The 51404-nt window shown below is 67.8% G+C and carries 49 protein-coding genes and 1 pseudogene (1 of these 50 cut by a window edge); 25 read left to right on the top strand and 25 right to left on the bottom strand.

Annotated elements, in window-relative coordinates; translation table 11 throughout:
- The first annotated feature begins 166 nt into the window (after positions 1 to 166).
- Positions 167 to 1576 carry a M20/M25/M40 family metallo-hydrolase gene (locus NED98_RS11615; protein ID WP_265313103.1) on the top strand — a complete coding sequence of 470 codons (1410 nt, stop codon included), beginning with the start codon at positions 167 to 169 and terminating at the stop codon, positions 1574 to 1576.
- A 117-nt stretch (positions 1577 to 1693) separates the two neighbouring features.
- Positions 1694 to 2209, top strand: a pseudogene (locus tag NED98_RS11610) (GAF domain-containing protein); the annotation flags it as partial.
- A gap of 71 nt (positions 2210 to 2280) precedes the next feature.
- Here the strand turns inward: NED98_RS11610 and NED98_RS11605 are convergent.
- The 5 genes from NED98_RS11605 to NED98_RS11585 are packed head-to-tail and all read right to left on the bottom strand — an operon-like array spanning position 2281 to position 9641.
- Positions 2281 to 3510 carry an acetyl-CoA C-acetyltransferase gene (locus tag NED98_RS11605; protein WP_265313102.1) on the bottom strand — a complete coding sequence of 410 codons (1230 nt, stop codon included), beginning with the start codon at positions 3508 to 3510 and terminating at the stop codon, positions 2281 to 2283.
- Positions 3511 to 3559: 49 nt separating this feature from the next.
- Positions 3560 to 6739, bottom strand: a complete 3180-nt coding sequence (locus NED98_RS11600; RefSeq protein ID WP_265313101.1) for an efflux RND transporter permease subunit — start codon at positions 6737 to 6739, stop codon at positions 3560 to 3562.
- Between the two features lie 3 nt (positions 6740 to 6742).
- A complete protein-coding gene (locus NED98_RS11595; RefSeq protein ID WP_265313100.1) occupies positions 6743 to 7996 on the bottom strand; it encodes an efflux RND transporter periplasmic adaptor subunit in 1254 nt (417 codons plus the stop codon).
- On the bottom strand, positions 7993 to 9252 hold the full coding sequence (locus NED98_RS11590) for a TolC family protein (protein WP_265313099.1): 1260 nt from the start codon (positions 9250 to 9252) through the stop codon (positions 7993 to 7995). The genes NED98_RS11595 and NED98_RS11590 overlap by 4 nt, the downstream gene beginning before the upstream one ends.
- A 59-nt stretch (positions 9253 to 9311) precedes the next feature.
- Positions 9312 to 9641: a hypothetical protein gene (locus NED98_RS11585; RefSeq protein ID WP_265313098.1), complete on the bottom strand. Its 330-nt coding sequence runs from the start codon at positions 9639 to 9641 to the stop codon at positions 9312 to 9314.
- A gap of 120 nt (positions 9642 to 9761) precedes the next feature.
- Between NED98_RS11585 and NED98_RS11580 the strand changes: the two genes are divergently transcribed.
- A complete protein-coding gene (locus tag NED98_RS11580; RefSeq protein WP_179511149.1) occupies positions 9762 to 10370 on the top strand; it encodes an NADPH-dependent FMN reductase in 609 nt (202 codons plus the stop codon).
- A 4-nt stretch (positions 10371 to 10374) separates the two neighbouring features.
- Here NED98_RS11580 and NED98_RS11575 read toward each other — a convergent pair whose 3' ends face one another.
- Both NED98_RS11575 and NED98_RS11570 read right to left on the bottom strand, forming a co-directional pair.
- A complete protein-coding gene (locus NED98_RS11575) occupies positions 10375 to 11109 on the bottom strand; it encodes a Crp/Fnr family transcriptional regulator (RefSeq protein ID WP_265268667.1) in 735 nt (244 codons plus the stop codon).
- 96 nt (positions 11110 to 11205) lie between these two features.
- Positions 11206 to 11520, bottom strand: coding sequence for a DUF6894 family protein (locus NED98_RS11570; protein ID WP_265268668.1), 315 nt, complete (start codon positions 11518 to 11520; stop codon positions 11206 to 11208).
- Positions 11521 to 11668: 148 nt separating this feature from the next.
- Between NED98_RS11570 and NED98_RS11565 the strand changes: the two genes are divergently transcribed.
- The 3 genes from NED98_RS11565 (at position 11669) to NED98_RS11555 (ending at position 14230) form a co-directional block, all read left to right on the top strand.
- Positions 11669 to 11842, top strand: coding sequence for a hypothetical protein (locus NED98_RS11565; RefSeq protein WP_179511152.1), 174 nt, complete (start codon positions 11669 to 11671; stop codon positions 11840 to 11842).
- A 79-nt stretch (positions 11843 to 11921) separates the two neighbouring features.
- Positions 11922 to 13364, top strand: coding sequence for a L,D-transpeptidase family protein (locus tag NED98_RS11560; RefSeq protein ID WP_265313097.1), 1443 nt, complete (start codon positions 11922 to 11924; stop codon positions 13362 to 13364).
- A gap of 206 nt (positions 13365 to 13570) precedes the next feature.
- Positions 13571 to 14230 (top strand): cell wall hydrolase, encoded by a 660-nt coding sequence (locus NED98_RS11555; protein ID WP_349293257.1) that lies wholly within the window; start codon positions 13571 to 13573, stop codon positions 14228 to 14230.
- 7 nt (positions 14231 to 14237) lie between these two features.
- Here the strand turns inward: NED98_RS11555 and trhO are convergent, their stop codons facing one another.
- Complete coding sequence (gene trhO, locus NED98_RS11550; protein WP_265313096.1) at positions 14238 to 15182, bottom strand: oxygen-dependent tRNA uridine(34) hydroxylase TrhO; 945 nt, start codon at positions 15180 to 15182, stop codon at positions 14238 to 14240.
- A 111-nt stretch (positions 15183 to 15293) separates the two neighbouring features.
- Between trhO and NED98_RS11545 the strand changes: the two genes are divergently transcribed.
- The 4 genes from NED98_RS11545 (at position 15294) to NED98_RS11530 (ending at position 17464) form a co-directional block, all read left to right on the top strand.
- A complete protein-coding gene (locus NED98_RS11545) occupies positions 15294 to 15542 on the top strand; it encodes an AbrB/MazE/SpoVT family DNA-binding domain-containing protein (RefSeq protein WP_179511155.1) in 249 nt (82 codons plus the stop codon).
- Entirely contained in the window at positions 15539 to 15937 is a 399-nt protein-coding gene (locus tag NED98_RS11540) for a type II toxin-antitoxin system VapC family toxin (RefSeq protein WP_265313095.1), read from the top strand. Before NED98_RS11545 ends, NED98_RS11540 begins: the two co-directional genes overlap by 4 nt.
- A gap of 69 nt (positions 15938 to 16006) precedes the next feature.
- Positions 16007 to 16630: a class I SAM-dependent methyltransferase gene (locus tag NED98_RS11535; protein ID WP_265313094.1), complete on the top strand. Its 624-nt coding sequence runs from the start codon at positions 16007 to 16009 to the stop codon at positions 16628 to 16630.
- Positions 16631 to 16699: 69 nt separating this feature from the next.
- Positions 16700 to 17464 carry a crotonase/enoyl-CoA hydratase family protein gene (locus tag NED98_RS11530; RefSeq protein WP_265313093.1) on the top strand — a complete coding sequence of 255 codons (765 nt, stop codon included), beginning with the start codon at positions 16700 to 16702 and terminating at the stop codon, positions 17462 to 17464.
- Between the two features lie 75 nt (positions 17465 to 17539).
- Here the strand turns inward: NED98_RS11530 and NED98_RS11525 are convergent, their stop codons facing one another.
- Complete coding sequence (locus NED98_RS11525; protein WP_265313092.1) at positions 17540 to 18841, bottom strand: alpha/beta hydrolase family protein; 1302 nt, start codon at positions 18839 to 18841, stop codon at positions 17540 to 17542.
- 54 nt (positions 18842 to 18895) lie between these two features.
- The gene (locus NED98_RS11520) at positions 18896 to 19705 is read right to left on the bottom strand and encodes an AraC family transcriptional regulator (protein WP_265313091.1); all 810 of its coding nucleotides are present in this window, start codon (positions 19703 to 19705) and stop codon (positions 18896 to 18898) included.
- A gap of 204 nt (positions 19706 to 19909) precedes the next feature.
- Here NED98_RS11520 and NED98_RS11515 point away from each other — a divergent pair, with 204 nt between their 5' ends.
- From NED98_RS11515 to NED98_RS11505, 3 genes are all read left to right on the top strand, one after another.
- Positions 19910 to 20977, top strand: coding sequence for an MlaA family lipoprotein (locus NED98_RS11515; protein WP_265313090.1), 1068 nt, complete (start codon positions 19910 to 19912; stop codon positions 20975 to 20977).
- A gap of 88 nt (positions 20978 to 21065) precedes the next feature.
- Entirely contained in the window at positions 21066 to 21386 is a 321-nt protein-coding gene (locus tag NED98_RS11510) for a hypothetical protein (protein ID WP_265268673.1), read from the top strand.
- Positions 21387 to 21654: 268 nt separating this feature from the next.
- Positions 21655 to 23169 (top strand): M20/M25/M40 family metallo-hydrolase, encoded by a 1515-nt coding sequence (locus NED98_RS11505; protein WP_265313089.1) that lies wholly within the window; start codon positions 21655 to 21657, stop codon positions 23167 to 23169.
- 137 nt (positions 23170 to 23306) lie between these two features.
- On the opposite strand, the gene NED98_RS11500 is transcribed toward NED98_RS11505, so the two are convergent.
- From NED98_RS11500 to kdpF, 5 genes are read right to left on the bottom strand one after another with little or no spacing between them, the layout of a single operon-like run.
- Positions 23307 to 24002, bottom strand: a complete 696-nt coding sequence (locus tag NED98_RS11500) for a response regulator (RefSeq protein WP_179511161.1) — start codon at positions 24000 to 24002, stop codon at positions 23307 to 23309.
- 10 nt (positions 24003 to 24012) lie between these two features.
- Entirely contained in the window at positions 24013 to 24600 is a 588-nt protein-coding gene (gene kdpC / locus NED98_RS11495) for a potassium-transporting ATPase subunit KdpC (protein ID WP_265313088.1), read from the bottom strand.
- A 12-nt stretch (positions 24601 to 24612) separates the two neighbouring features.
- Complete coding sequence (gene kdpB / locus NED98_RS11490) at positions 24613 to 26622, bottom strand: potassium-transporting ATPase subunit KdpB (RefSeq protein ID WP_265268702.1); 2010 nt, start codon at positions 26620 to 26622, stop codon at positions 24613 to 24615.
- A gap of 37 nt (positions 26623 to 26659) precedes the next feature.
- A complete protein-coding gene (gene kdpA, locus NED98_RS11485; protein WP_265313087.1) occupies positions 26660 to 28363 on the bottom strand; it encodes a potassium-transporting ATPase subunit KdpA in 1704 nt (567 codons plus the stop codon).
- A gap of 1 nt (position 28364) precedes the next feature.
- On the bottom strand, positions 28365 to 28454 hold the full coding sequence (gene kdpF / locus NED98_RS11480) for a K(+)-transporting ATPase subunit F (RefSeq protein ID WP_179511164.1): 90 nt from the start codon (positions 28452 to 28454) through the stop codon (positions 28365 to 28367).
- A gap of 404 nt (positions 28455 to 28858) precedes the next feature.
- Between kdpF and NED98_RS11475 the strand changes: the two genes are divergently transcribed.
- From NED98_RS11475 to NED98_RS11455, 5 genes are all read left to right on the top strand, one after another.
- Positions 28859 to 31480: a sensor histidine kinase gene (locus tag NED98_RS11475; RefSeq protein WP_265313086.1), complete on the top strand. Its 2622-nt coding sequence runs from the start codon at positions 28859 to 28861 to the stop codon at positions 31478 to 31480.
- 152 nt (positions 31481 to 31632) lie between these two features.
- On the top strand, positions 31633 to 32277 hold the full coding sequence (locus NED98_RS11470) for a DsbA family protein (RefSeq protein ID WP_265313085.1): 645 nt from the start codon (positions 31633 to 31635) through the stop codon (positions 32275 to 32277).
- A gap of 27 nt (positions 32278 to 32304) precedes the next feature.
- Positions 32305 to 33696 (top strand): amidohydrolase family protein, encoded by a 1392-nt coding sequence (locus NED98_RS11465; RefSeq protein WP_265313084.1) that lies wholly within the window; start codon positions 32305 to 32307, stop codon positions 33694 to 33696.
- A gap of 66 nt (positions 33697 to 33762) precedes the next feature.
- Positions 33763 to 35355: a S10 family peptidase gene (locus tag NED98_RS11460; RefSeq protein ID WP_265313083.1), complete on the top strand. Its 1593-nt coding sequence runs from the start codon at positions 33763 to 33765 to the stop codon at positions 35353 to 35355.
- Positions 35356 to 35365: 10 nt separating this feature from the next.
- A complete protein-coding gene (locus NED98_RS11455; RefSeq protein WP_265313082.1) occupies positions 35366 to 36208 on the top strand; it encodes a hypothetical protein in 843 nt (280 codons plus the stop codon).
- Between the two features lie 51 nt (positions 36209 to 36259).
- Here NED98_RS11455 and NED98_RS11450 read toward each other — a convergent pair whose 3' ends face one another.
- Complete coding sequence (locus NED98_RS11450) at positions 36260 to 37045, bottom strand: SDR family NAD(P)-dependent oxidoreductase (protein ID WP_265313081.1); 786 nt, start codon at positions 37043 to 37045, stop codon at positions 36260 to 36262.
- Positions 37046 to 37180: 135 nt separating this feature from the next.
- Here NED98_RS11450 and NED98_RS11445 point away from each other — a divergent pair, with 135 nt between their 5' ends.
- The gene (locus tag NED98_RS11445; RefSeq protein WP_432423318.1) at positions 37181 to 38467 is read left to right on the top strand and encodes a molybdopterin-dependent oxidoreductase; all 1287 of its coding nucleotides are present in this window, start codon (positions 37181 to 37183) and stop codon (positions 38465 to 38467) included.
- Positions 38464 to 38838: a cytochrome c gene (locus NED98_RS11440; protein ID WP_265268682.1), complete on the top strand. Its 375-nt coding sequence runs from the start codon at positions 38464 to 38466 to the stop codon at positions 38836 to 38838. The genes NED98_RS11445 and NED98_RS11440 overlap by 4 nt, the downstream gene beginning before the upstream one ends.
- A gap of 81 nt (positions 38839 to 38919) precedes the next feature.
- On the opposite strand, the gene NED98_RS11435 is transcribed toward NED98_RS11440, so the two are convergent.
- Entirely contained in the window at positions 38920 to 39180 is a 261-nt protein-coding gene (locus tag NED98_RS11435; protein WP_265268683.1) for a hypothetical protein, read from the bottom strand.
- Positions 39181 to 39434: 254 nt separating this feature from the next.
- Between NED98_RS11435 and NED98_RS11430 the strand changes: the two genes are divergently transcribed.
- Entirely contained in the window at positions 39435 to 40544 is a 1110-nt protein-coding gene (locus NED98_RS11430) for an alpha/beta fold hydrolase (protein ID WP_265313080.1), read from the top strand.
- A 42-nt stretch (positions 40545 to 40586) separates the two neighbouring features.
- Here the strand turns inward: NED98_RS11430 and NED98_RS11425 are convergent, their stop codons facing one another.
- Positions 40587 to 42410 carry a DUF885 domain-containing protein gene (locus NED98_RS11425; RefSeq protein WP_265313079.1) on the bottom strand — a complete coding sequence of 608 codons (1824 nt, stop codon included), beginning with the start codon at positions 42408 to 42410 and terminating at the stop codon, positions 40587 to 40589.
- Between the two features lie 87 nt (positions 42411 to 42497).
- Complete coding sequence (locus tag NED98_RS11420; protein WP_265268686.1) at positions 42498 to 42827, bottom strand: SMR family transporter; 330 nt, start codon at positions 42825 to 42827, stop codon at positions 42498 to 42500.
- A 94-nt stretch (positions 42828 to 42921) separates the two neighbouring features.
- Here NED98_RS11420 and NED98_RS11415 point away from each other — a divergent pair, with 94 nt between their 5' ends.
- Positions 42922 to 43377: a YaiI/YqxD family protein gene (locus tag NED98_RS11415; protein WP_432423317.1), complete on the top strand. Its 456-nt coding sequence runs from the start codon at positions 42922 to 42924 to the stop codon at positions 43375 to 43377.
- 53 nt (positions 43378 to 43430) lie between these two features.
- Positions 43431 to 43832 (top strand): DUF1801 domain-containing protein, encoded by a 402-nt coding sequence (locus NED98_RS11410; protein ID WP_265268687.1) that lies wholly within the window; start codon positions 43431 to 43433, stop codon positions 43830 to 43832.
- A gap of 10 nt (positions 43833 to 43842) precedes the next feature.
- Here the strand turns inward: NED98_RS11410 and NED98_RS11405 are convergent, their stop codons facing one another.
- Entirely contained in the window at positions 43843 to 44625 is a 783-nt protein-coding gene (locus NED98_RS11405) for a helix-turn-helix domain-containing protein (protein WP_265268688.1), read from the bottom strand.
- 104 nt (positions 44626 to 44729) lie between these two features.
- On the opposite strand from NED98_RS11405, the gene NED98_RS11400 reads away from it, so the two are divergent.
- Together NED98_RS11400 and NED98_RS11395 are read left to right on the top strand one after the other, a co-directional pair.
- On the top strand, positions 44730 to 45089 hold the full coding sequence (locus tag NED98_RS11400; protein WP_179511177.1) for a nuclear transport factor 2 family protein: 360 nt from the start codon (positions 44730 to 44732) through the stop codon (positions 45087 to 45089).
- Between the two features lie 154 nt (positions 45090 to 45243).
- On the top strand, positions 45244 to 47274 hold the full coding sequence (locus NED98_RS11395; RefSeq protein ID WP_265313078.1) for an NHL repeat-containing protein: 2031 nt from the start codon (positions 45244 to 45246) through the stop codon (positions 47272 to 47274).
- Positions 47275 to 47295: 21 nt separating this feature from the next.
- Here NED98_RS11395 and NED98_RS11390 read toward each other — a convergent pair whose 3' ends face one another.
- The 5 genes from NED98_RS11390 to NED98_RS11370 form a co-directional block, all read right to left on the bottom strand.
- Entirely contained in the window at positions 47296 to 48294 is a 999-nt protein-coding gene (locus tag NED98_RS11390; RefSeq protein WP_265313077.1) for an alcohol dehydrogenase catalytic domain-containing protein, read from the bottom strand.
- Positions 48294 to 49142, bottom strand: coding sequence for an SDR family NAD(P)-dependent oxidoreductase (locus NED98_RS11385; protein WP_265268691.1), 849 nt, complete (start codon positions 49140 to 49142; stop codon positions 48294 to 48296). Before NED98_RS11385 ends, NED98_RS11390 begins: the two co-directional genes overlap by 1 nt.
- Positions 49139 to 49678 (bottom strand): 2,4'-dihydroxyacetophenone dioxygenase family protein, encoded by a 540-nt coding sequence (locus NED98_RS11380; protein ID WP_265268692.1) that lies wholly within the window; start codon positions 49676 to 49678, stop codon positions 49139 to 49141. The genes NED98_RS11385 and NED98_RS11380 overlap by 4 nt, the downstream gene beginning before the upstream one ends.
- 12 nt (positions 49679 to 49690) lie before the next feature.
- Positions 49691 to 50980, bottom strand: coding sequence for an MFS transporter (locus NED98_RS11375; RefSeq protein ID WP_265313076.1), 1290 nt, complete (start codon positions 50978 to 50980; stop codon positions 49691 to 49693).
- Between the two features lie 215 nt (positions 50981 to 51195).
- Positions 51196 to 51404, bottom strand: partial view of a sulfatase family protein gene (locus NED98_RS11370; RefSeq protein WP_265313075.1) — the end only. It continues 1210 nt past the right edge of the window; only the last 209 of its 1419 coding nucleotides appear in the window; its start codon lies beyond the right edge, outside the window; its stop codon occupies positions 51196 to 51198.

Below are 51404 nucleotides of genomic sequence, written 5' to 3'. Positions count from 1 at the left end.
CGGCGTCGCTTGCTTGCGCGTAGCTTCAGCTACGCGACTGCGCTGCGCTCCTTGCCGGCGGGCTCCTCCGGGCGATCGAGGCCATTGCCGCTTATGGGTCTGGACCCTGACTTATTGCGGAGCGGCGAGGAAACTGCATAGATGCCTCATCAATGGGAGGATTTGCATGAAATCGTTGGTGATGATGACGACAAGCGCGCTGTTCCTGGCGCAGAGTGCGCTGGCGGAGACGCCCGCGCTGCGCCCCGATCAGCAGGCGTTCCGCGCAATCTATCAGGAGCTTGTCGAAACCGACACCAGCATCACCACCGGCAGCTGCACCGCGCTCGCGGCGAAGATCGGCGCGCGGTTCAAGGCGGCGGGGTTCAGCGACAGCCAGATCACCTATTTCTCGGTCCCCGAGGCGCCCAAGGAGGGCGGGGTGGTCATCGTCTATCCCGGCACGTCGCAGGCGGTGAAGCCGATGCTGCTGCTCGGTCATATCGACGTCGTCACCGCGAAGCGCGAGGACTGGACGCGCGATCCCTACAAGATGATCGAGGAAAAGGGCTATTTCTACGGCCGCGGCACCGCCGACATGAAGGCGATGGACGCGATCTGGATCGATACCTTGCTGCGCTTCAAGGCGAGCGGCTATAAGCCCAAGCGCACCGTCAAGCTCGCGCTGACCTGCGGCGAGGAAACGACCGGGGCGTTCGACGGGGCCGAATGGCTGTCGAAGAACAAGCCCGATCTGATCGCCGCCGAATTCGCGCTCAACGAGGGCGGCGGTGGCCGCGCGGGGCCGGACGGCAAGCCGACCGTGATGACGCTCCACGTCGGCGAGAAGATCGTCCAGAATTACCGGATCGAGGCGACCAACCCCGGCGGGCACAGCTCGATCCCGATCCCCGACAATGCGATCTACGAACTGGCCGATGCGCTGGTGAAGATCCGCGCCTATGAATTCCCGACCCAGCTCAACGACACGACCCGCGCCTATTTTGCGCGCTCGGGCGCGGCGCGGAAGGACGAGGTCGGCGCGGCGATGATCGCGGTCTCCAAGAATCCGCAGGACGAAGCGGCGGTGGCGGTGCTCAACAAGGATCGCTCCTATCATTCGATGCTGCGCACCACCTGCGTCGCGACCCTGCTTGACGGCGGGCATGCCAATAACGCGCTGCCGCAGCGTGCCGGCGCCAACATCAATTGCCGTATCTTCCCCGGCAACGATGTCGAGGCGATCCGCGCCGATCTCGAAAAGGCGATCGGCGACCCGCGGATGAAGGTAACGCTGGTGCCGCCGATCCGCCCCGCGGCGGTGCCCCCCAAGCTCGATCCGAAGATCGTCGCGCCGGCCGAGAAACTGGTCGCCAAATATTATCCGGGCGTCCCGCTGGTGCCGGTCATGTCGACCGGGGGGACAGACGGTATCTATCTGGAAACGATCGGGATTCCGTCCTACGGCCCGCCGGGCCTATATGGTGATGCGGATAGCGGCGCGCATGGTCTCAACGAACATGCGCGAGTCGATGCGGTCTATAAGGGGCGCGATTTCCTGTTCGATCTGGTCAAGGAATATGCCGGCGGCAGTTGAGCCGTGGCGGTCGCGCGCTGAATTGCGACGGCCTCCGTGCTTCGACTTCTAAGGCGTTGATCGAATTATCTTTCAGATGATACAATGCCGATGCGGGGTCTTGTGCGGAGGCTGTCAATGGATAGGAAATTGGCGAGCGAACGCGATTCCGAACAAAAGGCGCTGGCGGCGCGGTGGAGCATCGCCGCCGAGGCGATCGAGGCCTTGGCCGGTGCCCGTTCATTGGAAGCGGTGGTGAGCGTGCTGCGCGCCTTCGCACGTCGCGCGGTGGGCGCGGACGGCATCACGGTGGTGCTGCGCGAGGAAGATCAATGCCATTATATCGCCGAGGATGCGATGGAACCCTTATGGACGGGCCAGCGCTTCCCGATCGGCACCTGCGTCTCGGGCTGGGCGATGGAGCATCACGAGACGGCGGTGATCGGCGATATCTTCGATGACGAGCGCGTGCCGATCGAAGCGTATCGCAACACCTTCGTCCGCTCGATGCTGATGGTGCCGATCGGCCAGATCGATCCGATCGCCGCGGTCGGCGCTTATTGGTCCGAGCTCGGCCAGCCGACCGACAATGAGATCACCTTGCTCGAGGCGCTGGCGCGCGCGGCCTCGGTGGCGTTGGAAAACGAACGCCTGTCGCGCCGCGCGGGATATTAGGGTCCATCCGGCTTTCTTGTGCTCCCGCGAAGGCGGGAGCCCAGACACGATCACCCCGCGCGCTCGAAGATCGCGGCGATCCCCTGGCCGCCGCCGATGCACATCGTTTCGAGCCCGTAGCGCCCGCCGCGCCGCTGCAGCTCGCGGGTGAGGTTGGCGAGGATGCGCCCGCCGGTCGCGCCGATCGGGTGGCCGAGCGAGATCCCCGAGCCGTTGACGTTGAGGATGTCGCGGCGACCGTCCTCGTCCGACCAGCCCCAGCCCTTGAGCACCGCGAGCACCTGCGGCGCGAACGCCTCGTTGAGTTCAACGAGATCGATATCGCCCCAGCCGAGCCCGTTGCGCGCGAACAGCCGCTCGACCGCCGGCACCGGCCCGATCCCCATCCGCGCCGGATCGCAACCGGCGGCAGCGGCGCTGTGGAACCAGGCGATCGGCTCGAGCCCGAGTTCGTCGAGCTTTTCCTCCGCGACGACGAGACAGGCGGCGGCGGCGTCATTCTGCTGGCTGGCATTGCCCGCGGTGACGATCGCGCCGGGGATCGTCTTGCCCTCGATCGGCCTTAGCGCGCCCAGCGTCTCCATGCTGGCGTCGGCGCGATAGCCTTCGTCATGCGCGAAGATCACGGGATCGCCCTTGCGCTGCGGCACCGGCACCGGGACGAGTTCGTCGTCGAACAATCCCTTCTGCCACGCCGCCGCGGCGCGCTGGTGCGAGCGAACGGCATAAGCGTCGGCCTGTTCGCGGGTGATATCGTAGTCGCGCGCGAGATTCTCCGCGGTCTCGATCATCCCGGTGATCACCCCGAAACGTTCGACCGGCTGCGACATCACGCGCCCGCGGGTCAGCCGGTCGTGGAGCATCATCCCGCCCGCCCGGTTCCCGCGCCGGCCCTCGACGGTATAATATTCGACGTTCGACATGCTTTCGACGCCGCCCGCGACCACCACGTCGCTCATCCCGGTCTGGACCATCAGCGCCGCATTGATCACCGCCTGCAACCCCGAGCCGCAACGCCGATCGAGCTGATAGCCCGGCACCTCGATCGGCAGCCCGGCGGCGAGCCACGCCCAATGGCCGATCGCGGGCGCCTCGCCATTGCCGTAACCCTGGCTGAAGACGACATCATCGACCCGCGCCGGATCGATCTTCGTCCGCTCGATCAGGGCCTTGAGCACCACCGCGCCGAGCCGCCCGGCATCGAGGCTGGCGAGGCTTCCCCCGAATCGGCCCACGGCGGTGCGGATCGGCGCAACGATTGCGGCGCGTCTCAGGGTCATGGCGATGTCTCTCCGATTATCCTCGTCGCGCCGGCCATAGCTTGGGCGATTACGTCCCGCCACCCCGCTGCCCGAAGCGGGCATAGAGCGTCGGCAGGACGAACAATGTCAGCAATGTCGCCGAGATCAGCCCGCCGATCACGACGGTGGCGAGCGGCTTCTGGACCTCGGCGCCGGCGCCCGCGCCGAGCGCCATCGGCACGAAGCCGAGGCTGGCGACCAGCGCGGTCATCACCACCGGGCGCAATCGCTGCATCGCCCCGGCGCGCGCGGCCGCGACACGGTCCATCCCCGATCGGATGAGATCCTGGATCGAGTTGACCATGACGAGCCCGTTGAGCACCGCGATCCCCGATAGCGCGATGAACCCCACTGCCGCCGAGATCGAGAAGTCCATCCCGCGCACGAACAGCAGCAATACTCCGCCGACCAGCGCGAACGGCACCCCGGTGAAGACGATCGCGGCATCGCGCACATTGCCGAGCGCGCCGTAGAGCAACAGCAGGATCAGCACGAAGCACGCCGGGATGACGAGCTTGAGCCGCGCGCTCGCCGATTGCAGATTCTCGAACTGGCCGCCCCATTCGAGATAGTTCCCTGCGGGCAGGCGCACCTGCGCGCCGATCGTCCGCTGCGCATCGGCAACGACGCTCCCGACGTCGCGTCCGCGCACATTGGCCTGGACGACGACGCGGCGCTTGCCGTTCTCGCGGCTGATCTGATTGGGGCCGTCGATGATGCGGATCGTCGCGACGCTCGCCAGCGGGACGAACGCGCCGCCGGCGACCGGCACCTGCACGCGCGCGAGCAGCCCGAGATCGGCGCGCTGCGCGTCGGACAGGCGGATCACCACCGGGAAACGCCGGTCGCCTTCGAAGATCATCCCCGCGGTGCGGCCGCCCACAGTCGCGGTGATCACGTCCTGCACGTCCTGCGCGGTGACCCCGACCCGCGCCATCGCATCGCGATCGACGCGGATGTCGAGCATCGGCAGCCCGCTGGTCTGCTCGACCTTGACGTCGGCGGCGCCCGCCGTCTTGCGCAGGATGCCGGCGATCTGCTCCGCCGTCCGCGTCATCGCGGCGAAATCGTCGCCATAGACCTTGACCGCGACGTCGCCGCGCACCCCGGCGATCAGCTCGTTGAAGCGCATCTGGATCGGCTGGGTGATTTCATAGGCATTGCCCGGAAACTTCGCGAGTTTGCCTTCCAGTCGCGCGACCAGATCCGCCTTGGCGAGCCGGGGATCGGGCCATTCGCTGCGCGGCTTGAGGATCACGAACATATCGGTCGCGTTGGGCGGCATCGGGTCCGAGGCGAGCTCGGCGGTGCCGGTCTTGGAGAAGACGAACTTCACCTCAGGCTGGCGCGACATCATCCGCTCGATCGGCACCTGCATCGCCTGGCTTTGCTGGACCGAGGTGGCGGGGATGCGCAGCGCCTGGATCAGCAGATCGCCCTCGTCGAGCTGCGGCAGGAACACCTGACCGAGCGCGGCGAAGGCCGCCCCTGCCAGCGCGAGGCTGGCGACCGCCGCGCCGATCGTCAGCGAGGGGCGCCGCATAGCGCGGTCGAGCCCCGGTTCGTAGCGGCGCTTGAGCCACGCGATGATCCGCCCGTCCTCCTCCTCGATCTTCTTCGACAGCCAGATCGCGATCAGCGCGGGGACGAAGGTGAGCGAAAGGATGAAGGCGAAGGCCAGCGCGATGATCACGGTCAGCGCCATCGGCACGAAGGTCTTCCCCTCGACCCCGCTCAGCGTCAGCAGCGGGACATAGACGAGGATAATGATCGCCTGCCCATAGACCGAGGGCCGGATCATCTCGCGCGCCGCCGCGGCGACCGTCGCCAGCCGTTCGCGGCGTTCGAGCAGCCGTCCCCCGCGATGCTGCTGCGCGGCGAGCCGGCGCAGCGCATTCTCGACGATGATCACCGCGCCATCGACGATCAGCCCGAAATCGAGCGCGCCGAGGCTCATCAGATTGGCCGAGACACCCGCGCGCAACATGCCGAAGCCGGTGAGCATCATCGTGATCGGGATGACCAAGGCCGCGATCAGCGCCGCGCGGAAATTGCCGAGCAGCAGGAACAGCACGACGATGACGAGCAATGCGCCCTCGCTGAGGTTCTTCGCCACCGTCTTGATCGTCGCATTGACCAGCGCGGTGCGATCGAGCACCGGCTGGACCACCACATCGGGAGGCAGCGAGGCGTTGATCGCGCGCAGCCGCTCGGCGACCGCGCTCGCCACCGTGCGGCTGTTCTCGCCGATCCGCATCACCGCGGTGCCGACCACCACCTCGGTGCCGTTCTCGGAGGCGGAGCCCATGCGGATCGCCTGTCCGGTGCGCACCGAGGCGACCTGATCGAGCGTGATCGGCACCCCCTCGCGCGTCGCGATCACCGTCCGCGCCAGCTCGGCCTCGTTGCGGATCAGCGCATCGGAGCGGACCGCAAGACCCTCGCCGTTGCGGTTGATGAACCCGCCGCCGACGCTGGTGTTGCCGCGTTCGAGCGCGATGCCGAGATCGGTCAAGGTCAATCCGAGCGACGCGAGCTTCTGGACATCGGGAACGACCAGATATTGCTTGGCATAGCCGCCGATCGAATCGATCCCGGCGACCCCCGGCACATTCTTGAGCAACGGGGTGACGATCCAGTCCTGCGCGGTGCGCAGATAGGTCGCCTTGTCCTCCTCGCTCACCAGTCTCTGGCCCTCGGGGGTGATATAGCTGCCGTCGGGTTGCTGACCGGGCTCGCCGGGGCGGTGGTTGTCGTCCTCGCGATGCTGGAGCCGGACGGTCCACATATAGACTTCGCCAAGCCCGGTCGCGATCGGCCCCATTTCGGGGTTCACCCCGGCGGGGAGGTTTTCCTTCACGCCCTGCAGCCGCTCGCCGACCTGCTGGCGGGCGAAATAGATATCGGTCGAATCCGCAAAGACCGCGGTGATCTGCGCGAAGCCGTTGCGGCTCAGCGAGCGGGTATATTCGAGCCCGGGGATACCGGCGAGCGCGGTCTCGATCGGGAACGACACCTGTTTCTCGACCAGTTCGGGCGAGAGCGCGGGGGCGCGGACATTGATCTGGACCTGATTGTTGGTGATGTCCGGCACCGCATCGATCGGCAGCCGGGAAAGCGAATAGGCGCCGATGACGGCGGCGAGGGCGGTGAAAAGCAGGACGAGCCAGCGCTTTTCGACCGCCCAGGAGACGATACGGGCGATCATGGCTCAATCCTCATGCGTGGCTTCGCTCTTGCCGATCTCGGCCTTGAGCGTGAAACTGCCGGTGGTGGCGATCTGCTCGCGGCCGGTGAGGCCGGAGCGGACGATCACCGCGTCGCCCGCGGCGTCGCCGAGCGTCACCGGGGTGACCCGGAAGCCCTGCGGCGTGCGGACGAAGACGACGCTGCGCCCCGCGATCGTCTGGATCGCGGTGGTCGGCACGCGGATCGCATCGCCGCCGGCGTTGCCGGCGAGCTGGACCGAGGTGGTGACCGGTTCCCCGACGCGCCACTGCCCGGCGGTGTTGTCGAGCGTGGCGATGACGGGGACGAGCCGGGTCTGCACATCGAGCGCGGGCGAGACGAATTTGACCCGCGCCGCCGCTTGTCGCCCCGGCGCCGAGACGGTGACGACCGCGCCGGGCCGCACCCTCCCGGCATCGGCGGGCTGGAGGTTGAGCGACAACGACACCCGCGCGAGGTTCGCCACCCGGTACAGCTCGGCATCGGCGGCGACCGTCTGGCCTAGAGTCACCGCGCGCGCGATGATCTGGCCCGAGATCGGTGCGACGATGCCGAGCCGGTTGAGTCCGCCGCCCCCGCCGCCGGCGGCCGACACCTGTTGCTGCGCCTGACGATAGGCGATGCGCGCCTCGGCCGCGGCGGTGCGCGCGGCGATCAGATCCTGCTCGGGCGAGACGCGCTCGGCGAACAGCCGCTGCTCGCGCGCGAGGTTGGAATCGGCAAGCGCGAGCCGCGCGCGCGTGGCCTCGACCTCGCCCTTGAGCTGCGCGGCCTCGCGGCTCTCGATCACCGCCAGCGTCTCGCCGCGCGCGACCGATTGGCCGAGGTTGCGGCCGAGCGCGACGACGCGGCCGCCGATCGCCGCCGACACCACTTGCGTGCCTTCGGGGTCGCCTTCGATCGTCGCGGGCAGATCGATCGTCCCCGCGCCGCCGGTGGTCGGGCGGGCGAGCTGGATTCCCGCCGCCGCGATCTGATCGGCGGTCAGGGTGATCGCATTCTCATTGGCGTGGGCGGTCTCGTTGCCCTCCGCCTTGGGGGCCTCGGACGCGCTACCACATCCGGCGAGTGCGAGCGCGACGCTCAGAAGGATAAACCCAAACCCGTTCGCCCTGAGCTTGTCGAAGGGCTGTCCTTCCTCCGTGGAAGAAAAGTGCAGGGCTTCGACAGGTTCAGCCCGAACGGAGGAGAGCTGCGTCCGCTCAGACGTGGCGCTGTTTCGGATGAAATGCTTCATGGTTGATCCCCCTGGGGCGCGGGGGCGGTGAGCCGCTCCAGCCGCGCGCGCGCATTGTGGTAGGCGGCGAGCGCATCGATCGCGGCGACGCGGGTGTCGGCGAGCGTGCGTTCGGCATCGAGCAGGTCGAGCTGGCCGAACTTGCCCTCGCGATAGCCGATCCGCGCGATCCGCGCGGCTTCCTGCGCGGCCGACAGGGCGGGCCCCGATGCGGTGCGCGCCGCGATCGCGGCATTGGCGACCTCGGCGCGCGCATCGGTGATCGCCTGCTCGATATCGAGCGCAGTGACGCGACGCTGGGCATCGGCCTTCGACCGCTCGGCGCTGGCCTGCGCCACCGACGCGCGCCCATTGTTGAACAGCGGGATCGGGATCGAGATGCTCAGCACCGCCGCGGTGTCGTTGGTCGCTTCGAGCCGCCGCAGCGCCGGTCCGATGTTGAGATCGGGCACGCGATTGGCACGCGCCAGCCGCACCCCGGCGTCGGCGATCGCAAGATCGGCATCCGCCGCCGCCAGCGCGAGCGTACCTGCGGCGGACGGTGCCGCCTCGGGTCCGTAGCTTGCTGCCGGCACTCGATCGAGCAAGGCATCGTCGAGCGCGTCGTCGATCGGGCGGCCGATGCGCTGGGCAAGGTTGGCGCGCGCGGCGACGGCCAGCCGATCGGCGCGCTCGACATTGGCCGCGGCGTTGATGCGCGCGACATCCGCCCGCTGTTCCTCCAGCGGGGAGGCGCGCCCGGCGCGGACGCGGACGCTCGCTGCACGCAGAGCGTCGCCCGCGATCCGCGCCTGATCGCGCGCGGTGATCAGCCGACGCTGGGCGGCGATCGCCTCGACATAGAGCCGGGTAACCTGAAGCCGCACGTCCGCCGCGGCGACCGCCGCCCGCAGTTCGGCGCGGGAGAGCTGCGCATTGGCCACCCCGACGCGCGCGCCGCGCTTGCCGCCCAATTCGATCGGAAAGGCGACGCCGATCGTCGTCTCCGCGCTGCGCAGCCCGCGATAGGGGCCCGATCCGACCACATTCTCGATCTGGCCCTGCGCGACGGGATTGGGCCGCAGGCCCGCCGCGGTGCGGCTGGCGCGTGCCGCCGCGATTCCCGCCGTTGCCGCCTCGGTGGCGGGTGCGGCGGCACCGGCGACGGACAGCGCCGCCTCCAGCGTGAGCACCGGGCGTGCCGGTGGCTCGGTTTGCGCCTGCGCCATCGTGGCGCAGGACGCCGCGGCGAGCATCGCCGCGAGCATCTTCTTCATGTTCGATGATCCTGACAGATGGTCTCGCGCCGGCGCTGCGGCCGGCGGGCGGGACGGGGTCAGGCTCTCGGCGGTCTCGCGGGGACGCGTTGGCCGGTCGCGACGAGCGCGCGCGCCGGTTCCCCGTTCAGCAGCTTCGCGTCGCGGGTGGCGCAGGGCTGGGGCTGGCCTGTCTCGGGTGTCCCGAGATCATGCCCGTGGCACAGGCCGTGATGATGCGGCAGGCCGTTGTCGCTATCCGCTGGCACTTCGTCGCCGTCGCCGGGGATATGCAACGTGAAGGCGATGCCACTGGTGGTGCCCCCGGCCGCCTCGGCGGCGCGCGCCATCACCGACCAGCTGGTGAACACCAGCATCAGGCAGGCGAGAAGGGGCAGCAGCTTGCGCATCGCGCGCCTTCTATCATCGCTTCGCGGCGGCGGCCAGCGCGACGCGCACGGAACCCGCCTTCGCCGCAAGCGCTTAGCAAGCGGCACGACCAGCCAGTTCATGCAGGGGATCGACAGGCCATGTCCCACCACAAGATCGCGATCGTCGTCGGCAGCCTCAGGAAGGACAGCATCAATCGCAAGATCGCACGCTCGATCGCGACCTTCGCCGCGGACCGGCTCGACAGCAGGATCGTCGAGATCGGCGACCTGCCGCTCTACAATCAGGACTATGATGCCGAGGCGCCGGGGCCGCCCGAATATGCGCGCTTCCGCGACGCGATCAGGGCGGTCGACGGCGTACTGTTCTGCACCCCGGAATATAATCGCGGGATCCCCGGGGTGCTCAAGAATGCGATCGATGTCGGGTCGCGACCCTATGGGGCGAGCGTGTGGGACAAGAAACCCGCCGCGATCGTCAGCGCCTCGCCCGGCGCGATCGGTGGGTTCGGCGCCAATCACCAGCTCCGCCAAGTCTGCGTCTTCCTCAACATGCCGATGATGCAGCAGCCCGAAGCCTATCTGGGCGGGGTCACCCCCGACAAATTCGATGCAGACGGCTGTTTGCAGGAAGGGCCGCTCCGGCAGTTCGTAGTGGGGTTCGCGGCCGCGTTCAGCGAGTGGGTCGAGCTGATCATCCGGTCGCGCAAGATGATCGCCGAAGATGCCGCGCATAGCGCCGCCAAATAAAGGATCAGGCTTTCCCGCCGATCCGCGACCAGGCGGCGCGACCGGCCGGCTCGGGCGGCAGGTTGGGGCTGACGCTGCGCAGCCCCTCGAAATCCAGGATCGTTATCTGACCCTTCTTGCGATCGACATAGCCGGTCGCGTCGAGCCGCTTCAGCGTACGATTCACATGAACCGCGGTGAGGCCAAGAAGATCACCGATGAATTGTTGCGTCAGCGGGAAATCGAAGGTGCCGTCGATCACCAGACCGGCGCTGTCGAGCCGGTCGTGGAGGTCGAGCAGGAAGGCGGCCATCCGCGCAAGCGCGGAGGCGCTGCCGATCCAGGTCAGCGCCTGCATCAATGCGACGCGCTCTTTCTGCGTGTTGAGCAGCAGCGCGGCGGTCAGCCGGGGATTGTGCTCGATCAGCCGCCCGATCGCGGCATTGGGGATCGGGCACAGCGAGACATCGGTGATCGCCTCCAATGTCTCGCCCGCGCTCGACAGGACGAGGCTCGGAAAGCCGAGCATGTCGCCCGGCAGATGGACTTTGATCACCTGCCGCTGCCCGTCGCGCAGGATCACCGACGAGGCCGCCCAACCGGCGAGAAGGAAGAATACGCCGTTGACCGGATCGCCCTCGCGGCGGATCGGCTGGTGACGCGCGACCCGGCGGGGGTTCGCTGCCCAGCCGCGGACGAGATTGATGTCGGAAGGCGTGAGGCCGACGAATTCTTCGAGACGATGAAATGGTGGCTGCATCCGGCTTCCTCAAATGCGATCGCCATCATTCAACGCCTAACGTGCCATATTCACCGATGTCACTAACATAGGTGATTCGGACGGAACGGTTATCGCCTACTCGCCAAGCACATTCCGCGGCTCTGCGATTAGCTGCGAAGGTTGCGCCGCGGACGGCGGCGTGGCGCTGAAGCGAAGCCCGAAAAGGACGGCGCCGCTCTCGTCGGTCACCTCCATCCGCCATTCTTCGCCGCGCCAGAAATTCTCGCCCATTTCGCGGATAAGATCGCCCGACAACCTGATGGCGACGCGCTTCGCCGCATCGAGATCAGGAAGCTCATGCGCTTCCGGATCCGGAGCGGCGCCGCCGTCATGGATATTGAAATAATATGTCGGCATACGGTTTTCCGTCCGGAAGACGGCCGATCTCAATATTCCGGTCCGCAACATTATATAGTGTGCGGCAGTTTGCGCCACGGCTAATTTGTCGAGCCAGTCGTGATCGCCCGCTTCACTCAGGTTAATGCCGCATTCGCTGTCCTATGGAATCAGATATCCGCTTTAAATAACAGGAGCGGACATGTTCGATCAGCAGGATCTCGCCTATTTTGCCAAACGGGCGAAGCGGGAACGGGAAATAGCCGAAGCCTCGACTGATGCGGCCGCTCGGCGCGCGCATCTGGAACTCGCCGACGAATATGAACGGCGCGCGCAAGGCTTTGAACCGAAACCAATTCATCATCGTACGACCTGAGCGGCACGGAGGGGGGGCCTACCGCACGGACCATTATCGAACGCGTCGCGTTTATCTCCCGAACGGGAAGGAGATATGGGTGCGTATTGGCCTGATAGGTTCGTCGCTGGTAGCGATGTCGTTGATGCTCTCCACCTGCGGCTCGGCGGAGCAGAATGCGGCGCAGCCCGCCAATGTGACCGTGCCTGATCAGCCGCAGTGGAGCGAGGCGAATGCCGGCCAGCTTCGCGCAGCGATCGCCCATCGCGCGACGCATGGCCTCGATCGTATGAAATTCGGCAGCGCCGCCGATCCCGGCGCACCGCTCGACGATGCGAAGCTGACCGAGCTGGCGCTTACCTATGCAGGGGCGCTGGCGCGGGGCGCGACCGATCCGTCGAAGCTGTTCGCCATCTATTCGCTGCCGCGGCCGCAGCCCGATCTGCGCAAGGGGCTCGCCGACGCGCTCAAGGCCGGCAATGTCGGCGCATGGATCGAGAGCCTGGCGCCGCAGGACGATAATTATCGCAAGCTTTCCGCAGCCTATCTTGCGCTCATCAAACAAGGCGGTGGCGGGGCGGCTGCGATCTCCCCGACGGATACATTGTTGAAGCCGGGGATGAGCGATCCGCGCGTTCCGGCGATCGCCGCGCAGCTCGTCGCCTTCGGTTATCTCGATGCGGGAACGCACGGCCGCCGTTATACCGCGGCGATGGCCCGCGCGGTGCAGCAGATGCAGGCCGATTACGGCATCCGCCCCGACGGCGTGATCGGCGGCGATACGCTCCAGATCCTCAACCTCTCCGGCGCCGACCGTGCCCGCGCGATCGCGGTCAATATGGAACGGATGCGCTGGCTCCAGCGCGATCCCCCGGCGACCCGGATCGACGTCAATATCGCCGCGGCGCGGCTGACCTATTGGCGCGACGGCGAGATCGCCGATACGCGCAAGGTGGTGGTGGGCAAGCCCGATACCGCGACCCCGCAACTGGGCTCTCCGATCGTCAGCCTCGTCGCCAACCCGACCTGGACGATCCCGCGCTCGATCGAGCGCAAGGAGATCGCGGGCAAGGGCGCAGGCTATCTGCGCCGGCACAATATGGTGTGGAAGAACGGCCGCATCGTCCAGCAATCGGGGCCGGACAATTCGCTCGGGCTGGTCAAGTTCGACATGCAAAACCCGCATGCCATCTATCTGCACGATACGCCGGCCAAGCAGCTGTTCGACGCGATCGAGCGCCAGCGCAGCCACGGCTGTGTGCGGGTCGACGATGCGCTGGGCTTTGCCGAGATGCTGGCGGGCGACGAAGGCGTGCTCGATCAATGGCAGGAGGCGAGTGCCACCGACAAGGAAAGCTTCGTCAAGCTGCCGCACGCGATCCCGGTCCGGCTGCTCTACCAGACCGTATTGTTCGACGCGCAGGGCGAGCCGGTGACGCGCAGCGATCCCTATGGCTGGAACGATCGCGTGGCGAAGGCGCTGGGCTTCGATGTCGGCGGCGGCCGGCGGGTGATGAACAGCTACACCGATATCGCGCCGTGAGGCGTAACCCTTCCGTCAGCCCGGCCTTGAGCCGGGGTCCATCGGGAGGCAGGCGGAGGGTAAAGGCTCCGGCCGCGGGATCTGAGGCACGATGGACCCCGGCCCGAGGCCGGGCTACGGTTGCGGTGATGCCACGCCCCTCAAATTTGCGGAGCGCCAATCCGCGCAGGCTGTTCTAATCGCGCCGCCCGCGATATCGGCGCGCGATGGCACCGCGGAGGCACAGGAGACAAAGGCGTCGCCGCCCGCGGCCGGCCACGCCGCTTTCTCCGTTTCTGTTTCTCGGCGCGTTCGCGGTCGGGCTTTTCCTGATCTGGGTCGCCGCGCATGAGCGGCACGAAGCCAAAAAGGAAAAGGCCAAGCAGCCGAAGCTGACGATGGAGCAGGCGCGCGCGGCCAATGCCGCGATCCCGTTCGCCGATCTCAAGCCCAGGCCGGCGCGGCCGTTCTACTTCCGCGGCAACACCGCCTCGCGCGAGCAGGCGACGCAATGCCTTGCCACCGCGGCGCTCTACGAGGCGGGGAGCGACGAGCGCGGCCAGCGCGCGGTGATCCAGGTCGTGCTCAACCGCGTCCGCCGCGCGGGCTTCCCCAAGACGGTGTGCGGGGTGGTCTATCAGGGCGCGACGCGCACCACCGGCTGCCAGTTTTCGTTCAGCTGCGACGGGTCGCGGGCGCGCCGCCCCGAACATGCCGGCTGGGCCGCCGCCCGCCACGCCGCGCAGCGCGCGTTATCGGGCTATGTCTTCCGCCCCGTCGGCACCGCGACGCATTACCACACCGACTGGATCGTGCCTTACTGGATTGGCTCGCTCGACAAGATCGCCAAGGTCAAAAGCCACATCTTCTACCGTCCGCGCGGGTGAGCCCCGGTCAGCGATGCGTCGCGCCGACATGCGGCTCGCCGCGTGCCTCGGCGAAGCGCGTCTGGCGCATCCGCTCGGCATAACCCGCGCGCTGGTCGTCGCTGCGCTCGGCATGACAGGCGGGACAACTGACCCCCTCGACATAGAGCGGCGACGCGCGATCCGCCGCGCCGATCGGCCGGCGGCACGCGCGGCACAGATCGTGGCTGCCCTTCGCCAGCCCGTGCACCACCGTCACCCGCTCGTCGAAGACGAAGCATTCGCCTTCCCACAGGCTTTCCTCGGCCGGCACGGTTTCGAGATAGTTGAGAATGCCGCCCTCGAGGTGGTAGACCTCGTCGACCCCCTCCGCCTTGAGGAAGGCGGTGGCTTTCTCGCACCGGATTCCGCCGGTGCAGAACATCGCGACCTTCGGCGCGACGCCGCTTCCCAGCAAGGTGTCGCGCTGCGCGCGGAACCAGGCGGGGAAATCGCGGAAGGTCGGCGTCTGCGGATCGATCGCGCCGCGAAAAGTGCCGACCGCCACCTCATAATCGTTGCGCGTATCGATCACGATCGTATCGGGCGCCGCGATCAGCGTATTCCACGCCTCGGGTGCGACATAATGGCCCACATCGGCGAGCGGATCGATATCGGGTTCGCCCATCGTCACGATCTCGCGCTTGATGCGGACCTTCATGCGATGGAACGGCATCGTCGCCGCGCGCGACAGCTTCGGCTCCAGCGCCGCGCAGCCCGGCAGCGCGCGGATATGCGCCAGCACCGCCGCGATCCCGGCGTCGCTCCCCGCGATCGTCCCGTTGATCCCCTCGCGTGCGAGCAGCAGCGTACCCTTGACGCCCTGCGCACGGCACAGCGCCTCGAGCGGCGCCCGGATCGCGGCGCAATCCTCGAACGCGGTGAAGCGATAGAGCGCGGCGACGCAGATCGGCAAAGGAGCTTCGGGTAGCATGACGGCGGCGCTCTTAGAGCGCACAGCGCGATTGTGCCACCTCCGGCCCCGCTGCGGTTGAATTCTAGGAGGTTTTGCCTTACTTTCCAGACCGGGAAGGGAATGCAAGCCATGCCGACGCTGACGGTCACCTCGAAAGGACAGATCACGCTGCGCAAGGATATCCTGCGGCATCTCGGCGCGCATCCCGGCACCAGGCTGGAAATCGACAAGCTGCCCAACGGCGGCATCAAGCTGACCGCGCGTGAGCCGAAGGGAAAGATCGCCGATTTCTGCGGGTTCCTGAAGCGCGAGGGCCAACGGCCGATCAGCATTGAGGAGATGAACGAAGTCATTGCGCGAGGCTGGGCCGGCGAATGAAGATCACCGTGGACACCAACATTCTGGTGAGAGCGGTGACCCAGGATGACGCGGTGCAAGGCCCGATTGCGCGGAAACTGGTGATCGACGCGGCGTTGATCGCCGTCACCCTGCCGGCGCTGTGCGAAACATGCTGGGTTCTCAGCCGCGCGTATAAATTCGGGCATGGCGAGATCGCGGCCGCGATCCGGCTGCTGCTCGAAGTCGACAATGTCGCGATCGAGCGGCAGGCGGTCGAGGCGGGGCTCACGATGCTCGAGGCAGGGGGCGATTTCGCTGACGGCGTTATCGCCTATTCGGGAAAATGGCTGGGCGGTGAAACCTTCGTCTCGTTCGATCGCCAGGCGATCGACTTGCTCGAACGGCAAGGGGAAGCCGCGCAATTGCCCGGCTGACGCGCCGCATCCGCATTGACCGCCCCGCGCGTTGCCGACACTTTATCGGGCGACAAAGGGGGAGGGGATATGGCCGGCTTTTACCAGAAGCACATCCTGCCACGGTTCATCGGCTGCGCCTGCGGCACCAAGCCGATCATGAAGCAGCGCGCCAAGATCGTTCCCAAGGCCGCCGGCGATGTGCTCGAGCTTGGTATCGGCGCCGGGCATAACCTCGCATTTTACGATCCCGCGGCGGTGACCGGCGTGACCGCGATCGAGCCGTCCGCCGAATTGCGCGCGGCGGCGGCGGTCGCGCCCCGCGCCCCGGGTCTCAGGCTCGATCTGCAGGACGGCGTTGGCGAGGCGCTGCCGTTCGATGCCGGTCGGTTCGATTGCATCGTCTGCACTTATACTTTGTGTACCGTCGGCGATGTCGCGGCGACCCTGTGCGAGGCGCGTCGCGTGCTCAAGCCGGGTGGGACCTTGCTGTTCTGCGAACACGGCCTGGCGCCCGATGCGACGGTCGCGCGCTGGCAGCGCCGGATCGATCCGGTGTGGAAACGGATCGCGGGCGGCTGCCATCTGTCGCGCCCGGTGGCGTCGGCGATCGCCGCGCAGGGTTTCGCGATTGAACGGCTCGATACGATGTACCTCCCCGGAACGCCCCGGTTCGCCGGCTGGAACGAATGGGGCACCGCGCGGCCGGCCTGAGCAAGGGGCGGGCTTTCGGCCGATCGTCGTTCGGGATAAATTCGAGGCAGCGCAGGAGAGGAAGGTCGGATGAGCAAGGTTCTCGTCGAACATCGCGGCCAGACGACGATCGTGACGATCAACCGCGCCGAGCGGCGCAATGCGGTCGATACCGAGACCGCCGATCTGCTGCGCAGTGCCTTTGCGGCATTCGATGCCGATCACGACGCGCGCGTCGCGATACTGACTGGGGCGGGCGGCACCTTCTGCGCCGGCTATGACCTCCACAGCGTCAGCACCTCTCCGCCGCCGTACGAGGCGCACGGCCCCGGCCCGATGGGGCCGACGCGGATGCTGTTGTGCAAGCCGGTGATCGCCGCGGTGGAGGGTTATGCTGTCGCGGGCGGGCTTGAACTGGCCCTGTGGTGCGATCTGCGCGTCGCCGCGGCCAATGCGGTGTTCGGGGTATTCTGTCGCCGCTGGGGCGTCCCGCTGATCGACGGCGGGACCGTCCGGCTGCCGCGGATCGTGGGGCAGGGACGGGCGCTCGACATGATCCTGACCGGGCGACCCGTCGCCGCCGAGGAAGCGCTGGCGATCGGGCTCGCCAACCGCGCGGCGCCCGAGGGCGGGGCGCTCGACGAGGCGCTGCGGCTTGCCGAGATGATCGCCTCCTTCCCGCAGATGTGCATGCGCGCCGATCGCATGTCGTCGTACAAGCAATGGGACAGCGATCTGGTCGAGGCGTTGCGCGCCGAGGCGGTGCGCGGCGAAGGGCCGCTCAACGCCGAGGGGCTGGCCGGCGCGTCGCGCTTCGCCGGCGGCGCCGGCCGCGCGGGGCGGTTCGACGGGTAGGGGCGATCGGAGGGTGAAGGCATCATACTCGAAATAACCGAACGGTTCATATTTTTTCGCGCGCGATGCTTCCGGTTACCGATAAAGCTTCTCCACGCGGCCGTAGCTGCCGCGGACATCGCCTTTGATCCAGTCGGCGAGCAGCTTCAGATAGCCGTCGGTGATCCGTGTCGCGGTGCGGCTGCCGTCGGCATTGGTGCGGAATTCGACGATGCCATGGTCGGTGTCCGGGAAAAGATAAGCGTCGATCGGCTGGCCCGCGGCGTGGAGCTTCGACAGGATCGCCTGCGTCGCGGCGATCGGCGCCTCGCGATCCTCGCCGGCGAGCACCCAGAGCAGCGGCACCTTGAGCTTCCGCAATGCGGCTTCGGCGTCGTAATCCCAGATCAGTTCGAGATTGTCGAAGCGCGCCCGCCCGATGCGGCGCAGATCGGCGTCGGTCATCCGCAGCATGTCGCCGCTATATTCGCCCGCGATCGTCTTCGCCCAGGGCGCATTGCCGATCTCGCGCCGGACCTGCGCAAGCGCTTCGTACCCAGTCGCGAAATGGCTGCGCACGAGTTGCGCGGTGGCGCGCGAAAGCCGTTCGACCTGCGCGATCGCCACGGCATCGAGATGCTTCTCACGCGCCTCATCGAGCAATTGCTCGCGATCTTCCTCGATCGGCGAGACGACGAGCCCGAAACCGACCGCGACGAAATCGGCCGGCGAGCGCGTCGCGGCGAGCGGCGCGACCCAGCCGCCCTGGCTCCCCCCGAAATAGCCCGCGCGGCCGAAACGCCCCGCCGCCATGCGTCGCGCCTCGCGCAGCGCGGCCGCGGCGTCGTCGGCAAGCAGCTCGAAATTCTGGGTATATTCGCCCTCGGAGGTGCCCGTGCCGCGCTTGTTATAGGCGAAGACCGAAATCCCCTGCGCGGCGAGCATATGCCCGTAGATCGCGGCGGCGGCCATCGTCCGTTCCGACCCGTGGACCAGCACGACCAAAGGGCGTTTGGGATCGGCCGGCCCGGCGGGCTCGATCAGCTCGCCGGTCAGCCGGGTCGCATCGCTGTCGAAGCTGGTCTTGGTCTCGCGCGTCGCGAGCCGCGGCCAGCGCTTCACCTGTCCGTCGGGCGCGCGATAGACCGCGATGTCGTCAGCGCAGGTAACCGGCGCGCCCGCATCGCCGGTGCTGCCGCGCAGCCCGCTGCGGAACAGATAGCGCTGCCCGGTCGCCGGCGCGGTCGCCGGGGTGCCGAGGACGACGAAGTCGTCCGGCCCGGTGCCGTAAGCGCCCGGGGTGCAGGCGGCAGATGCGACGCCCGGCAGCGCCACGCCGGCGAGCGCCGCCGCGACGATCGCCAGCATCTTCTTTTTGTTATCGGATAAATTCAGCACGCTCGGTCCCTTCCGCGCCCGCCATAGACGGCGCCGCGCGGGCCGGATTGAACATTATTGCTGGCGATAGCGCTGCGGCGACACCCCGACGATGCGCTGAAACTGGCGGGTGAGGTGGCTCTGGTCGGCGAACCCCAGTTGCAGCGCGATATCGGCGATCGGCTGGCCCGCGAGCAGCAAGCGCCGCGCCGCCGCGATCCGCCGCTGGTTGCGCCAGGCGATCGGGCTCACCCCGGTGCTTTGCTTGAAGAGATGCGCGAGGCGAAACACGCTCAGCCCGGCGACTGTGGCCAGCTCGGCCAGCCCGAAATTGTCCGCCAGATGCGCCTCGATCCAATCCTGCACTCTGGCGACCACCGCGCGCTCGCTGCCGGCAGCGGGCTCGCCTGCGCCGGCGTCGCTTGCCGCCAGCACGCGGACCAGCAGCATCATCGCGCTTTCCTGCGCCAGTTTTTCCTCCGGGGTCGCGCGAAGCGCGGCGTGAACGCTCGCCACCGTGGCGGCGAGTTGACGATCGCCGCTGACCGCGCCGCGGAAGGTCAACCTGGCCTTGCCCGACAGATAGGGCGCGACGCTGTCGGGCGAGAGATAGAGGACGAGATAGCGCAGCGCCTCCGCCCCGAGGCTGCGATTGGCATGAGGTTCGCCGGGATGGAGCCGCAGCACGTCGCCGGTGCCGACCAGATGGCTGGCGCCCGCCACGTCGAGTTGCTCGGCGCCGCCGATGACGGTGCCGACGACATAGCCGTCGTGCGCATGAACCGGAAACGCACGGTCGCGATAGCTGACTGAAACCAGTTCCACCCCCGGCAGAAAGCGCGGCCGCGAAAAATCGGCCCGATCGGGGGAAACTGTCCTCGACATGATGCGCGCCGCTATATCGCCCGAGGCCAATCCACGAAAGGACAGTTCGGCCGCGCTGTTGTCGCCGCTGCGATGAAATACTTGATGTTACGATGAGTTACAGGGGCGCCGCTGGTTTTGGGATAGACGCGCACCTTGTCCTTCCGCATGAAGATCAATCGCGGTAGCGGCACGCCGCTGCTGCGACCGGGAAAGGGGAAGTCCATGTCCGCGCGCGGACCCCATAAGGCGATGCTGCTTGCTGCGGCGGGGATTCTGGCATGCACCGGCGCGACCGCCACGGCGCAGGGCAAATGTTCCGACATCGTCGTGAGCGGCGTCTATTGCTCGGTCGATATCGCGATCGCCGATCATGCCTTGCCGGCGCCGCGGGTCGATATCCTCGCCCCCGGGATCGCGCGCCCGCTGGCCTTCGCCGCCGCGCCGGCCGAGCATCGTCCCCAGCATGAGGGGGCGCCGCCGACGCACGATGTCGTCGTCACCGGGCGCGCGAGCTGGGAGGCGCCCGATCCGCTCGCCAAGGTCAACCTCAAGACGTTCGAGGTGACGCAGGAATTCGACAAGGCGCTGCTCGCGCCGATCGCGCTGGCCTATAAGGATGTCGTGCCCAAGCCGGTGCGCGATGGCGTGCACAATTTCATCTACAATATGCGCGAGCCGGTGGTTTTCCTGAACTTCCTGCTCCAGCTCAAGATCGGGCGCGCGCTGGAGACGGCGGGGCGGTTCGTGGTCAACACCACGGTCGGCGTCGCGGGGGTGTTCGACATGGCCAAGCGCAAGCCGTTCAAATGGCGGCGGCGCAGCAACGGCTTCGCCAATACTTTGGGGTTTTACGGGGTAAAATCGGGTCCGTTCCTGTTCCTGCCGATCGTCGGGCCGACCACCCCGCGCGATCTGTTCGGCGGGGCGATCGACCGGCTGCTGTTCCCGTTCATCTACGGCCGGCGCATCACCCGGCCGCAATTCACTATACCGCTGGCGGTGTTGGGCACGCTCGACCATCGCGCGGAGTTCGACGATACCCTCCACCAGCTCCACGACGGCCAGCCCGATCCCTATGCCCGGTCGCGCGATTTCTACCTCCAGCGGCGGCAGAACGAGATCGACGAGCTGAAGGGCAAGGGGCGGAAGAATTCGAGCCCGATGTCCGAGGCGCCGACGCTGCCGATCACGGTGAAGGAGCGCTCCCCCGAGCACGGCGTCGTCGAACCGTCGCCAACCCCGCCGCCCGCCGATCCGCCGCACGTCCCGGCGGATCGTCCGCACCCTTGATCCGATCGTCGCCGGCGGGCGAATGAACCCAAGCGGCTCCCCGTCGTTGACGTTGCGCACAACAGCGGAAAGACACGGGAGCCGACCGATGAACGCAACGATCCACCAGCGTGCGCCCGAATGGCGCAACATTCTCGCGGCGGCGGCCTGTTCGGCGGTGGGCGCGGGGCTGGCGGTGGTCACGCACGGGTTGCTGCGGCGGCGCGCGCAACGCGCGAACGCGACCCCGGTCGCGCTATCGCCCTCGCACGGCCCGATGGAGAGCTTCGACCAGACGCGCGACGCCGGGCCGGAGAATATCCGCGACGAGAGCGGGGAAACCTGGGACGAGGTCGATCAGGGCTCCGACGAAAGCTTCCCCGCGAGCGACCCGCCATCCTATTCGCATCCGCGATCGAACGCGGACTGATGCTCGGGCAGGACGGACCCAGCAATTTTTGGATAAGGTGCTTTCCAGTGCCCGCCCGTCACCCCGGCCCTGAGCCGGGGGCCATCGGGAGGCAGGCGCGGAGCAAGAGGTTCTTGCCGTGGAGCCTGAGGCACGATGGATCCCGGCTCAGGGCCGGGGTGACGGGAAAGGATTCCGGGACTCATCCGTTGTGTTCTCACCACTAGTTGCCGATCCGCGACATTTCCGTTTAGGAATCCGCCCCTGACGAACGGGGGGAATGACGATGATGCGGTTTGTGGCTCTGGGCGCGTTGCTCGCGTCGGCCGTTGCGATGCCCGTCTCTGCCGGGGTGCGCGATTACCGTATCGCCAACGAGCATAAGATCCTCGGCGAATTCGTCGATCTGCTGGCGATCCCCAATGTCGCGACGGACACCCCCAATATCCGGCGCAACGCCCAGGCGCTGATGGCGATGATGGAGAAGCGCGGGCTTTCGCCGCGGCTGCTGGAAGGCGCCGATTCCACGACCCCGCCGATCGTTTACGGCGAATGGAAGGTTCCCGGGGCGAAGAAGACGATCGTGCTCTACGCGCATTATGACGGCCAGCCGACCGTCCCCGCGAAATGGACCGCCTCGCCGCCGTGGCAGCCGACGCTGCGTACCCGCGCGATCGAGGCCGGCGGCACCGTCCTGCCGATCCCGCGCGCCGATCAGAAGATCGATCCCGAATGGCGGCTCTATGCCCGCTCGACCTCCGACGACAAATTGGGGGTGATCGCGGTGCTCACCGCGATTGACGCGCTCAAGGCGGAAAAGCGGGTTCCCGCGATGAACGTCAAGATCGTGTTCGAGGGCGAGGAAGAGGCGGGATCGCCGCACCTCGGCGAGATCTTGGCGCGCAACAAACCGCTGCTCGCCTCCGACGGCTGGATCATCTTCGACGGGCCGGTCCACCAGTCCGGGCGGCGCCAGGTTGTGTTCGGGGTGCGCGGAGTGACCGGGATCGATATCACCGCTTATGGCGCACGGCGCCCGCTGCATAGCGGGCATTACGGCAATTGGTCGCCCAATCCGGCGATGATGCTGTCGCGGCTGCTGGCGTCGATGAAGGACGACAAGGGGCGCGTGCTGGTCAAGGGCTTCTACGACGACGACGCCCCGGTCGGCGCGGCCGAACGCGCCGCGATCGCCGCCGCGCCCGATTCCGATGCCGCGATCAGGAAGGAGCTCGGCATCGCCGCGTCCGAGGGCGGCGACGGGCTGCTCGATGCGCTGATGCGCACCTCGCTCAATGTCGACGGACTGATGAGCGCCGATGTCGGCGCCAATGCGCGCAACGTGATCCCGGCCACCGCCACCGCCTCGCTCGACATGCGGCTCGCCAAGGGTGCGGACGAAGCGAAGCAGATCGACAAGGTGATCGCGCATATCAAGGCGCAAGGCTTCCATGTCACCGAGGCCGAGCCGACCGACGAGGAACGCGCGCGCTATCCCGCGATCGTCCGCGTAACCCGGCGGGTGGGGGGCTATAACGCGGTGCGCACCCCGATGGACGCGCCGCTCGGACGCGCGACGGTCGCGGCGTTGAGCGCGCTGGAAGACCAGCCCGCGATCGCGCTGCCGACCTCGGGGGGCAGCCTGCCCCTGTTCATGATCGAGCAGAATTTCCCGGTGCCATTGCTGTCGGTCGGGTCGGCCAATTACGACAACAACCAGCACGCCGAGGACGAGAATGTCCGCATCCAGAATCTGTGGAATTCGATCGAGACCGTGGCGGCGATCATGACGATGAAAATCTAGCGTATTATTTGCCGTTACCCCCCGTTCGCCCTGAGCTTGTCGAAGGGCTGCACTTCTTTCCGTGGAAGAAAAGTACAGGGCTTCGACAAGCTCAGCCCGAACGGGGTTAGGTGGTTCCGATCTGGCCCGACGCGATCCTAGCCCGCCTCGCTCGCCAGCCGGTACCCGATCCCCAGCTCGTTGACGATCAGCCGCGGCTGGGCGGGATCGGCCTCGAGCTTGTGGCGCAGCGCGCGGATCACGATGCGCAGATATTCGACATGATCCTCCTGCGCCGGCCCCCATACGTTGCGCAGCAATTGCGTATGGCTGATCACCCGGTCGGGGTGCCGCGCCAGTTCGGCGAGCACGCCGAATTCCTTCGGGGTCAGATGCACCTCCTCGCCCGCGCGCTTCACCCGGCGGCGCGCGAGATCGATCGTCACCGGCCCGGCCTCCAATTGCTCGCTGGCGCTCGTTCCGCCGCGACGGTGGCGCAGGGCGGTGCGGATGCGGGCGAGCAGTTCCTCGGTGTCGAACGGCTTGGTGATATAATCGTCCGCGCCCAGATCGAGCGCGGCGACCTTCTCCTCGGTCTCGCTCCGCGCCGAGACGACGAGCACCACCATATCGCCGCGCGCCTTGATCAGCTGGACCAGCTCGAGCCCGTCGCGGTCGGGCAGGCCGAGATCGAGCAGCACCGCATCCGGGCGCTCGATATCGACGAGCGTCATTGCCTCGCGCGCGGTGCCGACCTGGCTGGCGCGATAGCCCGCCCGCGTCAGCGCCGCGTGGAGCAGACGGCGGATCGCGGCATCATCCTCGACCAGCAGGACGCGGGGGGCATTGGTCATCCGCATCCTGTTAGGGGCGCGGGAAGGCCGCGTCGAGCGCGCGATTGAGCGCCAGCACATTGACGCGGCGCTCGCCGATCACGCCGAGCAGCGGGGTATCGATATGCTGGTCGACCAGCGCATCGAGTTGCGCCGTGCTGACGTGGCGCGCCTGCGCGACGCGCGCCACCTGATACAAAGCCGCCTCGGGGCTGATATCGGGATCGAGCCCCGAGGCGGAGGCAGTCACCAGATCGGCAGGAGGAGCCAATACGTCTGGCGAGGGGCGGTTGGCGGAAATGTCGCCTTTGACGCGGTCGGCGAGCGGCTTGGCCGAGGCGCCGAAGTTCGAGCCCGAGGAGGCGAGCGGGTCGTAACCTTTGCCGGCGGCGGAGGGGCGGCCGTGGAAATAACCGGGGCCGGCGAATTGCTGGCCGATGATCGCCGAGCCGATCGCCTGCCCGCGTGCGTCGCGCACGATGCTGCCATTGGCCTGCCACGGGAAGACGAGCTGGCCGACGCCGGCGATCAGCGCCGGATAGGCGAGGCCGAGCAGAGCAGCGAACAGCAGGGTGAGGACCAGCGCGGGGCGCAGCCCGGATTTGATGTCGTTCAACATGGGATGAACCCCTCAAGCGAGATGGAGCGCGCTGACCGCGAGGTCGATCAGCTTGATGCCGGCGAACGGCGCGATCAGCCCGCCGACGCCGTAGATCGCGAGGTTGCGCGCGAGCAGCGGGCCGGCGCCCATCGGCTTGTAGCGCACACCCCGCAGCGCGAGCGGCACCAAAGCCGGGATGATCAAGGCGTTGAAGATGATCGCCGACAGGATCGCGCTTTGCGGGCTGGCGAGGTGCATCACGTTGAGCGCGGCGAGCCCGGGATAGAGCACGACGAACATCGCCGGGATGATCGCGAAATATTTAGCGACATCATTGGCGACCGAGAAGGTGGTCAGCGCGCCGCGCGTCATCAGCAATTGTTTGCCGAGCCCGACGATCTCGATCAGCTTGGTCGGATCGCTGTCGAGATCGACCATATTGCCCGCCTCGCGCGCCGCCTGCGTGCCCGTATTCATCGCCACGCCGACATCCGCCTGGGCGAGCGCGGGGGCGTCGTTGGTGCCGTCGCCGCACATCGCGACGAGCTTGCCGCCCTGCTGCTCGCGGCGGATCAGCGCGAGCTTGTCCTCCGGGGTCGCCTCGGCGAGGAAATCGTCGACGCCCGCTTCCGCAGCGATCGCGGCGGCGGTCAACGGGTTGTCGCCGGTGATCATCACGGTGCGGATTCCCATCCGGCGCAGCTCGGCGAAGCGCTCGCGCACCCCGGCCTTGACCACATCCTTCAACGCTACCGCACCCATCAGCCGCCCGTCGCGCACCACCGCGAGCGGAGTCTGGCCGGCGCGGGCGATCTCGTCGGTGGTGCGGCGGAGTTCGGCGGCGGTGACCGTCTCGGCGAGGTCGGGATAGGCGCGCAGGATCGAATCGACCGCGCCCTTCTGGACGAGGCTGTCGCCGAAGCTCAGCCCCGAAAGCCGGGTCTGCGCGGTGAAGGGGATTGCCTCGGCGCCCGCCGGCAGCGGCTGGGCGAGGCCGTATTTCTCGCGCGCGAGCGAAACGATCGAGCGGCCCTCGGGGGTTTCGTCGGCGAGGCTGGCGAATAGCGCCGCCTCGGCCAGCATGCGCTCGTCGACCCCGGTGACCGGGCGGAAGGCGCTCGCCTGGCGGTCGCCGATCGTGATCGTCCCGGTCTTGTCGAGCAGCAGCACGTCGCAATCGCCCGCCGCCTCCACCGCGCGGCCCGATTTGGCGAGCACGTTGAAGCGCACCAGCCGGTCCATCCCCGCGATGCCGATCGCCGAGAGCAAGGCGGCGATCGTCGTCGGGATCAGCGTGATGAGCAAAGCGGCGAGGATCGAGACCGGCACGGCGCCGCCGGCGTAATTCGCAAAGCTGGGGATCGTCCCGACCGCGATCAGGAAGATGATCGTGAGGCCGACAAGCAGGATCGTCAGCGCCACCTCATTCGGGGTCTTCTGCCGCTCGGCGCCCTCGACCAGCGCGATCATCCGATCGAGAAAGCCGTGCCCCGGCTCCGCGGTGACGCGCACCGTGATCCGGTCCGAGATGACGCGGGTGCCCGCGGTAACGGCGGAGCGGTCGCCGCCCGCCTCGCGGATCACCGGTGCGCTTTCGCCGGTGATCGCGGATTCGTTGACGCTGGCGACGCCCTCCACCACCTCGCCGTCGGCCGGGACGAGGTCGCCGGTCTCGACCAGTACCAGTTCGCCCTTTTCGAGTTGGGTCGCGGCGACCAGTTCCCAGGTGCCGCCCACCCCGGTGAGCAGTTTGGCGCGCAGCTCGGATTTGGTCGCGCGGAGCGAGGCGGCCTGCGCGCGGCCGCGCCCTTCGGCCAATGCCTCGGCGAAGGTGCCGAACAGCACCGTCAGCCACAGCCATACGATGAGCTGCGCGAGGAAGCCGCTCGTCACGTTCTCGCCGCCGATCGCGAAGAAGATCGTCAGCAGCAACGCGACGCAGGCGGTGACGAACAGGATCGGGTTCTTCACCAAAGCGCGGGGGTCGAGCTTGCGAAAGGCATCGCCGATCGCGGGCACGACGAGCGTGGGGGAAAACATCGAAGTGGGGGTTGCGTGGGCCATGATGCGTGAGCCTTCAGAAGAGCTGGCCGGCGGCGGCGGTGAGGTGATCGGCGATCGGGCCGAGCGCGAGGCCGGGGAGGAAGGTGAGCCCGCCGATGATCAGGATGATCCCGACGAGCAGCCCGACCCACAGCCCGCCGGTGGTGGGGAAGGAGCCCGCGCCGGCCGGCGTGTGCTTCTTCGCCGCGAGGCTGCCGGCGATCGCCAGCACGGGGACGATGATGAAGAAGCGACCGATCCACATCGCGATGCCGAGCAAGGCATTGTAGAACGGCGTCCCCGCGGTGAGCCCGGCGAAGGCCGAGCCGTTGTTCGCGGTGGCCGAGGAGAAGGCGTAGAGGATCTCCGAAAAGCCGTGCGGCCCCTTGTTGAGCGGCCCGGCGAGCCCCGCCTGCGTCACCGTGGCGATCGCGCTGCCGCCGAGGATCATCAGCGGGAGGACGGCGATCGCCAGCACCGCGAGCTTCACCTCGCGCGCCTCGATCTTCTTGCCGACATATTCGGGGGTGCGCCCGACCATCAGCCCCGCGACGAACACCGCGAGGATCGCGAACAGCAGGAAGCCGTAAATCCCCGCGCCGACCCCGCCGACGACGACCTCGCCCAATTCCATGTTGAACATCGGGATGAGCCCGCCGAGCGCGGTGAAGCTGTCGTGCATCGCATTGACCGCGCCGCACGACGCGGCGGTGGTCACCACCGAGAACAGCGCCGAGCCGATGATCCCGAAGCGGACCTCCTTGCCCTCCATATTCCCCCCGGCGAGGCCGAGCTGGTGCATCAGCGGGGTGGGGTGGACCTCCATCGCATAGGCGACCGCCGCCCCGGCGAGGAACAGGATCGCCATCGCCGCCAGGATCGCCCAACCCTGCCGCGTGTCGCCCACCGCCTTGCCGAAGGTGTAGGTAAGCCCGACGCCGATCAGGAAGATCGACAGCATCTGGACCAGATTGGTCATCGCGGTCGGATTCTCGAACGGATGCGCCGAATTGGCGTTGAAGAAGCCGCCACCGTTGGTGCCGAGCATCTTGATCGCTTCCTGGCTGGCGACCGGGCCGAGCGCGAGCGTCTGTCTGGCACCCTCCAGCGTATGCGCGTCGATCGAGGCGGCGAAGGTCTGCGGCACCCCCGCGGCGACCAGATAGAGCGCATAGACGACGCAGATCGGCACGAGCAGGTAAAGCGTCACCCGCGTCATATCGGCCCAGAAATTGCCGACCGTCGCGCTCTCGCGCCGCGCGAAGCCGCGGAACAGCGCGAAGGCGATCGCGATCCCGGTCGCGGCGGAGAGGAAATTGTGGATCGCCAGCGCGAGCATCTGGCTGAGGTTCGAAAGCGTGCTTTCGCCGGTATACCATTGCCAGTTGGTGTTGGTGACGAACGAGATAGCGACGTTCATCGCCCCGTCCGCGCCGACGCCGGGCAGGCCGCGCTGGTTGAGCGGCAGCATGCCTTGCGCGCGCAGCAGGAAATAGGTCAGCAGCGCGGTCGCGAGCTGGAACAGCAGCATGTGCAGCGCGTAGCGGCGCCAGCTCTGCTCCTTCGCCGGATCGACCCCGGCGAGGCGATAGAAACCGCGTTCGACCGGCCCGAGCAATGCGTGGAGCGGCGTGCGGCGTCCCTCATAGAGCGCGAACAGCCACAGCCCCACCGGCTTGGCGGTGAGGCCGAGAATGGCGACGAAAAGGGCGATCAGCGCCCAGCCAGCCAGCGTCATGTCAGAACCGCTCCGGCCGCACGAGGACGGCCACCAGATAGGCGAGCAGGGCGAGCGCCGTGAGGCCGGCGAGCCACAGGTGAACGGTCATCGCGGGTTACGCCGCGTCGCACAGGCGAACGAATGCCAGTGTCAGCACGAACAGCACGGCCAGCAGGCCAAGCCAGAGAAGGTCGGACATCGATATGCCTCGCCGGCCGCGGGATGCGGCGTCGGCGTGTCAGCTAGGGCGGGCGGGCATAAGGTTTCGCGGGGGATTGCGCCGGTTTCGCATAAGGATTGCGTAAAGTTACTAGCGCGGCCGGGGGTACATGCCGCTAGGATAGCCGTGTGCGTACGTGGGAGGCAGCGCCCGAATGCTCAAGACGTAGCTCCACCCCGGCGAAGGCCGGGGTCCAGCGTCGGGCCGGCCGTAACTGGACCCGGCCTTCGCCGGGGCGGAAAGGAAAGTGAGCCGGATTTACCGTTCGAGGTTCTAAGGAATATCCCAGGAGGATGCATTTGACCGATCGTCGCCCATCGCCCGAGGCCTTGCTCCGCGCTGCGGCGCGCGAGGGCCGGGGGCGGCTCAAGATCTTCCTGGGCGCGGCGCCCGGAGTCGGCAAGACGTTCGAGATGTTGCGCGAGGGCGCCGAGCGGCTGGCGGCAGGGGTCGATGTCGTCATCGCGGTGGTCGAGACGCACGGCCGACAGGATACCGAACGGCTCGCCGCGCCATTGCCGACGATCCCGCGCCGGCAGATCGATCATCACGGGCACAGGCTCGAGGAAATGGACCTCGACGCGGTGCTGGCGCGCGCGCCGCAGCTCGCGCTGGTCGACGAACTGGCGCACACCAATGCGGAAGGATGCCGGCATGCCAAGCGCTGGCAGGACGTCGAGGAACTGCTCGCGGCGGGGATCGACGTGCTCAGCACGCTCAACATCCAGCATGTCGAGAGCCTCAACGATGTCGTCGCGAGCTTCACCCGCGTCCGCGTGCGCGAGACGGTGCCCGATCACGTGCTGGAGGGCGCCGAGATCGAGGTGGTCGATCTGCCTCCCGACGAGCTGATCGAGCGGCTCCAGCAGGGGAAGGTCTATGTCCCGGCCGAGGCGACGCGCGCGCTGGGGCATTTCTTCTCCAAGGAAAATCTCTCCGCGCTGCGCGAGATGGCGCTGCGCCGCGCCGCGCAGAATGTCGATCGCAGCCTGGTCGATTTCCTCGACGCGCATGCCGTCGCCGGCACCTATGCCGGGGGCGAGCGCGTGCTGGTGGCCGTGAGCGAATTGCCCGGCAGCGACGCGCTGGTCCGTGCCGGCAAGCGGCTGTCGGATGCGTTGCGCGCACCGTGGCAGGCGGTATTCATCGAAACCCCGCGCGCCGCCGCTTTGGGCGCGGACGAGCGGCGGCGCGTGGCGGATTCGCTCCAGCTCGCCGCCAGCCTCGGCGCGACGATTGCCAGCGTTCCCGCGGAAACGGTGATCGAGGGGCTGACGACGCATATCGCCGGGATGCGCGCGACCCAGCTTGTGCTCGGCCGCTCGCGCCGCAGCTGGTGGTTTGAGTTGCGGCACGGCTCGGTGGTCGAACGGCTGCTCCGCGTCAGCGAGGGGCTGGCGGTCCACGTTATCCCGTCGGAGGATGCCACCCCGTCGCGCGGCGCGGCGCGGGTGCGGCGGCGCGTCGACTGGCGCGGGATGGGGGCCGGGATCGCCGCGGTCGCGGTCACCACCGGGCTGGCGACATTGGTCGAGCCGGTGATCGGCGCGGGCGGGATCGATCTCATCTATCTGCTCCCGGTCATCCTGATCTCGGTGATGTTCGGCCGCTTGCCGGGGATCGCCACCGGGGTGATCGCCGGGCTTGCGTATAATTTCTTCTTCCTGCCGCCGATTTACACCTTCACGATCGCCGATCCGCAGAGCGTGCTGACGGTGATCGTGCTGCTCGGCATTGCGGTGTTCGTCGCCAGCCTCGCCGATCGGCTGCGCACGCGCGCCTCGATCGGGGCGCGGAGCGCGATCGAGAATGCCGCGGTGGCGGCGTTCGGCCAGGCGCTCGCACGCGCGTCGGACTGGCAATCGACCGGCGACACGGTGTGCACCGAGCTGGCGCGGGCGCTCGACGTGTCGGTGCTGCTGCTCGCCCAGCGCGACGGGCAGCTCGCGATCGTTTCGGCCTATCCGCCCGATATGGCCGAGCTGAGTCCGGTCGATCGCGCCGCGGCCGAATGGGCGTGGAGCCGCGGCGAGGTGACGGGGCGCGATACGGGCACGCTCAACGCGGCGGACTGGCAGTTTCATCCCCTGCGCACCACGCTGGGAACGCTCGCCGTGGTCGCGCTGGCGCGAAGCGACGGCGGGGCGCCGGTGCAGGCGACGCGCGCGACGCTGCTCTCCACCCTGCTCGGGCAGGCGGCGCTGGCGCACGAGCGGCTGCGGCTGGAGGATCAGCTTCGCGAGGTGCGGGTGATCGAGGAGCGCGATCGGCTACGATCGGCCTTGCTCTCGTCGATCGGGCATGATCTGCGCACCCCGCTGACGGCGGTGGGCGGCGCGCTCGATGCGATCGCGGTCAATCACCCCGACGAGCCCGCGCTGGGGATCGCGCGCGGCGAGCTGGCGCGGCTCAGGCGCTTTCTCGCCAATCTGATCGAGATGGTGCGGATCGACAGCGGCACGCTGGCGGCGGCGATCGAGCCGGTCGACCTGACCGATGCGGTGGCGGGCGCAGTACACGACGTGCGCGATCTGTTGCCCGACGCGCGGCTCGATTTCCGCGTGCCCCCCGATCTGCCGCTGGTGCCGGCCGATCCGCGGCTGCTGCATCATATCCTGCTCAACCTGCTGACCAATGCCGCGACCCACGGCGCGGGCAAGGTGACGATCGCCGGCGAGCGCCTGCCACACGGCGTGCGGCTGTCGATCGCCGATCAGGGGCCGGGGCTGCCGCCGGGCGGCGCGGAGGCGCTGTTCGAGGCGTTCGCGCGCGGCACCGGATCGGATAGTCGCGGCGGGAGCGGGCTCGGGCTCGCGATCGCCCGCAGCTTTTCGGAGGTGATGAACGTGCGGATCGGCGCGCGCGACGGCGAGGGGGGCGGGGCGGTGTTCACGCTCGATTTCGCGATCGATTGATTGTGTGACGCGAACAAAGCTCTTTAATGTCAGCGTATTAAGGCGTCGTGCGTAAAGAGCGATCCACCCCGGCGCATCGACGGCGCCTGTACGAAGGCGCGGCGATCCGGTAGCCGGCCGCATCCGATCCACGATGTCGAAAGAAGGAAGCAATGAAGAAGCGCGCGCGTGGAGCCCTGATCGCCTTGGCAGGCGTCGTCGCATTGAGCGGCGTGTCGGCGGCGCCCGAGCCGAACGCCGCCGCGACCGAGGAAGCACGCGCGCGACTGCGCGAGGCGTTGCAGAACGATCCCGATCTGCCGAGCGTCGCGCCGGCCGGTTATGACCTGACGATCGTCGTCTTCTCGGACTATCAATGCCCCTATTGCCGCAAGCTCCACCCGGCGCTGACCGGGCTGCTGCGCGACGACAAGAAGGTCCGCATCGTCTATCGCGACTGGCCGGTGTTCGGCCCGGCGTCGGAGGAGGCGGCGCGCGCGGCGATGGCCTCGCGCTATCAGGGCAAATATACCGCGTTCAACGATGCGCTGATGAAGACCAGCGGCCGCATCACTGCCGAAAGCATCCGCGTCGCGGCGCAGGCGGCGGGGGTCGACTGGCAGCGGCTGCAGGCCGATCTGACGACGCACAAGGCCAAGATCGACGGCGCGCTCGCCCGCACCGATCAGTTCGCGCGGATCATCGGCCTCACCGGCACCCCCGGGCTGGTGATCGGCCCGTATCTGTTCCCCGGCGCATTGAGCGAGGAAAATCTGCGGACGGTGGTAAAAGCCGCGCGGCAACGATCCGCCTCATAAGTCGAGGATAGATAAGGAAGAAGCGTGATGCAGTCGAACAGGAACCGCTCGCGCAAAGGTCGGGCGGCGTTGCTGGCGGGGTTCGCGCTGGCCGTGCTTTTCCCCGGCGTGGCGTCCGGCGAGCCGGTGACGGCTTTCCGTCACGTCAACGTCGTCCCGATGGATCGCGAACAGGTGCTGCGTGATCAGGACGTCGTCGTGACCGGAGACGCGATCACCGCGATCGGCCCGAACCTGCGCCTTCCCGCCGAGGCGCGCGTGATCGATGCGCACGGGAAATATCTGTCCCCCGGCCTCGCCGACATGCATAGCCATTCGGAGAGCCGCGAGGACATGAAGGTCTATCTCGCGAACGGCGTCACGACGATCCTCAACCTCGGCGGCGCCACCGCCACCTTCGTCGATCAGCGCGTGCCGCTGTTCAACAGCGGGAAACGGCCGGGGCCGCACGTCTATCTCGCGCTGCGGATCGACGGTACGCCCGAATACGGCCAGATCGTCGTCAAGACGCCGGACGAGGCGCGCGCGGCCGTTCGGCTCGCCAAGACCAACGGCTATCAATTCATCAAGCTCTACAACAATCTTTCCGCGGACGCCTTTGTCGCTGTCGCCGACGAGGCGCGGCGCGAGGGGCTCGGGCTGACCGGCCATTATGTGCGCGCGGTCACGCTCGCGCAGCAGCTCCAGTCGCACGATGTCCTCGTCGCGCATCTCGAGGAGCTGATGTACGCGCTGTTCACCCCGCCCGATCAGGACCCGCTCGCCGCGCCGCCGGACAGCGTCATCGCCACCGCTGCGCAGACGCTGAAGGCAAATCGCGCGTTCGTCGTCGCCGATCTGTTCACCTTCGAAACCATTGCGGCGCAATGGGGGCGCCCCGCGGTTGCCGCCGCTTATTACACCGGGCCCGAGGCGAAGTTCGTGCCCTACGAGTGGCGGCTCGATTGGATGCGCGAAGATTATATCAGCAAAAAGGGCAGCCTCGATCCGCGCGCAACATTCGAGGCGCGCCTTGCCAAGGGACTGAGCGACGCCGGTATTCCGCTATTGGCCGGCACTGATGCGCCGACCATTCCCGGGATTTATCCGGGATTTTCGCTCCACGACGATCTCGATCGGCTGCAGGCGGCGGGGCTGACGCGCTTCCAGGCCTTGTCCGCCGCCACCCGCACGCCGGGCGACTATATTCAGGCGACGCTCCACGAGCCGAAGAAGTTCGGCGAGGTGAAGGCGGGATATCGCGCGGATCTGGTGCTGACCGACCGCAACCCGCTCGACGATCTCGGCGTGCTGCGTCATCCGGCGGGCGTCATGGCGGGCGGCCATTGGTATTCGCAGGCGGACCTCGGCGCGATGCTCGCACAGGTCGAGGGCGATTATCGTCGCGCGGCGGCAATGGGTGGTGCGGACAAGCCCTGAGCGGGGTTGCTACGACCGTATACGATCGGTTAGCCCCTCGCGCATAACGAAAGGGGATTCAGTAACATGCGCCTTGCCGCACCTTTGCTCGCCTCCGCACTCGCGATGGCGATCGCGCTGCCCACTTATGCCGCCGACAAGGCGCCCCGGCCGCAGCCGGCCAAGCATGCCGACGAGCCCGGCAATGCGCCCGACGACGCGGCGCGTGCTTCCGACAAGGCCGATACCGCGCAGGCCAGCGCGATCGAATATTCGGTGTCGCGCCACCGCTCGATCCCGTTCCACGGTGCGACGCTCGGCTATACCGTCACGCCCGGTACGCTCACGATCCGCAACGACGAGGGCGAGCCGATCGCCTCGATGTTCTACACCGCTTATGTCGCCGATGCGTCGAGGAGCGGCAAGGCGCGGCCGATCACCTTCATGTACAACGGCGGCCCCGGCTCGTCGTCGATGTGGCTGCACATGGGCAGCTATGGTCCGCTCAAGGTCGACGTGCCAGGGCTCGATGCGCTGCACGGCGAGCCGGGGCGGCTCGTCGCCAATCCGGATACGATCCTCGATCGCACCGATATCGTCTTCCTCGACGCGATCGGCACCGGGCTGTCACGGCCGCTCGGCAAGGCGACCGGCAAGGATTTCTGGAGCGTCGACGGCGATCTCGATGCCTTTGCGCGCGGCATCCAGCGCTATCTGACGATCAACAACCGCTGGGCCTCGCCCAAATTCCTGCTCGGCGAAAGCTATGGCACGACGCGCACCGGCGGGCTGGCCTATGTGCTCCAGCAGCGTGGCGTCCAGCTTGCCGGCGCGACGATCATGTCGACCGTGCTCAACATCCCGTTGCTGTTCGATCCCTCGGTCGATCAGATGCACGTCAATGCCTTCCCGACCTTCGCGGCGACCGCCTGGTATCATAACCGCGTCGCCAACAAGCTCGCCGATCTCGATGCCTTCGCCAAGCAGGCGCAGGCCTTTGCGACCGGCCCTTATGCCGCCGCGCTCTCCAAGGGCGACCGGCTGACCCCCGAGGAACGCACGCAGATGGCGCAGCAGGCGAGCGCGCTGCTCGGCGTCTCGCCCGATTTCCTGCTGCGCACCAATTTGCGCCCCGGCCCTGATCGCTTCCGCAAGGAATTGCTGCGCGATCAGCGGCGCACCGTCGGCCGGCTCGACAGCCGCTTCGACGGGATCGATGTCGACGCGGGCGGCGACAGCCCCGAATTCGACGCCGCCAACGAGGCGATCTCCGGCGCGTTCATCGCCGCGATCAACAATTATCTGTTCAACGATCTCGGTTATCAGACCAAGCTTTCCTATCGCCCGAATTTCTATTCGAGCATCGGACCGGCCTGGGATTGGAAACATCGCGCGCCGGGCAACGGCCGCCAGTTCGCCGCCAACACCTCGGTCGATCTCAGCCAGGCGATGCGGCAGAATCCGAAGATGAAATTGCTGTCGCTCAACGGCTATTACGATATCGCGACGCCCTTCGCGGGCGCCGATTACGATCTTGAGCATATGGAGCTCGATCCCGCCCTCAAGGCCAATATCACCTATAAATATTATCCCTCGGGCCACATGATCTACATCGAGCCCGGGTCGGCGGCGCGGCTGCGGCAGGATATCGACGCCTTCTACGACAGTATCACCCGCTGAGCCGAAGGAGATGAACCCGATCCTCCGTCGGCGGTTGCGTCTGCCCGGTGCGTTGCTCGCGCTGCTGTCGCTCGGCGTCGCCGGGATCGGCGTCGCGAGGGCGCGCGTCGACGCCTTTTCCGGCCTCGTCGCGGCCGAGCGGCGGTTTGCGGCGGATGCGCGGCGGCTGGGGATCGGCGCGGCGTTCCTCGCGCATGTCGCGGCGGACGGCATCCTGCTGCGCCCCGCGCCGGTGCCCGCGCGCCCGGCGCTGAGCGCCGACAAGAACGATCCGGGGGTCGTGCTGGAATGGCAGCCGGCGACCGCGCTGATCGCGCAATCGGGGGATTTCGGCGTGACCACCGGGCCGTATCGCCTCGCGGCGGCGGGCAAGGCGTCGCACGGCCAGTTCCTGACGGTGTGGATTCGCGATCCGGCGGGGCAATGGCATTGGTTCCTCGATCACGGCCTGCCGCCCGCGCCGGGCGACCTGGCGGCGCCGTTGCCGCAAACGGTCGAGCGGCTGGCGGCGGGGAAGCGCACAGCCGGCAGCGATCCGGCGCAGGCCGACGACCGGCTCAACGATGCGGTGCTGAAGGGCGAGGGCGATACGCAATTCGCGATGCTTGCCGCCGATGCGCGGTTGCTGCGTCCGCGCCGCGCGCCGCTCCCCCCGGCCGAAGCGAAGGCCGCGCTGGCGGCGGATGCGCCGGCGACGGCGATTGCCCGGCTCGGGATGCGGACGGCGCGAACCGGGGATCTGGGGGTGACTTACGGCAAGGTGACGAGCGCGGGCGGCAAGGATTTGACCTATGTGCGCATCTGGCGGCGCGATGCCGCGGGCTGGCGGGTGGTGATCGACGAGCGAACCTGAGCGGGAGCACGAGGGGAGCGACGTGTCGTTGCCCCCCTCGTCGGGTCGACCTCAGGCGATCGTCGGGATGATCCCGCCCTCGACGCGGATCGCCGCGCCGTTGGTGATCGCGCCGAGCGGGCTGGCGAGCAGCGCCACCTGTGCCGCGATCTCGTCCGCCTCGATCAGCCGCCGGATCAGCGACAGCGGGCGCATCGTCCTGAAGAACTCGGCCTCGCGCTCGGCCTCGGGCGCATCCTTGTTGTCGACCACCGACCGGATGAATTCGACGATCCCCTCCGATCGCGTCGGCCCGGGCATCACCGAATTGACCGTCACCCCGGTCCCGCGGGTCTGCTCGGCCAGCCCGCGCGCGATCGCGAGCTGCGCGGTCTTGGTCATGCCGTAATGGATCATCTCGCTCGGCACGACGAGGCCGCTCTCGCTCGCGACGAACAGGATGCGGCCCCAGTCGCGCGCCAGCATCCGCGGGAAATAATGCCGCGCCAGCCGCGCGCCGCTCACCACGTTCACCTCGAACAGATGATGCCAGTCGGCGTCGGTGATCTCGGTGAATGGCTTGGCTTCGTAGATGCCGAGGTTGTTGATCAGGATATCGGTGTCGGGCACCGCCGCGATCAGCGTGTTCGCGCCCTCGGCGGTGGCGGGATCGGCGAGCACCGCCTCGACCTTGCCGACCGCGGCGATCCGCGCCGCCGCCTCGTCGAGCTTGGCCTGGTTGCGGCCGCAGATCGTCACCGTCACGCCTTCGGCGGCGAGGCGCTCGGCGATCGCGAGGCCGATCCCGGCGGTCGATCCGGTCACCAATGCGGTCTTGCCGGTCAGTTGAAGGTCCATCCGTTTTCTCCGTGATTTCGAAGGCGCGAGAATAGGAACGATCGGCAGCGCCGATTAGATCGCATCACATCATGACAGTCGTGCATCGAAATCACAGATCTTTACATGCGCTGCGCGACGGCCGCGGAATATGTTATGCCGCTGCCGATCGGCGCGCCGCCGGCAATGCCGGAGATGGGACAGGGGAATATGGATCGATTCGACGCGACCTTGGCTAACCTTCTGGCCCGGCGCAGGCTGTTGGCGTCAGGCGCGGCGGCGCTGGCCGGCGGGGCGATCGCGCGCGCGGCGGGCGGTTTCTCGCGCCCGGCGCCCGATGCGGGGCTGGTCGGCCGCCCGGTCAGCGGGTCCTTTCCGCAAAAAGGCGCGATGATCGTCCAGCGCAACCGCCCCCCGCTGCTGGAAACCCCGATGGAGGTTTTCAACGACAACGTCTTCACCCCCAATGATCGCTTCTTCGTGCGCTGGCATTGGGCGGATATCCCGCTGGAGGTCGATGCCGCGGGTTTCCGGCTGACGATCGGCGGCGCGGTCAAACGTCCGCTCGCGCTGCGCCTCGACGAACTCCTCAAGATGCCGCGGATTTCCTATGCCGCGGTCAATCAATGTTCGGGCAATAGCCGCGCCCTGTTCGATCCGCGGGTTCCCGGCGCGCAATGGTCGCATGGCGCGATGGGCAATGCACGGTGGGAAGGCGTGGCGCTCAGCCACCTGCTCGAGCTTGCCGGGATCGATCCGGCGGCGACCCGTGTGCGCTTCGGCGGGCTCGACAAGCCGCTGACCGCGGTCGATCCGTTCAAGAAATCGCTCGCCGTGAATCATGCGATGGACGGCGAGGTGATGGTCGCCTTCGCGATGAACGGCGAGCAATTGCCGATGCTCAATGGCTTCCCGCTGCGGCTGATCGTCCCCGGCTGGTTTTCGACCTATTGGGTCAAGTCGCTCGACAGCATCGAGGTGCTGAACGGCCCCGACGACAATTACTGGATGGCCAAGGCCTATCAGGTCCCCACCACGCCGCATGCGAACGTCGTGCCCGGCACCAAGGAATTCCCCAAAGCGCCGATCAGCATCATGCCGCCGCGATCGTGGATCACCAACCTCAAGGATGGCGCCACCCTGCCATATCGCCCGCGCATCGGGGTCAACGGGATCGCGCTTGGCGGCGACCAAGGGATCAGGAGCGTCGATATCTCGATCGACGGCGGCAAGAGCTGGATCGCGTCGCGGCTCGGCCCCGACGAGGGGCGGTACAGCTTCCGCCGCTTCAGCACGGTCATTCCCGTTCTCGCGCATGGCACGATGACGATCATGTCGCGCTGCACGAACGAAAAGGGGGAGGCGCAGCCGATGGCGCCCAACTGGAATCCGGGTGGCTATATGCGAAATTGCGTCGAAGCCTGCACGGTGCGGCTGGTATGAGGGGCGCACGCATTGCCCTGGCGGCGCTCGCGATCGGCGCGCTCGCCGCCTGTTCCGGCGCGGTCCGCGAGCCGGCATCCGACAACGGGCAACAGGCCAAGTTCGCCGCGCTCCGCTCGACGAGCATCGCGCTGCCCGAGGACGATCAGACGTTCGGCGAGGGCGCGGCGGTCGCCCCGCTCAACGCGCATTGCCTCGCCTGTCATTCGACGAGCATGATCCTGTATCAGCCGCAACTGTCGAAGGCGCAATGGCAGGCGATCGTCGACAAGATGCGCGACGCTTATGGCGCGCCGGTCCCTGCCGATCAGGCACCGGCGATCGTCGACGCGCTGGTCGCGCTGCAGGCGAAACACGCCGACGGGCGCTAACGGTAATCGGGATCATGCCGAGCTTTCCTGGGCTCCCGCCTTCGCGGCGACACAAGGAAGCGCGTACCACCCCGGCGAAGGCTAGGCGGGCGTCTCGGTCAGTTCGACGATCTCGAACGCATAGCGCGACCAGCCGCGCTGCCGGGCGGCATCGGCGGTGGCCGCTTTCTTGGCGGTCGCCTCGCGGAGCGACTTGGTGTGCCCCCAGAAGACCTCGGTGCGCCCGTTGGCCAGCTCGGCGACGATCCGCCAATAATGCGTGAAATCGGCCGCGGTCGGGCCGATCGTCTTGACATAGCCGTCGGGCAGCGTGGCCGTGAGATAGCGCTTCTTCTTCGCCATGCGGCGGCGATAACCGATTTTGCGCGACGGCGCATGGCCGGGGCCGGCGATCGTCACTAGTGGTGAGAACACAACGGATGAGTCCCGGAATCCTTTTCCGTCATGCCGGGCTTGACCCGGCATCCAGAGCTACAAAGGACACCGCCTGAGACTCTGGATGCCGGGTCAAGCCCGGCATGACGGGTGAGCGATTCGGGACCCATCCGTCTGAATCTATCCACTAGATATCGGCGATCCAACGAGAAAGGTGAAAGATGAAGGGGTTTGCGGCTTTTCTGGCGATGGCATCTTTGGCGGTGCCGGTTGCGGCGCAGGATAGTGTGGGGCCGCATAATCGCGCCGAGGCGGTGAAGATCATCGCCGGGTTGCGCCAGATCGTCAGCCCCAATGGGCTGCAGGCGATCGAGACGATCCCGATCGGCGGGATCAAGCAGGTCGTGTCGATCCGCAGTCAGGATCTGCGCAACCCGGTGATCATCTATTTCCACGGCGGCCCCGGCTTCGTCGAAATGCCACTCGATTGGTGGTGGGATCGCGGGTGGGACGAATATTTCACCGTCGTCCAGTGGGATCAGCGCAATGCGGGCAAGACCTATACCGCCAGCGGCGCGAACGACCCCGCCTTGCTCACCCCCGAACGCTATCAGCAGGACGCAGAGGAGCTGGTGCAATGGGCGCGCAAGCGGTTCGGCAAGCGCAAGGTGTTCGTTCTCGGGCATAGCTGGGGCAGCATGCTCGGGCTCAAGCTCGCCGCGGCGCACCCCGAATGGCTCTATGCCTATATCGGGATGGGCCAGATGACCAACGGGCGCGAAAGCGAACAGCGCGGCTGGGCTTGGACCCTGGCGCAGGCCAAGGCCGACAATAATGTTGAGGCGATCCGCGAACTCGAATCGATCGCGCCTTACGCGCAGGGCGATGCGCCGCTGCCGGTCGATGCGTTGCTGATCCAGCGCAAATGGCTCGGCCATTATGGCGGCGCGGCGTGGCGGCGGACCGGCGGCGATTTCGAGATGGCGGCGTTCAAGCTCGCCCCCGAATATAGCGACGAGGATGTCCGCAACGCCTTCAAGGGCCAGCCGCCGGTGACGCAGGCGCTGTTGCCGAAGATCCTGACGACCGATCTGTCGACGATCCGGACGCTCAAGGTGCCGCTGATCCTGCTGCTCGGGCGGCACGATATCAACGTATCGAGCGACGTTGCCGCTGAATGGTATGCGCAGGTGAACGCGCCGTCGAAGCGGCTCGTGTGGTTCGAGCGCTCGGGGCACCACATCACCAGCGAGGAGCCGGGCAAGCTGCTGATGACGCTGGTCGATTACGCGCGGCCGATTGCGGCGAAGGCGGGCGACGTCGCGCCGTGAAACGCCGGGGGAGGGGCGAAACCTCCCCCGGCCTGATCGGCGTCAGGCGATGCGCGCGCGGACCAGTCGCTCGAGCACGGTGAGCGGCATCGCGCCCTTGAGCAGCACCGAGTGGAAAGCGCGCGGGTCCCAGTTCGCGCCCGCCTTGGCGCGTGCCTCATCGCGCAATTTGGTCCAGACGGTGTGACCGATCTTGTAGCTGCACGCCTGCCCCGGCCAGACGGTATAGCGGTCGATCTCGCCCTGGCTGCGGCCGCGCGCGATGCCGGTGGTGGCGATGAGGTAATCCGTCGCCTTCTCGCGGCTCCAGCGCTTCGCATGCATGCCGGAATCGACCACCAGCCGGGTCGCGCGGAACAGCAGCGACTGGAGATAGCCGACCTGCCCCAGCGGATCGCCCTCGAACATTCCCATTTCGTCGGCGAGCTGCTCCGAATAGAGCGCCCAGCCTTCGGAATAGCCGCTGAAGAAGCCGCGCCGGCGGATCAGCGGAATATCCTTCGATTCGAGCGCCAGCATCACCTGCAAATGGTGGCCCGGGATCGCCTCGTGATGCGTCAGCGTGGCGAGGCCGAACTTCGGCCGATCGAACGTGTCGCGCAGGTTGATATAATAGATGCCGGGGCGGGAGCCGTCGAGCGAGGCGTTCTGATAATAGCCGCCCGGCGCGCCGGCCTGGATCGCCGGGGGCACGCGGCGCACCTCCACGGGGGCCTTGGGCAGGGTGGCGAATTGCTCGGGAAGCCGCGGCTCCATCCGGCGGATCTGCCGGTTGAGCTGGTCGAGCAGCGCGGCGCGGCCTTCGTCGGTATTGGGGAAGACCTGATCGGGACGCTCGTTGAGCGCGACCAGCCGTGCGCCGACCGTCCCCTGCGACATGCCCTGCGTTTTGAGGATCGCGTCGATCCGCGCGCTGATCTCGGCGACCTGCTCCAGCCCGAGCGTGTGGATCTCGTCCCCCGTCAGCCGGGCGGTGGTCGCGGCTTCGGCGGCGGCGGCGTAATAAGCGTCGCCGTCGGGCAGGCGCCACACCCCGGCGTCATGCGCCGCCTTGCCGCGCAATTCCTTGACCAGGGCGCGCTGGCGATCGAGCGCGGGGAACACCTTGTCCGCCACCAGCGCGGCGGCCTGCGTCGCGCGTTCGACGGGCAGCCCGGCCTTGTTCAGTTTCTCGGCAAAGCCGGTGACGAGCCCGGTCTCGGCCGCCGGCTTGTCGCGCAGCGCGGCAAACTGCTTGAGCGTGGTATCGAGGATATAGTCCGGCGCGAACACGCCCTTGCCGGCGTCGATCCGCTGCTGCTCGGTCTCCTGATCGAGCACCGTCGCAAAGGCGCCGAGCCGCGCGAGATAGGCGTCCGCATCGGCGGCGTCCTTCACGCGATGCTGGGTATCGAGGAAATCGGGGATGTCCTGATAGGCGCCGGTCAGCTGGCTCAGCAGATAGGGCGAGAAGCGCCCGCCGTTCGAGCCGTAGTGGAACCGCTCCTGCCCGGCGATGCTGCGTTCGAGCTGCCAGGTGACGACGTCGTAATCGAGCCGCGCATCCTCGCCGAGCGTCGCCGGGTCGATCGCGCGGATCGCAGCGAACTCGCTCTTGGCGCGGGCGAGATCGCGCGCGGCATCGATCGCGCCGCGTCCTTCGAGCCGCGATTTCAGCGCGGCGTTCTTGCCGGTATCGAGCCCCAGCCGCGTCGCGCCTTCGGGATTGCTGACCAGCCGGTCGGCGAAAATCCGGTCGAGCAGCGCGTGGAGCTTCGCATCGTTGCTGCCGGCGGTGGCGGCGCTTGTCGCGGCATAAGCGCCGGCGGGCAGGCTCGCGGCGACGGCGGCGATACTGGCGTGGCCAAGAAACGAACGGCGATCCATTGGAATATTCCCCCGGGGATTGGTAACCGCGCGGGGGTAAACGTGATCGCCCTGCGGAGGCAATGCTCGCCGGTCCGCGACGGGCGATCAATGGCCGGCGGTGGCGGAAAACAGGTTCATCACGACAACCCCGGCGATGATCAGCCCCATCCCGATGAGCGCCGCGGCATCGAGCTTCTGCCCCTGAACGATCCAGGCGATCGCCGCGATCAGCACGATCCCGACGCCCGACCAGATCGCATAGGCGACCCCAGTCGGGATGTGGCGAAGCGTCAGCGACAGGAAATAGAAGGCTACGACATAACAGATTCCCATGATCAGCGTCGGCAACGGGCGGGTGAACCCCTCGGATTGTTTGAGGAACGAGGTGCCGATCACTTCGGAGATGATCGCGATCGCGAGAAAGGCGTAGCTCATCCGCTCGCGATAGGGGGAGCGGCGATGCCGGACAATATTGCTGTCCTGATCGGCGCAACTGGCCTCCGCCGCGCGAGCGCGATAGGAAGCGCCGATGCCGCTGATGATATTGGTCGATGCCGATGCCTGCCCGGTCAAGGAGGAGGTGTACAAGGTCGCCTTCCGCCACGCGGTGCCGGTCACGATCGTCAGCAACAGCCCGATCCGGGTGCCGGCCCACCCGCTGATCGCGCGCGAGCTGGTCGGGAGCGCGTTCGATGCCGCCGATGACTGGATCGCCGAGCGTGCTGATGCGCAGACCGTGGTCGTCACCGCCGATATCCTCCTCGCCGATCGTTGCCTGAAGAATGGCGCGGCGGTGCTCGCGCCAAATGGCCGCCCGTTCACCACCGCATCGATCGGCGGGGCGATCGCGACGCGCGCGATCATGGCCGATCTGCGGGCAGGCGGGGATGTGATCGGCGGGCCGCCGCCCTTTTCCAAGACCGACCGATCACGCTTTCTTTCCGCGCTGGACGAGACGCTGGTGCGGCTGAAACGGCGCGGCTGACCGGTGCGCTACCGCTGATTGCGCGCGGGTCGTCTCACCGATAGACCGGCGCGATGGACGCCCTGTTCCGCTTTCCGACGGCGGGTCGCCGCGACCCCGCGGTCGAGGCGTGGTTCGCCGGCGGTGATGCGCTGCGCGGGCTGGCCGAGCCGTGGTTCGAGCGACTGCGCGCGTGCGGCCCCGACGTGCGCGAGCTGATCCACGACGCGCGCCCGACGGCCTGCGCCGGGGATGCGGCTTTCGCTTATGTCGACGCTTATGCCGAACATGCCAATATCGGCTTCTTCTTCGGCGCCTTCCTCGACGATCCGGCCGGCCTTCTGGAGGGCGCGGGCAAGCGCATGCGCCACGTGAAGCTGCGGGTGGGGCGGATGCCCGACGAAGCCGCGCTCGACCGGCTGGTCGCGGCGGCTTACCGCGACATTCGCCGGCGTCTCGACGCTGCCGGGGGCTGAGAACCGCGGCTCAGCGCTGCAGCGCGCGCCGCGTCTCCTCATTGGCGGGGTAAAAACATTCGAGCGTCAGCTCGGCCAACGTCACGTCGACCGCGGTGCCGAACACCGTCGTCGTCGAGAGGAACGACAATGGCATGTCGCTGGCCGGATCGCGGATGACCAGCGGCACCGCGATCCGTGCGGTCGGGCCGTGCGGCCTTTCGCTTGCCGGCGCAGGCAGCGCGCGCAACTCCTGATGCAGCGCGAACAATATCGGATCGCCGGACCGTTCGGCATCGTCGCGCAGCCGTGCGAGCAGGTGATGCCGCCACTCGGCGAGGTTGACGATCCGCGGCGCGAGCCCGTCGGGATGCAGGCTGGCGCGCAACACGTTGGTCGGCGGCGCGAGCAGCGCCGGATCGACCCCCGCCAGCAACGCCCCGGCCGCATCGTTCGCGGCGACGAGATTCCAATGCCGGTCGACCGCAAGCGCTGGAAAGGGCCCGTGGCCGCGGAGCACCGCGCCGATCACCTCCTTTGCGGCGGCCATATCGGGTTCGTCGATCGATCGCTCCGGGTGGAGCGGCGCGAAGCCGGCGGCGAGGAGCAGCCGGTTGCGCTCGCGCAGCGGCAGCGCCAGCGGTTCGGCGAGGCGCAGCAGCAGGTCGCGGCTCGGCGCGGCGCGCCCGCTCTCGACGAAGCTCAGATGCCGCGTCGACACATCGGCCTCGCCCGCCAGATCGAGCTGGCTCAGCCGGCGCCGCGCGCGCCAGTCGCGCAGGAGATCGCCGACGCCGTTGGTTTGTGTAGCCATAAACCGATCCTAAACCCCAGCTGCGTGCGTGCCATTACCTGTGAGGTAATCGCTTTGGCCATGCGGCGGCGTCATTTTCTCCGGACCAACAACGGAGACGAAAGATGACCGACCCCAATACCATTGCCCACAACTATCTGGCGGTGTGGAACGAGGCCGACGATGCTGCGCGGGCCGACCGGCTGTTCGCCGGCTGGTCGAACGATGCGCGTTATGTCGATCCGTTGATGAAGGGCGACGGGCGCGAAGGGATTGCGGCGATGATCGCGGCGGCGCGGGCGCAATTCCCCGGACATGCCTTCACGCTCGCGGGGACGCCCGACGGCTACGGCAATTACGTGCGCTTCTCCTGGACGCTGGCGGCCGACGGACCGGCGGTCGCGGCCGGGACCGATGTGGTGCGGCTGGACGAAGCCGGGCGCATCGCCGAAGTGGTCGGCTTCCTCGACGGCACCGCCGCATAATGACCGATGTGCGGTGCGGGCCGGCGCCCGCACCGCACCCCTTTCAGGAGAGGCACGCGATTTTTCGGTAATCCGCTGTTGAGCTTGCCGCGCGGATTGCGGCAAAGGCGCGCGCCTGATGTTGAGTAAATTACCCCGCAAGGTCGCCGTGGCGATGGCCCTCCTCCTTCTCGCCGTGGTGGGGGGCGGGATCTGGTTGCTGTCGCGGCCGGGCGTGCTGTCGCCCGCGCCGACGCGGTTCGGCTGGCCCGCGGCGCTGACCAATGTGGCGGGCGACGGGGTGCGGGGTCATACCGACGGCGCGGCGGCGCAGGCGCGCTTCGGCGATCCGTTCGCGGTGGCGATCGATGCGCACGGGGCGCTTTACGTCGCCGATGCCGGGCGCGTCCGCAAGATCGACCCCGACGGCAATGTGACGACCTTGCCCGGATCGTTCGATACCCCGTCGGGGATCGCGCTCGATCGCGCGGGGAATGTCTTCGTCGCGGAGACCGGTGCCAATCGTATCCGCCGGATCGGCGCGGACGGCACGGTCACGACGCTCGCGGGCGACGGGACGGCGGGCTATCGCGACGGCGCGGCGGCGCAGGCGCGGTTCGACGGGCCGATCGGCGTCGCGGTGGACGACAAGGGCAATGTCTATGTCGCCGACACCTATAACGATCGCATCCGCGCGATCGGCGCCGACGGCCAGGTGCGGACATTGGCGGGGCAGGACATGCCGGGTTTTGCCGACGGGCAGGGCGCAGCGGCGGCTTTCGACACGCCGACCGGCGTCGCGCTCGATCGCGGCGGCGCGTTGCTCGTCGCGGATACCGGCAACGACGCGCTGCGCAAGGTTTTGCCGGACGGCCAGGTCTCGACGCTCGCGCGCACCGACCCCAAGGACGGCACCGGGTTGCTCAGGGGCGCGGTCGGGGTGGTGCCGACCCACGACGGGTTCGTCTATATCGCCGCCTTCCAGCGCGGACGCATCGTCCAGCTCTCCCCCTCGGGTGCGCTGGAGGTGCTCGCCGGGCCGGGATCGCCGGTCGAGGGCAATGCCGCGTTGCCGCTGATCGGCCCCGCCGGGCTGGCGATCGATCGCGCGGGCGCGCTCTATGTCGCCGATGCCTCGGCCTATGCGCTTCGCAAGCTCGCCCCGCGTCGCGCCGGCGCCGCATCGGCTCCCCTTCCGCAACCCGCGCCGCCCGCGCTGGTCCGCGCGTCGCTGGTCCCTTGGCCGTTCCGCCCGCAGCTCGGCTGGCACGAAGTGGTCGGCGATCTCGGCGAGGTGCGCGGCAATTACGAAGGCGAGAGCCGCGATCACCTCCACGCCGGGCTCGATATCAGCTCCCCGCCGGGAACGACCGCGGTCGCGTCGGCGGACGAGACGGTGCGCGATCCGATCCCCAATTGGGGCTTCGACGGGCTGAGCGAGGGGCTGCGCATCGACGATATGACCTATATCCACATGCGCGTCGGCCGCACCGAGGCGGGCGCGTCGCTCGATCCGGCGCGCTTCCGCGTCACGCGCGATGCGCAGGGGCGGGCCGCCCGCGTGCGGATCAAGCGCGGCACGCGCTTCCGCGTCGGCGATCCGCTCGGCACGATCAACCGCATGGCGCATGTCCACCTCGAACTCGGGCCGCCGCGCGCCAAGGTCAATGCGTTGCTGCTGCGCTTTCCCGGGTTCGGTGATCATGTCGCGCCGCATATCGATGACGTGCATGTCCTCGACGGCAAGGGGCAGCGGCTGACCGCATCGGACAAGGGGCGGCTCGTGGTGCCGGCGGCGGGCGGGGATGTCAGCATCGTCGTCGAGGCGTGGGATCAGGTGGACGACAATGCCGCGCGCCGCCGGCTCGGCCTGTACAAGGCCGGGTTCCAGATCCTGAAATCCGACGGGACGCCGGTCCCCGGCTTCGAACAACCGCGCGTCATGATCGAGTTCGATCGCATGCCGAATGCCGCCGACGCGGCGCGGATCGCTTATGCCCCGGCGAGCGGGGATACGGTCCACAGCGACCAGCGGACGCGCTTCCTCTACGTCGTCACCAATATCGTGCGCCACGGCCGCGCGGAGGAGGGCGGGTGGAGCCCGGCGGATCTCGCGCCGGGGGATTATACGATCCGCATCTATGCGGCCGATCACGCCGGGAATGTCGCCTCGGGGAAGCGCGATCTGCCGATCACGATCCGCTGAGCCGCCGCCGCTCGGGAAATGCTATGGCGCGATCAGCACTTTGCAATCGTCCGTCCGGTGGCGCAGCGCCTCGAAGCGGGCAGGGGTATCCTCCAGCGCGATCGTACCGGTGACGAGCAACCGCGGCTCGACGGCGCCGGCGTCGAGCGCATCGAGCGCGGCCTCATATTCCTGCCGGGTGAAAAAAGCCGAGGTGATCAGCCGCACCTCTTTCGACAGCATCGCGAAGCTGTTGAACGTATCCGGCTGGGTGCATAATCCGAGCAGCAGGATCGTGCCGCGGTTGCGCACCTGGCGCACCGCCTGCGCGATCAGCCCCGGCCTCCCGACGCATTCGAACACGATATCCGCCGCGCCCAGCGCTCGCGCAGCCGCGCCGACCGGATCGTCGCGATCGGCGACGAAATCGGTTGCTCCCATCGCCAGCGCGCGCTCGCGCTGGTGCGTGGCGATATCCTGCAGCACCACCGCGCTCGCCCCGCGCCGCCGCGCCCAGAAGGCGACCGCCAGCCCGATCGGCCCCGCGCCGAGGATCAGCACGCGATCGCCGGGTTGGAGGCCGCTCATATTGACCCCGTGCAGCGCCACCGCGAGCGGCTCGATAATCGCGCCGTCGGCAAGGCTGGCGGTTTTGGGCAGGCGCACGCATTGATTGGGGCGGGTGACGGCATATTCGGCATAGCCGCCGCCCTGCAGCCCAAAGCCTGCGCACCACGCGGGTTCGCCGGCAAGGCACGCGGCGCATTGTCCGCAACTGGCGAGCGGGATGACCGAGACGAGATCGCCCAACCCTATCCCGTCCGTCCCGCGTCCCAGCGCGACGACCTCGCCCGCGAATTCGTGGCCGAGCACGGTGCCGGGGCCTTTGCCATAGGCGGGGTCCTCGGTCATGTGCAGATCGGAGCCGCAGATGCCGCAGCGCCCGACCCGCACCACCAGCTCGCCCGGGCCGGGGGTGGGATCGGGCAGCCGCTCGATGCGCAGCGGCTGCCCGAGTTGCTGCATGACCGCCGCGCGCATCACGTCAGCGGCTTGACCGGGCCGAGCTGCATCCCGCCGTCGATCATCACGTGGCTTCCCGTCATATAGCTGCCGGCGTCGCTCGCCAGCAGCAGCGCGAGCGGCTTGATCTGATCGGGGTCGGCGATCCGGCCGACCGGCACCAGCTCGTCCCACGCGGCGCGGGCCGCCGGATTGTTCTTGACCCAGCCGCCGCCGATATTGGTGACGAACGGCCCCGGCGCGATCGCGTTGACCCGGATGCCGAACGCCGCGAGCTCATAGGCCATATGGCGCATGAAATGCTTCACCCCCGCCTTGGCCGGCATATAGGGCACGCCGACGATCGCCTCATTGACCTCGGCGGCGTTGGACGAGGTGATGACGATCGATCCGCCGCGGCGCCCGGTCGCGCGTTCGTTGCGCTTCATCACACGGGCTGCCTCGCGCACGGTGTGGAACACGCCGGTCAGATTGACCGCGATCGAGCGGTGCCAGCGCGCCGGATCGTAGACGTCGATCTGCCCTTCGGGGTCGCGCTTGCCGTCGGGGGTCCAGAAGCCGTGGCCAGGATCGAGCCCGGCGTTGGCGAAGGCGATGTCGCACCCGCCGTACGCCGCGACATGCGCATCGAACGCGCGCGCGACCTGATCGAGATCGGTGACGTCGCACCCTTGCGCGCGCGCATCATATCCGGCGTCGCGCAGCCGCGCTGCCTCGCGGGCTGCGCCTTCGGCGTCGATATCGGTCAGCGTCACGCCGGCGCCGGCCTCGGCCATCGTCTCGGCATAGGCGAGACCGATCCCCGATGCCGCCCCCGTCACCAGTGCCGATCGACCGGCGATGGCGAACTGGTCGAGCGTGCTCACAGATAGAGCTTCGGATTGATCGCGATGCCGTGCGCGCGGCAATGGCTCTCATAATGGTTGATGAACCACCAGACGTCGGTCGTATCGACGAACTTGCCGTCGGCGTCGTAGAATTCGATCGGCCCCTGCATCCAGCCGAACAATTTCACCCCCTCGGGATGCTCGGTGACGAGCGTATGGCTTTCGCCCGGCACCTCGAGGATCAGCCCGCCCGGCGAGGCGACCCAATCATATTCGAGATAGCGCACGCTGCCCTCGAGGCAGACCATCACGATCGTCCCGCGATGAAGGTGGGTGCCGACGACCCCCGGCTCCTTCACCCACAGGATGTTCGAGAAGATGCCCTGACGCACGTCGAACGCGAGATGCTTGATCGCGGCCTTGTCGCCGAACGGCACCCACGGGCTGTCGACGTCGCTCTGGGCATCGATATAGCGCCCGCCGGGGCTGAGCCGGTCGACCAGGGATTTGAACGGGAAACCGACATCGACGATCTCGGCGCGGTCGGACGGCGGCGCCGTCATGACTGAAGACATATCAAGCTCCTCTCAGCCGCTCGACGATGGCTCGCCTTGTCCGTCCCGTCTTGCACTGGGGCGAAGCCGACCCGGACGATCGCGAAGCGCCGGCGCGGTCTCCTTGAGCCAGGCGGCGCAGAAAGCGGCGGCGATCGCCAGCCCGAGCATGATCCACAGCGGCGCCGCCAGATTTGTCGCATCCGCCGCGCGCCCCGCCGCCCAGGGGGTGAGCACGCCGCCGATCAATTCTCCCGCCCCCATGCACAGCCCGAGCGCGGTGGCGATGTGGAGCGGCTTGACGCTTTCCGACGGCACCGTCGCCATCACCAGCGGGAGGATGCCGTTGAGCCCCCAGCCGATGAAGAAGGCGGCGGCGAGCAGCCAGGTCGGCCCGAACAGGAACATCGCGCTGAGCGGCAGCAAGGCGCCGATCAGCGGGGTCGCGATCATCAACGGGCGCCGCCCGATCCGGTCCGACAGCCCCGAGACGAGGAAGCTGCCGAGCGCCGCGGAGAGCCCCAGCGTGCCCATCAGCCATTGCATCACCTTCGGCGCATAGCCGCGCGTCTCGGTGAGATAGAGCGGCATGAACACCCAGCAGACCACGACATAGGAGACGAGCAGGACCGACATCAGCGCGCAGATCAGCACGTTGCGATTGGCGAGCAGCCCCAGCCCCGCGCCGCCCGCCGCCGGCTCCCGCACCGGCCGCTGCGCCATTTCGGGTTCGCGGACCAGCAGCCAGATCAACCCCGCGCTGATCAGCCCCGGCACCCCGGCGAGATAGAACGCCTCGCGCCAGCCATAAGCCGCGGCGAAGGAGACGAGCAGCACCGGCGCGACGAACGAGCCGAGCAGGTTCGATCCCAGGTTCTGCGCGATGCCCTGCGCGATGCCGCGCCGCTCGGGCGAGACCCCTTCGGCGACCATCGCATGGCTGATCGGCATCACCCCGCCCTCGGCCGCCCCCATCAGCAGCCGCGCGCCGAGTAGCAACGCGAAGCCCTGCGCCAGCCCGGTGAGGAACGAGCAGACCGAAAAGGTCAGCGTCGACAGCACCAGCAGCAATTTGCGGTTGCGGATCGCGTCGGACAGCCGGCCGATGCCGAAGGCGGCGAGCGCCCAGGTCAGCGAAAGCCCGCTCTGGATCAGCCCGACCTGTTCGTTGCTCAGCCCGAATTCGGGCTTCACGAACGGCATCAGGAAATTGAGCGCGTTGCGATCGAAGAAGACGATGCCGAAATTGAGGCTGAGCAGCCCGACCAGCAGGATCTGATAGGCATTCGACGGGGCGGGCGAGGGGGGCGATGCGGTGGTCAAGGACACGTTCTCCGATGCGCTAGTGGATAGACCCGGACGCGGGATTCCCGTTTTTTCCAGCCCTCATGCCGCGCTCGGCCAGGCATCCAGAGTCGCAAGGACCACCGCCTGTTGCTCTCGATGCCGGGTGAGAGCCCGGCATGACGGCTGGAAAGGCGGAACCATCCGTCAGAGCCCATCCGCTGCATGACGAAACGATTGCGCAGCATGCCGCGTCAATTGTCGATCCCGAAATGATCGGCCAGTTCCTTGCCGCTGAAGCCATAGCTTGGCGCATTGGGATCGTTGAGCATCTGCACATTCCATTGCGCGAATGCGGCCTTGAGCGCGGCGAAGGTCTGCGGATCGCGATCCTTGAGATTGGCGCGTTCGAGCGGATCGGCGACCACGTCGAACAGGAATTCGTTGCCGGCGATCGACAGAT

It is taken from the genome of Sphingomonas lycopersici (assembly GCF_026130605.1).
In the GTDB taxonomy this organism is placed as follows: domain Bacteria; phylum Pseudomonadota; class Alphaproteobacteria; order Sphingomonadales; family Sphingomonadaceae; genus Sphingomonas; species Sphingomonas lycopersici.
The sequence above is the reverse complement of the archived record's forward strand: the minus strand, read 5'-3'. Positions and strand labels throughout refer to the sequence as shown.

What these genes read in the sequence shown, in the direction of transcription:
- NED98_RS11615 (WP_265313103.1), top strand. Translation starts at nt 167, where the DNA reads ATGAAATCGTTGGTGATGATGACGACAAGCGCGCTGTTCCTGGCGCAG.
- NED98_RS11605 (WP_265313102.1), bottom strand. Translation starts at nt 3,510, where the DNA reads ATGACCCTGAGACGCGCCGCAATCGTTGCGCCGATCCGCACCGCCGTG.
- NED98_RS11600 (WP_265313101.1), bottom strand. Translation starts at nt 6,739, where the DNA reads ATGATCGCCCGTATCGTCTCCTGGGCGGTCGAAAAGCGCTGGCTCGTC.
- NED98_RS11595 (WP_265313100.1), bottom strand. Translation starts at nt 7,996, where the DNA reads ATGAAGCATTTCATCCGAAACAGCGCCACGTCTGAGCGGACGCAGCTC.
- NED98_RS11590 (WP_265313099.1), bottom strand. Translation starts at nt 9,252, where the DNA reads ATGAAGAAGATGCTCGCGGCGATGCTCGCCGCGGCGTCCTGCGCCACG.
- NED98_RS11585 (WP_265313098.1), bottom strand. Translation starts at nt 9,641, where the DNA reads ATGCGCAAGCTGCTGCCCCTTCTCGCCTGCCTGATGCTGGTGTTCACC.
- NED98_RS11580 (WP_179511149.1), top strand. Translation starts at nt 9,762, where the DNA reads ATGTCCCACCACAAGATCGCGATCGTCGTCGGCAGCCTCAGGAAGGAC.
- NED98_RS11575 (WP_265268667.1), bottom strand. Translation starts at nt 11,109, where the DNA reads ATGCAGCCACCATTTCATCGTCTCGAAGAATTCGTCGGCCTCACGCCT.
- NED98_RS11565 (WP_179511152.1), top strand. Translation starts at nt 11,669, where the DNA reads ATGTTCGATCAGCAGGATCTCGCCTATTTTGCCAAACGGGCGAAGCGG.
- NED98_RS11555 (WP_349293257.1), top strand. Translation starts at nt 13,571, where the DNA reads ATGGCACCGCGGAGGCACAGGAGACAAAGGCGTCGCCGCCCGCGGCCG.
- trhO (WP_265313096.1), bottom strand. Translation starts at nt 15,182, where the DNA reads ATGCTACCCGAAGCTCCTTTGCCGATCTGCGTCGCCGCGCTCTATCGC.
- NED98_RS11545 (WP_179511155.1), top strand. Translation starts at nt 15,294, where the DNA reads ATGCCGACGCTGACGGTCACCTCGAAAGGACAGATCACGCTGCGCAAG.
- NED98_RS11540 (WP_265313095.1), top strand. Translation starts at nt 15,539, where the DNA reads ATGAAGATCACCGTGGACACCAACATTCTGGTGAGAGCGGTGACCCAG.
- NED98_RS11535 (WP_265313094.1), top strand. Translation starts at nt 16,007, where the DNA reads ATGGCCGGCTTTTACCAGAAGCACATCCTGCCACGGTTCATCGGCTGC.
- NED98_RS11530 (WP_265313093.1), top strand. Translation starts at nt 16,700, where the DNA reads ATGAGCAAGGTTCTCGTCGAACATCGCGGCCAGACGACGATCGTGACG.
- NED98_RS11520 (WP_265313091.1), bottom strand. Translation starts at nt 19,705, where the DNA reads ATGTCGAGGACAGTTTCCCCCGATCGGGCCGATTTTTCGCGGCCGCGC.
- NED98_RS11515 (WP_265313090.1), top strand. Translation starts at nt 19,910, where the DNA reads ATGTCCGCGCGCGGACCCCATAAGGCGATGCTGCTTGCTGCGGCGGGG.
- NED98_RS11510 (WP_265268673.1), top strand. Translation starts at nt 21,066, where the DNA reads ATGAACGCAACGATCCACCAGCGTGCGCCCGAATGGCGCAACATTCTC.
- NED98_RS11505 (WP_265313089.1), top strand. Translation starts at nt 21,655, where the DNA reads ATGCGGTTTGTGGCTCTGGGCGCGTTGCTCGCGTCGGCCGTTGCGATG.
- NED98_RS11500 (WP_179511161.1), bottom strand. Translation starts at nt 24,002, where the DNA reads ATGACCAATGCCCCCCGCGTCCTGCTGGTCGAGGATGATGCCGCGATC.
- kdpC (WP_265313088.1), bottom strand. Translation starts at nt 24,600, where the DNA reads ATGTTGAACGACATCAAATCCGGGCTGCGCCCCGCGCTGGTCCTCACC.
- kdpB (WP_265268702.1), bottom strand. Translation starts at nt 26,622, where the DNA reads ATGTTTTCCCCCACGCTCGTCGTGCCCGCGATCGGCGATGCCTTTCGC.
- kdpA (WP_265313087.1), bottom strand. Translation starts at nt 28,363, where the DNA reads ATGACGCTGGCTGGCTGGGCGCTGATCGCCCTTTTCGTCGCCATTCTC.
- kdpF (WP_179511164.1), bottom strand. Translation starts at nt 28,454, where the DNA reads ATGACCGTTCACCTGTGGCTCGCCGGCCTCACGGCGCTCGCCCTGCTC.
- NED98_RS11475 (WP_265313086.1), top strand. Translation starts at nt 28,859, where the DNA reads ATGCATTTGACCGATCGTCGCCCATCGCCCGAGGCCTTGCTCCGCGCT.
- NED98_RS11470 (WP_265313085.1), top strand. Translation starts at nt 31,633, where the DNA reads ATGAAGAAGCGCGCGCGTGGAGCCCTGATCGCCTTGGCAGGCGTCGTC.
- NED98_RS11465 (WP_265313084.1), top strand. Translation starts at nt 32,305, where the DNA reads ATGCAGTCGAACAGGAACCGCTCGCGCAAAGGTCGGGCGGCGTTGCTG.
- NED98_RS11460 (WP_265313083.1), top strand. Translation starts at nt 33,763, where the DNA reads ATGCGCCTTGCCGCACCTTTGCTCGCCTCCGCACTCGCGATGGCGATC.
- NED98_RS11455 (WP_265313082.1), top strand. Translation starts at nt 35,366, where the DNA reads ATGAACCCGATCCTCCGTCGGCGGTTGCGTCTGCCCGGTGCGTTGCTC.
- NED98_RS11450 (WP_265313081.1), bottom strand. Translation starts at nt 37,045, where the DNA reads ATGGACCTTCAACTGACCGGCAAGACCGCATTGGTGACCGGATCGACC.
- NED98_RS11445 (WP_432423318.1), top strand. Translation starts at nt 37,181, where the DNA reads ATGCCGCTGCCGATCGGCGCGCCGCCGGCAATGCCGGAGATGGGACAG.
- NED98_RS11440 (WP_265268682.1), top strand. Translation starts at nt 38,464, where the DNA reads ATGAGGGGCGCACGCATTGCCCTGGCGGCGCTCGCGATCGGCGCGCTC.
- NED98_RS11435 (WP_265268683.1), bottom strand. Translation starts at nt 39,180, where the DNA reads ATGGCGAAGAAGAAGCGCTATCTCACGGCCACGCTGCCCGACGGCTAT.
- NED98_RS11430 (WP_265313080.1), top strand. Translation starts at nt 39,435, where the DNA reads ATGAAGGGGTTTGCGGCTTTTCTGGCGATGGCATCTTTGGCGGTGCCG.
- NED98_RS11425 (WP_265313079.1), bottom strand. Translation starts at nt 42,410, where the DNA reads ATGGATCGCCGTTCGTTTCTTGGCCACGCCAGTATCGCCGCCGTCGCC.
- NED98_RS11420 (WP_265268686.1), bottom strand. Translation starts at nt 42,827, where the DNA reads ATGAGCTACGCCTTTCTCGCGATCGCGATCATCTCCGAAGTGATCGGC.
- NED98_RS11415 (WP_432423317.1), top strand. Translation starts at nt 42,922, where the DNA reads ATGCCGCTGATGATATTGGTCGATGCCGATGCCTGCCCGGTCAAGGAG.
- NED98_RS11410 (WP_265268687.1), top strand. Translation starts at nt 43,431, where the DNA reads ATGGACGCCCTGTTCCGCTTTCCGACGGCGGGTCGCCGCGACCCCGCG.
- NED98_RS11405 (WP_265268688.1), bottom strand. Translation starts at nt 44,625, where the DNA reads ATGGCTACACAAACCAACGGCGTCGGCGATCTCCTGCGCGACTGGCGC.
- NED98_RS11400 (WP_179511177.1), top strand. Translation starts at nt 44,730, where the DNA reads ATGACCGACCCCAATACCATTGCCCACAACTATCTGGCGGTGTGGAAC.
- NED98_RS11395 (WP_265313078.1), top strand. Translation starts at nt 45,244, where the DNA reads ATGGCCCTCCTCCTTCTCGCCGTGGTGGGGGGCGGGATCTGGTTGCTG.
- NED98_RS11390 (WP_265313077.1), bottom strand. Translation starts at nt 48,294, where the DNA reads ATGCGCGCGGCGGTCATGCAGCAACTCGGGCAGCCGCTGCGCATCGAG.
- NED98_RS11380 (WP_265268692.1), bottom strand. Translation starts at nt 49,678, where the DNA reads ATGTCTTCAGTCATGACGGCGCCGCCGTCCGACCGCGCCGAGATCGTC.